Source organism: Lactobacillus corticis, assembly GCF_018327645.1.
Taxonomy (GTDB): domain Bacteria; phylum Bacillota; class Bacilli; order Lactobacillales; family Lactobacillaceae; genus Lactobacillus; species Lactobacillus corticis.
This window is the reverse complement of the sequence record NZ_BMAY01000006.1, coordinates 57,672-114,365: the sequence shown is the minus strand read 5'-3', so window position 1 is coordinate 114,365 and position 56,694 is coordinate 57,672. Positions and strand designations below refer to the sequence as shown.

Sequence of the window (56,694 nt, the reverse complement as noted above, 5' to 3'; positions counted from 1 at the left end):
ATTTTGACCTGGCCAAAAATAAAAAGCACTCGATCGATATTGTCGTTGACCGCTTGGTCATTAAGGATTCGATCAAGTCGCGACTGGCTGATTCCGTGGAGTCGGCCTTGCGATTGTCAGACGGCTACATGAACGTTGACGTAATTGGCGGCGAGATGCTGAACTTTTCTGAATACTATGCATGTCCGCTTTGTGGTTTTACCGTTGGCGAAATGGAACCGCGGCTATTTTCATTCAACGCGCCTTTTGGTGCTTGTCCTGCCTGTGATGGTTTAGGGATGACTCTGGCACCGGATGTCGACCTGATTGTTCCAGACAAAAGTCTGACTTTGGACCAAGGCGCCTTGGCTCCGTGGAAGACTTCCAAATACTACACGCAAATGTTGGAACAAACCGCCCAGGCTTTGGAAATCCCGATGGATGTGCCGTTTGAAAAATTAACCAAAAAACAGCAAAAGACCATCTTATATGGTTCAGACCAGCCAGTGCACTATCATTTAACCGGGGACTTTGGCGTTAATGAAACCGACCAGGCTTATGAAGGCGTAGTTAATAACGTTCAGCGCCGCTATGCCCACCCGATGTCCCAATTTATGCGGGATGTGATGGGCAAGTACATGACTGAATTGCCATGTCAGGTCTGCGGCGGCAAGCGACTGAATGAAAAAGCCCTCGCCGTTAAGGTTAACGGCAAGGATATTGCGGAAGCTTCCGAGCTGCCAATTGAAAAAGCCTTGGCTTTCTTTAGCCAAATTACCTTGTCTGACCACCAAATGATGATTGCCAAGCCGATTTTGAAAGAAGTGCGTGATCGGTTGAACTTCTTAGTCTCGGTGGGACTAGATTATTTGACCTTGTCTCGTTCGGCCAATACCTTGTCTGGCGGGGAAGCTCAAAGAATTCGCTTAGCAACGCAAATCGGTTCCAATTTGTCCGGCGTCATGTACGTTTTGGATGAACCGTCAATTGGCCTCCACCAGCGCGATAACGACCGCCTGATCCAGTCGCTGAAACGGATGCGCGATTTGGGCAATTCCCTGATTGTGGTTGAACACGATGATGAAACCATGCGTCAAGCCGATTATCTGGTTGACATGGGCCCAGGCGCTGGCGTTTATGGCGGCGAAGTGATGGCTAGCGGAACTCCCGAAGAAGTTGAAGCCAACCCCAAATCTTTGACCGGTCAATATTTATCCGGTAAAAAGTTTGTGCCCGTTCCCCTGAAGCGGCGCAAGGGCAATGGCAAGGCGATCAGGCTTAAGGGCGCTAGCGAAAACAATTTGAAGCAAATCGATGTTGCTTTTCCTTTAGGCAAATTTATTGCGGTTACGGGGGTCTCGGGTTCCGGCAAATCTACTTTGGTCAATACGATTTTGAAGCGGGCCTTGGCGCAAAAACTAAACCACAATCCGCAAAAGCCGGGCAAGTACAAGAGCATTACCGGCTGGCAGAATATCAAAAAAATTATCGATATTGATCAAAGCCCAATCGGCCGGACGCCGCGCTCTAACCCGGCAACTTATACGAGTGTGTTTGATGACATTCGAACCTTGTTTGCCCAAACGAATGAAGCCAAAATGCGTGGCTACACTAAGGCCCGTTTTTCCTTCAATGTCAAAGGGGGACGCTGCGAAGCCTGCCACGGAGATGGAATCGTCAAGATCGAGATGAACTTTTTGCCAGATGTTTACGTACCTTGTGAAGTGTGCCATGGTGCGCGTTATAATTCAGAAACGCTGGAGGTAACCTACCGCGGCAAAAATATTTCCCAAGTTTTGGACATGACGATCAACCAGGCCGTTAAGTTCTTTGAAAATATTCCTAAGATTGAACACAAGCTGCAAACGATCGTTGATGTTGGTTTGGGCTATGTCAAGTTAGGGCAAAGCGCCACTACTTTGTCAGGAGGCGAAGCCCAACGGATGAAGCTGGCAGCCGAATTGCATAAGCTTTCCAGCGGCACTAATTTTTATATTCTGGACGAGCCGACTACGGGACTCCATACTGACGATATTAAAAGGCTAATTGAAGTCTTGCAGCGGCTGGTTGATGATGGCAACACCGTCTTAGTCATCGAGCACAATTTAGATGTGATTAAAAATGCTGACTGGCTGATTGATTTAGGTCCAGAAGGCGGCGATGGCGGCGGAACGATTGTGGCTACAGGAACTCCTGAAAAAGTGGCTGAAGTTAAAGAAAGCTATACCGGACAATACTTAAAGCCGGTACTAGAACTCGATACCAAATTAACTCAAGCTTTCGAAGCGGAAAACAGGTAAAATAGGACCTAAGGAGGAAATATTTATGTTTAACGTATACGGATATGAAGAACACCGTGGCTTTAACTGGGGTACCTTTATTTCAGGGGTACTGATGGTCATTGTTGGCTTGCTAGTTTTACGTCACCCGGACAAGAGTCTGCATGCTTTTGTTTTGTTGTTCGGCATCATTTCAATTGGACAAGGGATTGCCTGGATTGCGGCTTTTGTTGGCTTGCATCGGACCTTTGGCCGGGCGTGGACCACGCTAGTCAGCGGCATCATCGATATTTTGGTTGGCGTCATGTTCCTGGCTGATTATGAAGTTGGCGGCATCACTCTCGGCATCCTTTTCTCAGTTTGGTTTTTGATCGATTCAATTACCGGACTAGTCGTATCATGGTCGCTGCGTGGCTTAAGCACGCCGTTTTTCATCTTCGATTTGCTGATGAGTATTTTCGGTCTGATAATTGCCTTTATGCTTTTGCTTCATCCAGTGGTGGCAATTGCCAGTTTAATTTATTTAGTAGCCTTTTGGCTGATTGTGTTTGGCGTCCGGCAGATCATCCTAGCTTGGGCAAGACGATAAAGAATGAAACACCCGGTATGATATAATAATGACCGGAAGGGGAGCTTCAAGATGGCAGATAATAAAAAACAATTACTTATCGTAACCGGAATGAGTGGGGCAGGCAAAACTGTGGCCGCTCATGCTTTGGAGGATATCGGCTTTTTTGTAATTGATAACCTGCCGCCAAAATTGCTGGGAAGTTTTTGGGATTTAATGGTAAATTCTGATGACTTCAGCAAAGTGGCAGTGGTCATTGACTTGCGGGCCAAAGCCTTCTATACTGACTTGCTCGATGAAGTCAATTCTTTAGAGGATAATGCCCAGGTGCAGGCAACCATCTTGTTCTTGGATTGTGATGATGATACCTTGGTGGCTCGCTACAAAGAAAGTCGGCGCTTGCCTCCTTTAGGCCACAACGGGCGCTTGCTCGATGGCATTCAAGAAGAACGGCGGATTGTTTCGCCAATCAAAAACCGCAGCAATTACATCATTGATACGTCTAATTTGACTACCAAGCAGCTGAAGCAGAAGCTGCTCGATGACTTTAGCGAACGTGAACATCAGCCGTTTAGTATTGAAGTCATGTCGTTTGGTTTTAAGTATGGGATGCCAATTGATGCGGACATGGTGATCGACGTCCGCTTTTTGCCGAATCCGTTCTACTTGCCAGAGCTGCGGCCGTTTACGGGCTTAGACAAGCGGGTGTTTGATTACGTCATGGATAAGGACGAAACCAAGCTGTTTTATGACAAGCTGCTCGACTTGCTGCACGTGGCTTTGCCTGGTTATGTGCGGGAAGGCAAGGAAAAACTCACCATTGCCATTGGCTGTACTGGTGGTCAGCACCGGAGCGTGTCAATTGCCCAGCAACTAGCTCGGGATTTGGCAAAGGAATACGACTACCCGGTAGATATTACCCACCGAGAAATCAGTCGCTATATCAAGAAATAGTAAATTGTTTTTGTAAGTAAAGAATAAAAATATATAGAAACAGGTGAAGTTATGCCGTATGGAGAAACGCGAATTGTCAGAGTAATTAAGGCACGTCGTCCACGAGTGGTGGTAATTGGCGGCGGAACTGGCTTACCGGTAATTTTAAACGCCCTCAAGGATCAAAATGCTGAAATTACGGCAATCGTGACCGTTTCTGATGATGGCGGTTCAAGCGGCTCCATCAGAAATTTCATCAATGTCGTGCCCCCTGGCGATATTCGGAATGTTTTGGTTTCATTGAGTGATTTGCCCCAAGAAGAAAAAGATATTTTTCAGTATCGGTTTGATTCAAAAGATTCCTTTTTCTCCGGACATGCGATTGGCAATTTAATCATTGCCGCCCTGAATGAAATGCATGGCAATATCTTTGAGGCCGTGCAGGTTTTGTCCAAGATGATGAAAGTTGACGGACAAGTTTTCCCCGCTTCGAATGAGCCTTTGACGCTGCATGCGGAATTTGCCGATGGTACGGTTGAGCATGGGGAAACCGAAATTACTGGCCTAGATAAACGCATCAAGCGCATTTGGGTGACTGATGCCAATAATCAGGAACCGCGATCGGTCTTGCCGGTCTTGGCCGCAATTATGCAGGCCGATGCGGTCGTGCTCGGACCAGGAAGTTTGTTTACCTCGATTTTGCCTAACCTAATGATTCCTAAACTGGGAGAGGCGGTCCGCGAGACGCCAGCTGAAGTGATTTATATTTGCAACATCATGACTCAGCGCGGCGAGACGGAGCATTTCTCAGATAGTGAGCATGTCGCCGTGATCAACCGTCATTTGGGTGGCAATTATATCAACACCGCTTTGGTCAATGGGGCCAAAATTGATATGTCCAAGTTCCACCCAGAGGACTATGATGAGTACTTGGATCCGGTAACTAATGACTTTGCCGGTTTACAAGCCCAAAATTGCCGCGTGATTACCGATGACTTTATTGACCAACGTTCTGGCTTGGTCTTTCACGATGGCAAAAAAGTAGCAAAAGAAATTATCAATCTGGCATTTGAAGCAATGTCACGCAAAAGGAATGAATAAGACGAATGGCTAGTTATGCTAGTGACGTCAAAAAGGAGCTGACTTCGCTCGAAGTGCATGAAGAACATGCCAAAGCGGAGCTGGCTGCTTTTTTACGTATGAACGGAGTATTGAACCTCCACGATCACCAATTTAGTTTAGATATTACGACCGAAAATCCAGCAATTGCCCGGCGAATTTTTTCCCTAATTAAGCAAGCTTACGGGATTGAGCCGCTATTGATTGTTTCTCGAAAGATGAAACTGAAGAAGAATAATCAATATTTGGTACGTTTGCAGCAGCAAGTCAAGGAAATCATGAAGGACTTGGACATCTGGCAGCCCTTGACCGGGTTCAATACGCGCATCCCCCGCAAAGTCATGAAGTCCGAACAACGAGCCATGTCCTATCTGCGCGGAGCCTTTTTGGCGGGCGGGAGCGTTAATAATCCTGAAACCAGTCGCTATCATTTAGAAATTTATTCAACTTATGAGGACCACAATGAGGACCTGGCCTATTTGATGAATCACTATTTCTATTTGAATGCCAAGACCACCCAAAGACGGCGCGGCTATATTGTTTATTTGAAAGAAGCCGAAAAAATCGGCGACTTCTTGCATGTCGTCGGGGCTTTGAATGCCATGCTGGCCTTTGAAGATTTGCGCATTATGCGCGACATGCGCAATTCGGTCAATCGCTTGGTGAATTGCGATACGGCCAACTTGCGCAAAACCGCTAGTGCAGCTGCCAAGCAGGTTGATGATATTCAGTTAATCGAAACAAACCAAGGTCTAGATTCATTGCCAGAAAAATTGGCAACCTTGGCCCGTTTTCGTTTGCAGCATCCGGAATTGTCGCTCAAGGAAGTTGCCGAGCAGGTCCCTGATGGTCCCATTTCCAAGAGTGGGGTAAACCACCGCTTTAAGAAAATTCGGGAAATTGCCGATACTTATCGATAAAGAAAGCTCCATTATTGGAGCTTTTTTAATTTGCGTCTAAAAAATAGTTGTCAATTGCCAACAATGTGTTAAATTTGACTAGAAAGGTATCAAATTTGACAAAAAAGGTTTAGGCGCTCAATTCTTGGTATGATAATGGAGCAAGCGCCTAAGAGACAATCACAGGGAAAAATTGTATGAATATAGGTGACTGGTATAACGAAATTATTTTGTACGTTCAGCTGGTGATGTCGCCACTGACGGACATTATTATCTTTTTGCGCTTGTTAAAACCCAAAAAGCTGCAGCGGACCGATTATTGCTTTGCCTTCCTGCTCGTGGTGGGGATGGTTTGGGCCATGTACCAAGACTATTCCAATTTATGGAATTTTGTGGCAAATGCCTTGGAATTTATAGGCCTCTATCTGTATTTTGGCGAATACCGCAAGTATCGCCCGCGTTTGCAGACTTTTGGGGCTTTAGCCATGGTCTTCTTGTTCGATCTGGCAATGACGATCATTGGCAATATGGTGTACTTGATGATCAGCCTGGCAGATATCTACCGGATTGAGACTGGCTTTAACTTCTTGATTGAATTATTGGTCATTTTTGCAGTGCCGCAAAGCTTTTACGACAAGCTGCACCGCTTATTGACCGATGAAAATCATTTATTGCTGATTACGATTTTGGCATATATCGATATTTCGGGCGAGTTCGTCATTTACTTTGCTTTTCAAACTCCTAGAATGAATCAAGTCCTGGAGATCTCCTTAGGGCTGTTGATCCTGCAAACTTTATTTGCGCTGATTGGCTATGGGGTAATTATCAGAATCCAGCGGCAAATCAGGCAAGAAAACGAGCAGAAGCAAATGGAGCTTGAACGCGACAATTTGAAAGAGTATTCAGCCTATCTTGAACAAAATGAAGAAGAATTGCGGCGGTTCAAACACGATTACAAGAACATGTTCAACAGCCTGAAAATTAGTGCGCGTCAAGGCGATATGAACAGCGTGATTGATCAACTGGACCGCTATACGCAAACTCAGTTCAATGATAAGGCGCTGAGAAAGTATAAAGGCGTCAACAATGTTCATAATGACTTGCTGAAGAGCTTGTTAATTACGAAACTCTCGGAAATGTATAGTCTGGGTTTGAGTTATTCGTTTGGCTGTCAAAAGGCAATTACCAAACTGCCAGCTGATGTGGATGAAATGGACGTGGTCAGAATTATGGGGATCACTTTTGACAACGCCATTGAAGAATCGCAATTGCTCCTCAAGAACCCTGATTTAGCAGATCAGGCTCGGGTTGATGTCATGCTTTATACCGAAGATGGCGATTTTGAGTTTGAGATTCGCAATCGGGTGCACCAGCAAAATATTCAAGTCAACCGACTTAAGAATGAAGGCTATACTACCAAACAAAACCATGCTGGTTTGGGGTTGAACAACGTGATGCGAATTGCTCGCAAGTATGAACAAAATATGCTGATCGATTATGGCGTTGAGGATGGTTGGTTTACCTTCGATTTAACGATTGTACCAAATGAAGTGGGGGAAGAATAATGGAATATCCAGTTTTTATCTGTGACGACGACGCTTCTCAGGTGGCCCGCGTCAGCCAAATTATTAAATCAGCCGAAGTGATTTTGTCCGACGAAGAAACGGTTAAATTTAACCTGGTGGAACAGGCTGCCTCTTATGCTGAAGCAGCCGCGTTTTTAAAGGCAAATCCGCTAGATGGCGGCATTTATATTTTGGATATTGAATTGGGCAAGAGCGTGTCCAAGGATAATGGTTTTGATTTGGCTGAGCAAATTAAACGGCAAGACGAACGGGCCCAGATAATCTTTTTCACCACGCATGATGATCTGTCAATCATTACTTTTCGCCGGCGCTTGGGACCAATCGACTACATCGTCAAAACAGATGATCTGGACGTGTTAAAAAAGCGCCTCACAAAGACCTTGGAAGTGGCGATCTATCAATTATCCAAGTTCAATGTCATGAAGGAAATGACTTTTTCCTATAAGGTCGGGCGCAACATCCGCAATGTCAACATTGATAATATCTATTATATTAAGACCACCCAAACGCCCCATAAATTGCAGCTGGTGCTCAAGGACGGACAGCGGGAATTCTTTGGTTTTATCAGCAAAATTGCCAAAGAAAATCCGATGTTGGTGAAAATCAGCCAATCGTGTATAATTAACCCCAAGAACTTGGAAAATGTCGATACCAAAAACTATAAAGTTGAATTTGCTAATGGCGATGAGCAATATTACTCGCGGTCGGTAGCTAAGGAAATGAAAGACTTGATCAAGCAGTACAACTTGAAAAATGCTAGCGAAGTCAGCAAGTTCAATGGTTTGTTCAAACATTAGGGGGATTAATGGACAAAAAAGAACAGCGATCATTTCGGGCTAATTATATTTTTATTATTGCGGCAATTTTGTTGCCGATTCTGTTTCGACCAAGCAATGGGATGGAGCTAGCAACGACCATTTTAATTGTGCTGTTTGGGGTGGCTGCTGCTGCTGAATTATTTTATGAGTGGCGGAAACAGAAAAAACATTCTGAAGAAACAAAAAACGACTAAAAAAGACGCCGGTTCACAATGAATCGACGCCTTTTTACGTGTGTAGGTAAATGAGGATAAATAAGAATAGAAAATAGAAGTTAAAGCAAATCGTTTTGGCTTAGCCATTCCTTGACCTGTTGTAGATTGTTGTCTATCTTAAGGCCATTTTTAAAAGTTGCACCTGCTGCTTGGGCGAGGTGTTCAATAACGCCGCTAGAGGCACTCATTGGTGAAGTCGCACTAGTGGTAAAAGGAATGACCGTCTTGCCAGAAAAATCATAATCATCGAATAAGCTATAGATGATCATTGGTGGCTGATTCCACCAAGTAGGGTAACCTACCAAGATCGTATCATATTGTTGAAAATCTTTGATCTTGCTGCCAAGCTCTGGATGAAGCTGCTGGTCTAATTCGCGCTGACCGCGACTTACTAACTGCTTGTAATCAGAGGAATAGGGGGTGACGCCATCGAGGCGCACAAGTTCAGCCTTAGTCAAGCTTTGAAGCAATTCCGCAGCAGCTTTAGTTGTACCTTGACCAGAGAAATAGGCAATTAATATATGATGATTAGTGGACACTGATTGACTTCCTTTCTGTAATTTGACAGCTAACCAGACAATTGGTTACGAGAGATCTTTAAAGCAGATGGGTTAGCCGTCAAGGTTTGGTTTCATCGCATCATTCCCTTCAGGATAATTTACTGACCTAGTCCCCCGGTAATCTTATAAATTGAACCGGTGATGTAAGCAGCATCGTCAGAAGCTAGATAAGAGGCTAGGGCAGCCACTTCACGCGGGTCGCCCATCCGTTTGAGAGGAATAGAGTTAACAATTCCTGCTTCATGGGCTTTGGCTGCTTCTTCATCTAAATCAGTTACATTCCAAATGTTGGTTTTGAAGGCTCCGGGAGCAATCGCATTTACCCGAACACCATCTTTAGCTAAATCCATGGCCCAACCACGGGTAAAGTTTTCAATCGCAGCCTTGGCGCCGCAATAAAGCGAAAGGTTTGGCGCAACATTGGTAGCCCCAGTACTTGAGAGGTTAATGATGGTGCCGCGAGCTTTGATTAACAATGGCAAAGTCTTGACTGTCAAATTAACTACGGCGCGAACGTCCAAGTTAAAGGCTTGGTCATAATTTTCCATAGTGACTTCCTGAATCGGTACTACTGGACACCAACCGGCGTTATTAACCAAAATATCCAAACGACCAAATTTATCCTTGACATAGTCAGCCAAGGCCGCAACATCTTCGTCCTTTGTCATGTCGCCAACTAAGTAGCTGATCTTGTCACTGGTTTTGGCAACTTCCGCCAAAATCTCTTCATGGCGTCCCGTGATTACTACTTCGGCGCCTTCGGCAGCAAATCTTTCCGCCATGGCACGTCCTAGACCACTTCCGCCGCCAGTTACAATTGCCGTTTTTCCACTGAATTTATTTGTTTGAATGCTAGACATAATTTTACTAACTCCATCTAATTTTACTTGCTTATGATTTGACGAGCCCACTTCTCCGTTTGAACTCGTGCTTCATCAACTCGGTTGCCATCGACAATTAAAGGCGAGGTTATTTGGCTGCCAGGAAGATAAGTCCTAATCAGCTGCAAGCTGTCGCCCGCACCATAGCTGCCTTGACTGAGAAAAGGAGCGATCCTTTTACCGTTTAGCTGGTCGCCATAGGCCAAAAGAAAGGCTTTCATTGGCTGACTGAGGGTCATGGCCCAAGTTTGATAGCCCAGAAAAATTTGTTGATATTGTGTAAGATCTGGCAGCTGCATGGCTAATTGGGGCGGTTGATTGTGTTCGCGCTCAAAATTAGCTCGTTTTAAGGTTGCTTGGTAGTCAGCCGGATAGGGTTTAGCCAAAGCAATTTCTAAAATATCGCTATTAGTTGCTGCAGCGATGTAGCTTGCCAGCAATTCAGTCGAACCAGACCTTGACCAGTAGATGACCAGACTCTTGGCATCAGGCGTGATTTTACGGATGGCTGGTCGGTTTAACCGGGTATCCATGCCATCGGATGGCGTCCCGTAACCTTCTCCCCAGGTAAAATTTTTACGTTGCGTTTGGTTAGCGCGAATTTCCCAGCCCGCTATCTGACCTAAAACTGGTCCCAAGCCTTCGTTTGAATGATCGATTCGCATTTATTTGCTCCTTTCCGAGTTGATGCTTTTATTATGCGAGCAAGCTAGACGTTTGTATATTGCTTGTTGATGAAGCTAGTATGCAATAGGTGTATTCTTAAGATAAAAAAACTGGACTGCCTTAGCAGTCCAGTTTTGCGTATCAACTAAAAATTTTCACTGATAAAAAATTACTTTTGCTTGTTTACTAAAATATCGTCGATTAAACCATAATCCTTAGCTTGTTCAGCCGTCATATAGTTGTCACGTTCAGTATCTTTCATCAATTGTTCGATTGGTTGACCAGTTGCTTCATGCAGAATTTCCGTCAACTTTTGTCGGTTGCGTTTGATCTCTTCAGCGGCAATTTCAATTTCAGTTTGCTGACCTTGAGCACCACCAAGAGGTTGGTGAATCAAGACGGTTGAATTTGGCAAAGCAAAACGCTTGCCTTTCGTACCAGCAGCCAGTAAAACTGAAGCCATTGAAGCAGCCATCCCGATGGCAATGGTGGAAACGTCTGACTTAATAAAGTTCATCGTGTCCATAATAGCCAAACCAGAGGTGATCACGCCACCAGGTGAGTTAATGTAGAGTGAAATGTCCTTAGTATTGTCTTGTGCATCCAAGAACAACAATTGCGCAATAACTGAGTTGGCAGTTTGATCATTGATCTCGCCACTCAGCATAATGATACGGTCTTTGAGCAAACGTGAGTAAATGTCGTATGAGCGTTCGCCACGAGAAGTTTGTTCAATAACTGTAGGTACAAGCATATATTTGCCTCCTAGTTTTGTTTAGCACTCTTATTAGTACAGTGCTAATTATCACACCTTACTGGGCAACTGTCAAATATTTGCTTTCTTTTTTTAGTAAAGCGTTATCGTAGATTAATCAGACTGTTAAATGCTGAAATCTGTGGTATAATACGAACGTGTTTTGAATGAATTGGAGGAATAAACGTGAAAAAAAGCAACCTTAAGCTTGGCTTCCTGGCTTTTGCTGCTCTTGCCTTAACTAGTGCGTATGCAGCCAAACCTGTTGAAGCAGCTAAGCAAACCAGCAAGTCTTACAGTATGATGACCAAGGCCCCGGGGACTAAGAGCTATGGAATCTATAAACGGGTTTCTGGCGGCAAGGCTAAGGGCAAGATCACCACTACGAGTGATTTCAAGACTGCTCATATCGAATCAAATCGCAGTATTAAGGCCAAGAAATATACCTATTGGTACATTTATGTGAATGGTCGGGCTGTGGGCTGGGTTAACCAAAACTGGTTCCGGCGCAGCACCATTAAGGCTGCCAAGTCGGTGTCATTAGTAAATAATCCCCACTACAGCTTTAATACGCGGGATGCCATTAGTTATGCGACTAACAGTCAAGGTACGGTAGTCAGCAACTCGAAGGTGCAAGCTTCCGTTTCGTCGATTTCTTCAAAAACGGCAGGCAGTCACCAGGTTACCTTCTCTTATGGCAAGGCTCGGGCAACTACCTATGTAACTGTCAGAAGCGACGCTTGGGAAGGAATTTCTTCAGCTGATTTAACGCCGGTCCACGGCACCAGTGCCTACAAGCCACCGAAGGGACACTATGGGAAGTCGACTAACTATCGTTCTTCGCTGACTAACACGCCTGAAACCCATGGGCATAGCTACTACTCTAATGGAATGACTTTTAATACTCGGTTATACCAACCCGTTCGCCTTAGTTTGCCATCAGATGAAGGCCGCGATATCATCAATAGTGTTGGCCACATCAACGAAGGCATGGCAATTTACAAGAACATGTTCTACACTAGCTTGCTGCGCAAAGACAACGACATGCAAGGGCACGTGGTAGGTTATGATTTAAATAAATTAAAGAGCCGTTACAATACTCAGAAGTTACTGACTATGAGTATGAACAGCTTTAAGTACTACAGTCGCCATATCGTTGTTTCGCCACTGGTTCCAACCGGCCATGGTCAAGCAATGGGGGCAACCAGCAAGTATGTTTACACCTTAGTGAACAACCACAAAAAGCCAAATTGGAATCAATCTGAAGAACTGGTACAGCTAAATAAGAAGGATCTGACGATTAACAAGATTTGGACGATTAAGCTGTGGAACCATTCTGATAGTTATCCAAGATATTTGCATAATGCAGTGATTGTTTCTGATGATACCATGTATGGACTTTTCCATAATGGTAAAAGTCACTATGAATTCTGGGAATTTAAGCGTAGCGGCGACAGCTGGAACGCAACCGAAGTTGGTGCTATGAACGGCAACTTTGTAGCAAATCGTGCGCCAGTTCAAGCCTTTACCTACGATCCGGTGCACCGGAATTTCTATGTCGGCTTTAATGACTACATGATGAAGGTATCGCGTCGTGGTAAGTTCTTAAAGGCTTACGGATCGTTTTATTCAGGCCGGGAAATCGAAGGGGCCGGCGTTGCTAATAATCATTTATACATCAACTTTGCCCAAAGAGCTGAATTGCTAGAAAGCAACGGCCTTAATTAAGCAAGAAAAGAAGCCTAGTTCCAATGGAACTAGGCTTCTTTTTGTGTTGCCAATTTGCGTTGACAATTTGGACATAGACCATACATTTCTACGTGCGAGCGCGAAATCGTATAACCGGTTTGAGAACGGGCCTCATTTTGCATTTGTTGTTTGATTTGCCCGAAGTTAGGATAAAAGACATCGCTAATTGTTCCGCAATTCGTACAAATGATATGAAAGTGAGGTTTCTCAAAATAATCGTAATGCGTTGAATTATCACCATTTTTGATTTCGATGACAACGCCAATCTCTTCTAAGGAGTTCAAAGTATTGTAAATAGTGGCTAATTTCTTTTGGTCATCATTAATCGCCGCATTTAACATTTCTACTGTTGGGTGATCGTGGTGACTCATCAAGTAAGCCAAGATCCGAACTCGTGGTCGTGTTGCTTTTAAGTTGTGGTCATGCAGCACGTCTCTGGCTTTTTTTTCGTAATCCATGTGACTCACCTCAATTTTGGTTCTTTCTCAATTAAAGTTTAGCACACAGATTGTAAATATGGTAAAAACTAGCCTAATTTGCCTTAGCAGCGTCTTCGCGGCGCTTGATGGCTGGCAAAATTAACCCTAAGGCAATCAAGATAATTGGCGTAGCAATATTCAAAATCAAAGTGAAGGTGTCGGTTGAATAGATCCCGAGCAAGCAGCAGGCTAAGGTTACTAAGAAGCACCAAATACCTGCCGTAAAGGCCAAACCTTGGGATTTCGTCATTTCATAACCGGCCTTGAACTTGTCGCGGTGCTTGCGTAAGGCAATATAAGCCGCAAATACCCATAAATACCGCAGCGGCATCGTGGTTGAATTCAGCTTAACCAATTGGGACATAACTTGGGTAGAACCAGGAACGACTGATTGGATCAAGATTAAGCCGCCTGACAAAACTACTACCAGCCAAATACCATTGATGTAGGCACCATGTTTGTTCAGCTTCAACAATTTGCTTGGAATAAATTCCTGTGCTTCTTTTGAGCCCAAAAGCATCCGCAACGGTGCGTCAATCGAGATAACCAAGGTTGAGAATTGGCCAATCACGTTGCACCAAGCATAGATGTACATGAACAAATTGCCCACATGGTAGTATTGACCAAGTTTAGCAAAGGCAATATAGGCCCCGTTAGAAATATAATTATCTAAATCGGCATTGATTACCTTTGGTGAAAACATCATAGCCATGGCAAAGGTTCCCAGAATAGCCGAAACTACCACCATCACTGCCAAGGCAATCATGGAACGAGGGAAGTTTTTGGAAGGATTCTTAACCTTGTTAACGTATGGCGAAATTTTTTCACATCCACCAACGGCAAAAACCAGAATTGATAAACTGGTTAGATATTTGACGTTAAAGGTTGGCAGCAGGTGCTTCCAGTTTAGGTCAATGGTTAAGTAATTAGCATGCGGGTTAATCGCTGGCGCAGCGAACATCATGACAATATACAGGATGCTCATCACGAACATTGAGGTTCCCGCCACTGTTGCTAGACCCTTTAAAACTGTCATTCCGCGGCTGGTAACCCAGCAGAAGAACAGGAAGACCGCTAAGGTTGCCAATTGAACTTGGTAAGTTGGCAATTTGTCATACCAGTTGGTATTGCCCAAAATACCCCAAGCCATGGCCCGCAGACCGCCGGTCCCCTTGCTGGAAATGTACACAATGTGACATGCCCAGTAAGTCCAACCTGCATAGTAAGCCCATTTGTTACCCATGGTTGCATTTACCCAGGAGGAGACCCCACCTTCTGAATCTTTGAAAGCAGCCCCTAATTCACCAACCATCAGGGCGTATGGGACAAAATACAGTGCAAACATCAGAATCCAACTGAAGATGACTTGAGTACCATTAAAGTAAACGTAGCCGTTGACTACGTTACCAAAACCCCAGACGGTCGAAAAGGCCATCAAGGCTAAGGTATACCAAGTCATTTTCTTGGATTCGGACTGATCTTGGATCATAAATTAGTCCTCTCTTATAAATTTACTCTTTATTTATACACAAAACATTTTTATATTGTTGATCCACAACTATCAACCTTTTCATTATACAGGAAAGGTACGGTCTCTGTGTGGATTTATTTGAAAAACAAGTGTTCTTAATAAAAGAACTTGACTGTATTTTGATATTAGCTTAAACAATTCTTACTATTGAAAGGGCAATCAAAGTGTTAAAATTATAAAGACTGTGTAATAATGTAAAATTATGGAAATAAGAGAATGCGGACGGACACAAAAAGCAGCATGAAAACGAAAATTATTTCATTAATTAAAAGCGAAACCTTTCGACAACTAATTATTTATGGGATTATTGGCGTCATCGGCTTATTTGTCGACTTTGGCGTCTATTGGCTAGAAGTTTATCAATTTGGCATCCAAGTTGAGCTTGCTAATTTTATCTCGTCTTCGTGTGGCTTGATCAACAATTTTTTATGGAATAGCTTTCTTAACTTCAAAGTACGCGACCATTTAATCAGACGATTTATTAAGTATTATGTCGTTGGTCAAATTACGACTCTGTTTACAACAGTTTGTCTATATGTATTTGTGACGCTTTTAGGTCAAAATAAAATGGTCGTTAAAATGATTGCGACACTAGTTGCGACCATGCTTCAATTTGGGGTTAATAAGAAATTCACTTTTAACAAAAAATAATTGTGTGTGTATACTTTTTGTGTGTTTGTATTAAGGGGAGAGAAGTGTAAATGAATAAAGAACGTGCAAAACGGCTGTTAATCAAGGTCTGGCCGTTTATTGCCATTTTAGCGGCCATTTACCTGATTATGATGGTACAAAAGCTGAATGGCTATACCGTCATGAGCTCAGATACTTGGTTCCATTACTCGCGCTTTTATGAAGCTAGTGAGCAAATTCGGCATCGAACGTTTAGCTACTTTCAGATGAATTACAGCTTTGACCAAAGCGGAAGAGTTATTAATGCGGTTTACGGTCCGATTTTTTCATATTTAATGGGCTTTATTTTGTTGGTGGTAGGCAGCTGGTATCGTTTTCAGTTGTTCAGCTATGTCCTGATCGGGCTCGTTGCGGGCTGCGGGATGTACGCCTTAAACCGCAAGCTGCGCGTCGGTCAATTGCCGGCAACGATTTTTAGCATTTTCTACCTATATATTGGTCCTTTGCAAAGCTGGTTCGATCATACCAATATGACGGCCTGGGGCGGGGCACTAGCGCCAATTGTGCTCTTAGAAGGCGTAAACATGATTATGGACCATCAAAAACCAGTTCGCTGGGTCCGTTTGGCGGTAGTGATGAGCATTGTTGCGCAAGTTCATTTGCTCAGCACCGTGATTTTAGGCGTAGCCTTGGTGCCATTTGCAATCTTAGGTCTAGTTAAGGCTGAAAACCGTCCTAAAATGCTTTTAGATGGCGTCAAAGCAATTTTGTTAACTTTGGTCCTGTCAGCTAATATTTGGGTTGCTTTGTTAATTCAGATGCATGCCAATCATTTAGTCCCAACTATAACTTTTGACTTGGCTGAAAATGGTTTGTACAAGAGCAGCGTGGGGACCGTAAGGCGAGGCGTTTTGCCGTTAATGAAACTGCTCTTGCTCTTGCTTGCCCTGCAGTGGGTAGTTAGTCTTTTGCAAAGAAAGAACTGGCTGAATAACTTTATTACCGGTTATGGATTTGTGGTTTTGTTTATGTGTACGGCTTACTTCCCATGGGCAAAATTGCAAATGAAGTGGCCGTTTTTAGGCAGCAACTTCCAGTTTCCGTATCGGTTAGCGATAGTTGCTTATCCCTTGCTAATGGCCGGAATGGCCTTATCGGCCCAAAGGCTGGCTGAGCGAAAGGAAACAATTGCCTATCGAGCCTGGATCGGCATGGCGCTTTTCGTCTTGATGGCTAGCTATGGGGCAAACTATGGCAGAATGTTGAGCTATACCAGTCATAACTTCATTGTGGTGGAGTACTACCCAAAGAACAGTAAACATTCTCTGTGGCGCTACAATCTACCAAAGAATTATCGGGGTCAAGGCGTCAAACGGTTTAAGAAGGCTAAGATTCGGGCGCGCGTGGTTGCTAAAGGCTTTTACTCGAAAAATTCCACCCATGTAGAGAGCTTTGAATGGGAAATGCAACAACGCAATTTGCGGTGGAAATTGTTCACGCGCTTGAATAAAAATTATCCTGATTATTTGCCGGACTATTCTTCAGCCGAGTTAAAGCCAAGGGAAGCTCGCAGAATTGTTACCAAAGAGGTTCACCACCGCCGGGTAAAGGGTCATTACCATTACCAACCGCAGCGAGACGGCAGCTTAAAGTTGACTTGGACCAGCAAGCATTCAGGATTAAAGCAATTGCCGCTAATTGTTTATAAAAATTCACAATTAACGGTCAACGGCAAAGTTTTTTCACATAAGAAGAGTAGACTAAGTAAAATCGGCGCTCCGAGCGTAGAAGCAAAACCAGGCAAGAACACGGCGGTTTTGAAATACCGGGTTCCAGCTAGTTTTAAAGTGATGTCGCTAGCAGCAGTAATTGGCTGGCTAGTAGTTGCGATCGGCTTTTGCAAACGAAATTGGCGCCAAGGAATTAATAAGCTAAAGAATTTTATGGGGGCATAGACATGAAAAAATTGTCAATTGTCGTTCCTTGCTACAATGAACAAGCAGCAGTGCCATACTTTTATCCTGCCGTTGAAAAAGTTGTGGCCGAGATGAAAGACTTAGCAATTGAATATTGGTTTGTCAATGATGGCTCAAGTGATCAAACGCTTGTGGAATTGCGCAAACTGCATGACCAGGATCCAGAACGGGTACATTATGTTTCTTTTTCACGAAATTTTGGCAAAGAAGCAGCTTTATATGCAGGCTTGCAAGCAGCCACGGGAGACTATGTGGTGGTCATGGATGCTGATCTGCAAGATCCGCCAGAATTTTTGCCGAAAATGTATGCCTTGCTGCAAACCGGTGAATGGGATGCAATTGGCACAAGACGGACGGATCGTAAGGGTGAAGCCAAGTTTAAGTCTTTCCTGAGCGACATGTTTTATAAATTTATCAATAAGATCTCCAAGACGGAAATTGTTCCAGGAGCACGTGATTTTCGAATGATGACGCGGCAGATGGTTGATGCGGTTTTGTCGTTAAAAGAATATAGCCGCTTCTCCAAGGGAATTTTTAGTTGGGTAGGCTTCCGCACCAAGTATCTGGGTTACCACAATGTTGAACGGGTAGCCGGGGAGACGCACTGGTCAACTTGGAAGCTGTTTAAGTATGCCTTTGATGGCATTAGCGACTTTTCCCAAGCTCCGCTGGATTTGACGGTTTGGCTGGGGGGCCTTAGTTTCTTAGGCGCCTTGATCGGCTTAATCTATGTCTTTATCCGACATCTGGTTCATCCCGAATTGGCGATTGTCGGTTGGTCATCTTTGGTCTGCATCATTTTGCTGATCGGTGGTTTGCAGCTCTTATGTTTGGGCTTGATCGGTCGCTATATTGGCAAGATCTTTACCCAGGTAAAGGAACGACCAATCTATATTATTCAAGAGAAAAAGTAGTTCTATCAAACACGCTAGCTAAGCTAGGGTGTTTTTCTTTTCACAAAAAGTTCTAAATCTTTTTACAAAAACGCATTACTTGAACTCCTGTTCCCTTGCTAACCTATTTACTAGGAATTTGGGGAAAGAGGAGGCCGCATGCAAATCAAAACTAGGATCGATAAAATTGGACTAACAATGCTTCCGTGGCTGGCGATGGTCTTTAGCATTTATCTGCTGGCTGCGGTCCAAAATTGGAACGGCTACACGATTATTGATCAGGATACGTATTTTCATTATTCGCGCTTCTATGATGCCGCAATGCAAATTAAACACGGCACTTATAATCTATTTCAAACAAATTATGCTTTTAATCATAGCGGACGCGTAACCAGTGCCGTGTACGGACCGCTCTTTACCTACCTGATGGGCGGAATTTTACTGGTTTTGGGAACCTGGTATCGGTTCCAGATATTTACTTATTATGCCCTTGGTCTGCTTGCGGGGACGGGAATGTATTTTTTGCTGCGCAAATTGCGCATAAATCGGGTTTTCAGCACATTTTTTGCGATCTTTTACCTCAATATCGGTCCCATCCAAAGCTGGTTTGACCATACTAATATGACCGCTTGGGGCGGGGCAATTGCACCGTTTGTCTTGCTTGAAGGCATCAATATGCTGCAAGACCGCGACCGCCCGGTCCGCTGGGTCCGCTTAATGTTTTGGATGAGCGTGATGGCGCAGATCCATGTTTTGAGCGTGCTGATTCTGGCTTTAGCACTGGTACCGTTTGTCGTGATTGGCTTTGCGCGTGCCCAGTCAAAGCGGGGCATGATTATAAGCCTGCTGTTAGCAGTTTTAGCGACAACTTTGCTAAGCGCCAACGTTTGGGGAAGTTTGTGTCTGCTTTATTTAAACAATCACTTGGTTCCTACCACGCAATACCTTTTAAGCAGCAAAACCTTTGAACTGAGCACCATTGGGACGATTAGGCGCAGAGTGCTCCCAGTCATGCGCTATTTGTTTTTGCTCATGCTGCTGCGGCTAATTTTCAATCTGCGCTTTAAAGCTCGCTGGCTGACGAATTTCTTGACCATTTATGCTCTGGGGATGCTGTTCTGCGTGAGCAGCAAGTTCCCTTGGGATTATTTGCAGGCAAAACTGCCAATCATCGGAAGTTATTTTCAATTTCCATATCGTTTGCTGATCGTGGGCTACCCATTAATGCTGGCAAGCTTGGCATTAACTTTGACCGAATTAGCAAAGCGACCAGAAAAACTGGCTTTTGGCACCTGGGCGGCATTCTTGATCCTGCTCTTGGGCGTTAATGTGGCCAGCAATTATAGTCGCTTGGTTTTGCACACCAGTTCGCAATATGAAAAAGTCAAAAATTCCAGCAAGTACTATCAAAAAACGGCAACTAGGGGGAATTACTATCTCAAGGCGAAAAATCCGGCAAAGCTGATGGCTAGCATGCGAACTAAAGGTCAATTGGGTGAAATGTTTAAAGAAATCAGCAAAATTAATCCGGATTACATGCCAAACTATCGGACAACCTTAACAAGCACGCAGGCAGTTAGCGTTTACGCTCAAGAAATAATCAAACCGGCAACGAGCGGCAAGTTCCACTATCAAGTTTTGGCAAATGGTGCCTTAAAAGTCGTTTGGACTGGCAAGAAAGCTGCTAAGGTTGCCGTCCCGGTAGTCTGCTACCAGCAGTCAAAGGTAACCGTCAATGGTCAGGTTGTTTCGCCAAAATTAAGCAGTTTGGGAGTACCGCAAGTCCAGCAGAAAGTCGGCAAGAACTATTTGATTTTGCAATTTATCGTGCCTAAATGGTACCTGGCTTTATTAATTAGCAGCCTCTTAGGTTGGTTAGGTTTAGGAGCAGGGTGCTTGGTCAAGAGCAAAAAACACCTAACTAAGCTTTTCCAACACGTTTTGCAGTAAAAGAAAAACCACAGACCTACAGTCTGTGGTTTATTTATGGGTCCCCTGGGAGTCGAACCCAGATTTCAAGAACCGGAATCTTACGTGCGATCCATTACACTAAGGACCCAAGCACATCTAACAGTATATCCAAAAATTGTCACAAATGCAAAGATAATTTACTGAAAAAAATAACTTGCTGAATTGGGGCAATTTTACTTGTATTTGGAATTTTCAATTGTTATACTACAAGTGTCGAATGGGAAACGGAGGATTCAAAAAATAAACAAATCCTGGTTTCTCTTATATTTTTAGCCATACTGGGACACTAACCGTCACGGCGGTGGACAAAAAATGTCCCACAGAACAAGGAGGACTTATGGAGTCGGAAATTTCTCTGCTCGAAGCCCTCGTACCAGATGCCTTAAAAATTCTTCGACAACGCTATCTCGTGCTTGAGCAAATATCCTTGCAAGCTCCAGTAGGACGCAGGACGGTTGCACAAAAGCTAGGCGTGTCAGAACGAAAGATTAGAACTGAAACTGAGTATTTAACCAGTTTAGGGCTGATTGAGACGAAAAATACTGGCATGGTCTTGAGCGAGAAGGGCGAAAAGGTTTTACAAGACGCCGGACCAATTATTGATCGTTTGTTCAATGCGGATGAAAACGAGGTCCGACTGGCTAGAAGACTGGGAATCGAACGAACCATTATTATTCCTGGCGATTGTGATCTGCAGGATCGGGTTTACGAGCAAATGGGCGAACAGCTCAGTTCCGCTTTGGACTTGCTTTTGCCCCTAGGACACACTATTATAACGGTGTTGGGTGGTGAAGCGATTGCCAAGGGAGGTCGGTATTTATCTCCTAAGCTAGCCAACAATCGTCGCTTGGAGTTTATTCCAGGACGAGGAGCCTTGGGTGAGAACGTCATGACGCAGTCTAATACGATTGTGCAAGAGATGGCGGCTCGCACTCATGGTACCTATAAAACCTTGTATTTACCTGAGCAAGTTTCGACTTCGGCTTATCGATCATTAATTAGAGAGCCGTCGATTTCAGACTTGTTGCAGGATATTTCACGAAGCGATGCCGTAATTCATGGAATTGGCTTAGCCCAAGAAATGGCACGGCGACGAGGCTATGACTCAATCAAGCTTTCAGAGCTGCGTGAAAAACATGCTGTCACCGAATGTTTCGGGTGTTTCTTCGATGACAAAGGCAAGATTGTCGACCGCATCACCCAGGTTGGATTGCAGTTTGAGAATCTACATAAAATACCCCACATATTTGCCTTTGCTGGCGGGCGGCGCAAAGCTGCTTCCATCATGGCATATATGCCTAATGCGCCTCGGCAAACCTGGTTAATTACTGACGAGGGCGCCTCAAAAGCGATTTTAAAGGAGAGTTAAAATTTCTCTTTTAAAATAAATTGTTGTTTATAGTTCTTAAGGAGGACTTTAGGATATGACAGTTAAAATTGGTATTAACGGTTTCGGCCGTATTGGTCGTTTAGCTTTCCGTCGTATTATGGACTTGGGCGAAAAGTCATCAGACATCGAAGTTGTTGCTATTAACGACTTGACTACTCCATCACTTTTGGCTCACTTGTTGAAGTACGACTCAACTCACGGCACTTTCAACCACGAAGTTTCAGCAACTGAAGACTCAATCGTAGTTGACGGCAAGAAATACCGTGTATACGCTGAACCACAAGCTCAAAACATTCCTTGGGTTAAGAACGACGGCGTTGACTTTGTTCTTGAATGTACTGGTTTCTACACTTCAAAGGCTAAGTCACAAGCTCACCTTGACGCCGGCGCTAAGCGTGTATTGATCTCAGCACCTGCAGGTAACGACTTGAAGACTATCGTTTACTCAGTAAACGAAAACACTTTGACTGCAGACGACAAGATCGTTTCAGCTGGTTCATGTACTACTAACTCACTTGCTCCAATGGCTAACGCATTGAACAAGGAATTCGGTATCCAAGTTGGTACTATGACTACTATCCACGCATTCACTTCAACTCAAATGATCTTGGATGGTCCAGTTCGTGGTGGTAACGTTCGTGCTGCACGTACTGCTTCAGCAAACATTATCCCTCACTCAACTGGTGCTGCTAAGGCTATCGGCCTTGTTATCCCAGAATTGAACGGTAAGTTGAACGGTCACGCACAACGTGTTCCAGTTGTAGACGGCTCAGTAACTGAATTAGTATCAATCCTTGACAAGAAGGTAACTGCTGACGAAGTCAACGAAGCTATGAAGAAGTACGAAAGCGACTCATTTGCATACAACGCAGACGAAATCGTTTCAAGCGACGTTCTTGGTATGACTGCTGGTTCAATCTTTGACCCAACTCAAACCATGGTAACTACTGCTGGCGACAAGCAACTTGTTAAGACTGTTGCTTGGTACGACAACGAATACAGCTTCACTTGCCAAATGGTTCGTACTTTGTTGAAGTTTGCTACTCTTTAATTTTAAGTTTTAAATTTAAGATTGATAGACTAGTAACGAAGAGGGCGAAGGGAAGATCTTCCCTTCGCCTTTTTTCGATGAATAGTTATATTCGGAGGAATCTCAATGGCTAAAATAATTATTTCTGATGTAGATGTCAAAGATAAGAAAGTTTTAGTTCGTGTTGACTTCAACGTTCCAATTAAGAACGGTGTCATCGGCGACGACAACAGAATTGTGGCTGCTTTGCCAACTATTCAATACATCCTGGACAACGGCGGTAAGGCTATCTTGCTTAGCCACTTAGGCCGGGTTAAGAGTGACGATGACAAGAAGGAATTGTCATTAAAGCCAGTTGCTGAACGCTTAAGCGAATTGTTGAAGAAGCCGGTAACTTTCGTACCTTCAAACGAAGGCAAAGAAGTTGAAGATGCTGTAAACGCAATGAAGGATGGCGACGTAGTTGTTCTTGAAAACACTCGTTTCCAAGACATCGACAACGACTTCGGCAAGCGTGAATCAAAGAACGATCCTAAGTTAGGCGAATACTGGGCATCATTAGGTGACGTTTTCGTTAACGACGCCTTTGGTACTGCTCACAGAAGCCACGCTTCAAACGTTGGTATTGCTACTGCTATGAAGGCAGCCGGCAAGCCTGCAGCTGCTGGTTTCTTGATGGAAAAGGAAATCAAGTTCTTAGGTAACGCTGTTGCTAACCCAGTTCACCCATTCGTAACTATCTTAGGTGGGGCTAAGGTTTCAGACAAGATTGGCGTTATCACCAACTTAATTCCTAAGTCAGACCACATCTTAATCGGTGGTGGGATGGCTTACACCTTCTTAGCTGCTCAAGGCCACAAGATTGGTAAGTCATTATTCGAAGCTGACAAGGTTGAACTTGCTAAGAAGCTGCTTGCTGAAGCTGGCGACAAGATCGTTTTGCCAGTAGACAACGTTGCTGCTACTGAATTCTCAAACGACGCTAGCCACGAAGTTGTTGGTGACGACATTCCTGACAACGAAATGGGCTTGGACATTGGTCCTAAGACGGTTGAAAAGTTCAGAGACATCTTGAAGGACGCTAAGACTGTTGTTTGGAACGGTCCTATGGGCGCATTCGAAATGTCAAACTTTGCTGAAGGTACGCTTGAAGTTGGTCGTGCTTTAGCAGACTTAACTGATGCTACTACGATCATCGGTGGTGGTGACTCAACTGCTGCTGCTAAGCAATTAGGTATCGCACCTAAGATTACCCACATCTCAACTGGTGGTGGTGCTTCACTTAACTACCTTGAAGGTAAGGAATTACCTGGTATTGCATGTATCTCAGACAAGTAAGAAAGGATTAGTATTTTAATGCGTACTCCAATTATTGCTGGTAACTGGAAGCTGCACATGAACCCTGAACAAACGGTTGAATTTGTTAAGGCTGTTAGTGCAAAGTTGCCTGAATCAAGTAAAGTTGAATCATTAATTTGTGCTCCTGCAGTTGACCTTGACGCTTTGCGTAAGGCTGCTGAAGGTACTAACTTGCATGTTGGTGCTGAAAATGCCTACTTTGAAGAAGAAGGTGCCTTCACTGGTGAAACTTCTCCAAAGGTTTTGAAGGAAATGGGCATTCAATACTGCATCATCGGCCACAGTGAACGTCGTGGCTACTTCCACGAAACTGACGAAGACATCAACAAGAAGGCTAAGGCCTTGTTTGCTAATGGTGTAACGCCAATCATCTGCTGCGGTGAATCACTTGAAACCCGTGAAGCTAACAAGCAAGAAGAATGGGTTGTTAGCCAAATTAAGGCAGCTTTAAAGGACTTGTCAGCTGAACAAGTTTCATCATTGGTTATTGCTTACGAACCAATCTGGGCTATCGGTACTGGCAAGACTGCTTCAAGCGACCAAGCTGAAGAAATGTGCAAGACTATCCGTGAAACTGTTAAGGACTTGTACAACGAAGAAACTGCTGAAAACGTTCGTATTCAATACGGTGGTTCAGTAAAGCCTGCTAACGTTAAGGAATTAATGGCTAAGCCAAACATCGACGGTGGCTTAGTTGGTGGGGCTTCATTAGACCCAGAATCATACTTAGCTTTGGTAAACTACCAAGACTAATTTTGCTGGATAATAAAAAGGCGTGCTTGTGAACTGAGCACGTCTTTTTACTTTGGCCAGGATTTTTGCAAAGCTTGCAGCAGGTTCTTGAGCTTGCTGCGATTGCTGATTAAGTAACTAGCGTAAATTGGCATATGGGCCCGCTCATCAGAAATCGGAACCCGTACCCGATTATCATCAGCTTGATGGTCTGGGCCAGATAAATTAGTAGTGAAATATGGAAAACTCGAATACTCGCTGATTTCGCGCAAATTCGTCATTTGATTTTGGTAAAGAAATTTAGCTTCCGGGATTTCTTCCTCTTGGATATCGCGCCAATGACCAATATCGCTTAAAACTAAGAAACTGAGGTCATGCAAATCCTTGAAAGAGACGATTGACTTACTTGCTAGGTCCATAAATTGATCTAAGTTGACGTAAAGATCTTCAACGCCCAAAAATAAACTCTCAATTTCGTTTGTTTGCAGTTCCTCATCACTAAAGACGATCGTCTTGGCATGACTTAATAGTGAGGGCACAACCGCTTTTTTGTCTAACAGATTTTTTTCAATTTGAACGGTTTCAGGCAGATCTAGGCGTTGACTATAAAGCAAGGGTCCAGGGACGGTTGAGGCCAAAGAAATTTTTTGCTTGCTTTGATCGTAGTTATGAACGGCAGTTTCAAATTCAGTTAAGGCTGCCAGGGTTTTCTTTGCAGTTTTCACCGTGTACTGACCAGTATCTGTCAGGTTGATCTTATTGGGTTGGCGATCAAACAGCTTAACATTTAATTCGCTTTCCAGTTTTTGCATCCCTCTGGTTAAACTAGGCTGGGTAATATTGAGCTTTTCAGCTGCTTTAGCTAGAGTACCAGTTTCAGCGAAGGTTACTAATTCAGTCAATAAATAAGGATCAATCATTTTTGTCCTCCTATCCAGCATTCCATAAATGTATACTAGCATGAAAGTCTAGTATTTTTCAAATTTGACTAAAAGGGCTAAAATTGCTTCAAGAATAAGGAACAAGAAAAGATAGTAAAAAGTAAAGGAGCTCTTATGTCTGTACCAGTTAGAAAACTAAATAATGGCGTAGAAATGCCTACTTTTGGTTTTGGCGTTTTCCAAGTGCCAGATTATCAAGAAGCAAAGAAAGCAGTTGCCGAAGCCTTAAGCGTTGGTTATCGCTTAATCGATACCGCAGCCGCCTACAATAATGAAGATGCCGTCGGCGCAGCCATTAAGGAAAGCCAGGTTAAGCGGGACGACGTGTTTGTGACTTCCAAATTATGGGTGTCAGATTTTACTTATGAACGGGCTAAGGCTGGAATTGATGCTAGTTTGGAAAAATTAGGCACTGACTATATTGACTTGTACTTGCTGCACCAGCCTTACGGTGATTACTTTGGCGCTTACCGGGCACTTGCAGAAGCGCAAAAAGCCGGCAAGATTCGCGCAATTGGGATTTCCAACTTTTCAAACGACCAAGTGCAAAATCTCTTGTTGTCAGCTGCCGTTAAGCCAGCACTTAACCAAATTGAAATCAATCCTTGGTTCCAACAAACCAGCAGCGTAGACTTTTTACAAAAGAACGAGATTGTCCCAGAGGCTTGGGCACCATTTGCCGAAGGCAAGCATGATATCTTCAAGGACGAGACGATTGCGCAAATTGGTGCCAAGTACGGCAAGACCAATGGTCAAGTTATCTTGCGCTGGCTGCTGCAACGCGGCATTGTGGTAATTCCTAAATCCGTTCACAAGTCACGGATGGAGGAGAACATTGATGTCTTTGACTTTGAGTTAAGCGCTGATGATATGGCAGCAATGGCTAAATTAGATAAGCAAGAAAGTCAATTTTTCAGTCATACTGATCCCGTCGCAATTGAACAAATTTTTGGCCCAAGTTTGAAGCAGGTTCAAAAAGCTGAAAAAGCAAAATTAAATGGCTAATTGCCACTAGCAGTACCGATGTGTTAAAGCATCGGTATTTTTGTTACACTAGACATAGGAGGTATTCAAATGATACGACAAGCAGAAAAGCAAGATTTTCCTTTTGTTTTTCCAATTTTGGAGCAAATTTTTGACGAAATGGATATGGCAAGCATTAAGAAATTGCCACAAAGCCAATTTTATGATTTGATGCGCCAAGGTTTTATCAGTGAGCGCTACCGTTATAGTTATCGTCGTACTTGGGTTGAGGTCAGCGACGAGGGCGAAATTCGCGGTATGTTGACCATGTACCCATATGAAGATCAGGTTGCGATCGATGAAGCGCTAAAAACGCGGTACGCTAAGGTAGGCTTGCCCTTTGAAACCGTAATTTTTGATGACCAGGAAGCTTGGCCGGATGAATGGTATCTGGACTCCTTAGCTGTGCATCCCGATCATTGGGGGCAGCATGTTGCCAGTCGCTTAATGGATTTTGGCGAAAAAATGGCCAAAGAAAAAGGCTACCAGAAGGTTAGCCTTAATGTTGACCTGGAAAATCCGCGTGCCATTAGATTATATGAACATAAGGGTTACCAAACCGAAAAACAGATGACGATTGGCGACCGAACTTATAACCATATGGTTTTGCAGCTTTAATTTAAATTAGTCGAAATATTTTGGCCTAAGGGCGGAAAAGTTGGCAGCTTCAAAGGCGTGACATGCCACTGCGTTAGCAGGATGGTGGTTAACAAAATAAATGGCACATCTTCCGGCTTGCTGATTTCACAACATAAAGTGACGCCACTAGACCTAACTTCGGTATTGACACTTGCAACCGTCTTATAACCGAGACGGAATTTGTAAGTGCCTTTTTTGATGCTGCCAGTTACCAGATATTTTAGCCCGCTGATATAAAAGACATTAGCTGCCGGGCTGTTCATCTTGTGGACTTTAACCAAGGAATGGCGCACCACGTCAATCGTAAAGGAGGCAATAATGCCAACGCCATCACGAAATAAACGACCAATCTCTTGGTTATTAAAATCATACAGGTAAAGCGTATGGTTAGGATTTTCCAAATTGCCGCGAATAATGAAACAGATGTGACCAGTTTCATCGGCAACGGGAATCTGACCATAATTTTTTTCCTGACTTAGAGTCAAAAAGTATTGCATGATAGTTACCCTCTTGCATTTTGGGCAATAAATTGTTCAAGTATCCAGCCGACACCGTTATGATTGTTGTCTTTGGTTTCAATATCTGCCAGATCCTTGATGAGTGGAACGGCATTTCCCATGGCCACCCCCGTGCCCGCCATGCGGATCATGCTCTCGTCATTTAGATTGTCGCCAATTGCCGCAACTTCTTCCGGCCGATAGCCGCGTTTTTGGGCATAATCCATTAAAGCCGTGCCTTTTTGGGCTTCTTTGGCATTAATTTCCAAATTTGACGCAGAACTAGAAGAAGCGACTAGCCCGAGCTCCTTAATGAGGGGCAAAATATCGCTAAAAGCTTCATGACCACGCGAATCGAAGGCAATAATCTTCATTACTTCAATGCCTGGCCGGGCTAACAAGTCGTCAAATGACGCGACTTGTTCCATGTCTAGGATTGATTTTGAACCAGCTGATACCGCCACGGCAGTCCGGAAGTCCATCCCGGGATTAAGGTCAACCATCAGGTGGGCGATATTGGTAATCCGGGCATTTAAATCTTCGCTATAGACCTGGTCGGCGGTAATTACTTCAAAATAAAACTGGTGCTCGTGGAGGATCGTAACTAATTTTTTCGCACTGGCCAGCGCAATTGGATGCTTGACCACCAGGTCACCTTGCTGGTTAAAAACTAGGGCGCCATTCAAATTGATAAAACCGGTCGTCAGCCGCGCATCCCGTAAGACTACTTTCGATTCTTTGGGTGCTCGCCCGGTGGCGATCAAGAATTCAATCCCGCTTTCTTGGGCATGTCGAATAATTGCTCGATTGGTTTCACTAATTTGCATGTTGCTGTCAAACAAGGTGCCATCTAAATCGCAGGCCACTAGTCTAATCATGATATCCACTCCCTATATGTACTAGAATAATGATAACATAAAGAGAGCAGAATAGGAGGTTGTAAATGAAAGCGCTAATAGGCAATGACTGGGACCAAGTACTGGAGCCATATTTTGATAGTGATGAATATCACAAATTGCATGAATTTTTAAAACATGAATATGCGACTAAAAAAATCTTTCCTGACATGTATCATATTTTTACGGCTTTTAAATTGACTAGTTTCCAAGATACTAAGGTCGTAATTCTGGGACAAGATCCTTATCATAATCCAGGCCAGGCCAATGGCATGAGTTTTTCGGTGGAGCCAGGAATTAAGTTACCTCCTTCACTTGTAAATATTTACAAAGAACTATATGATGATGTTGGTGCCCAACCAGTGAATCATGGCTATCTAAAGAAATGGGCCGACCAGGGTGTCTTGCTCTTGAACGCGGTTTTGACCGTTCCCTATGGTCAAGCTAACGGCCATCAGGGCAAGGGCTGGGAATTGGTGACTGATGGCGCGATCAAAGCTTTAAGCAAGCGTGGACGCTGCGTGTTTATCTTGTGGGGGCGGTTTGCGCAAAATAAATTGCCCCTGATTGATGAAGAGCATAATACGGTGATTAAGTCAGCACACCCCAGTCCCTTTTCGGCAAATCGCGGTTTCTTTGGCTCACGGCCATTTTCTCGCTGCAATCAGGCACTTGCTGAATATGGCGAAAGTCCGATTGATTGGCAATTACCCGCAGAGGTTTAGAGGTTTTTGGGTATTGCCAAATAGGTTGACTGCGGCATTTTAGAAAAAGGTAGGATATATCGATGACAGTTTTTTCATTGTTGACAGACATGGTCAAAAAGGCTCCTGAGAAGCAACGGATAGTTTTTCCCGAAGGGGATGACCAACGGATTTTAACAGCTGCGACCAAATTAGCTGCTGATGGTCTGCTTAAACCAATTGTTTTAGGCAAGAAGAGCGAAGTAGCCAAGCTGGCAGCTGACGCAGGGCTTGACCTTACCGGTGTGGAAATTTTTGATCCGGCAGAATATGCCAACTACGAGCAAATGTATGAGGTCTACCGGGCTTCTAGCAAAAAGGCCGTAAGTTTAGACGAAATTAAGCAAAATTGTGCCCAGGGGAATTATTTTGCTACTTTATTAGTTAAGATGGGCGAAGCGGACGGCATGGTTTCTGGTGCCAACCACACCACGGCCAATACCGTTTTGCCAGCTTTAAAGTTGATTCACGCTAAACCTGGCATGCATCGGGTCTCAGGGTCATTTGTGATGGAAAAGGGCGCAGAAAAGTATATTTTTGCTGATTGTGCCATTAACATCGACCCAGATGCCCAAATTTTGAGCGAAGTTGCTTACCAATCAGCCCTTACCGCCAAAATGGTGGGGATTGATCCTAAGGTGGCCTTTTTGAGTTTTTCAACTAAAGGTTCAGCTAAAGGCGAAATGGTTGATAAAGTGGTTGAAGCTTGCAAATTGTTCCAAGCAGCTCATCCCGACATCCCCGCTGATGGGGAATTGCAGTTTGATGCGGCCTTTGTCCCAAGCGTGGGCGAAAAGAAGGCTCCAGGTTCTAAGGTGGCAGGACATGCAAACGTCTTTGTCTTCCCTGAATTGCAATCAGGCAATATTGGCTATAAACTAGTTCAGCGGCTAGGCGGTTTCACCGCAGTTGGCCCAATTTTGCAAGGATTGGCTGCTCCGGTTAATGACCTCTCACGCGGAGCCAGCAGCCAAGATGTTTATGATATGGCAGTCTTAACCGCTGCCCAAGCAGTAATGGATAAGGATTAATCATGAAATTAGCAATCAACTCGGCTCAAGCGATGCAGCAGCTAGGTGCGGCTTTGGCTGAAACTGCCCAAGGTCACGATGTGCTTTTGCTCAAAGGTGACCTGGGGGCGGGAAAAACGACCATGACCCAAGGTTTAGGCCGGCAATTGGGCATCCGGCGACCGATTAAGAGTCCAACGTTTACTTTGGTGCGCGAATATCGCGAAGGTCGCCTGCCGCTCTTCCATATGGATTTTTATCGCTTGGAATCAGCTGATTTGGCATCGATTGATTTGAATGAGTATTTAAATGAAGCAGGAATTGTGGTCATTGAATGGCCCGACAAAATTGCCGAATTCTTGCCCCGTGAATATTTAGGCTTAACCTTGACCCGAGTTGATGACAGTTGGGAATCAACCAAACGGGTGGTTGAGTTTGAACCGCACGGCGAACGGGCTGAGGCCTGGGCTGAAGCGGTTAAAGCACAGTTAAAAGCATAAGAAAAACGAAATTCCTTTGGGAATTTCGTTTTTTGTTTTTAGTATTGATAAACAAATTGTTTCAAGGCATCCTCGCCCCATTTTTCCGCCTGTTTAAGCAAAATGCCAGCACAAGCTTCACTATCTGACAGGGCATTATGGTGATGCCACAAATCTACCGCCAAATCTGCCGAGACGGTATCGAGTTTATGATTGGGCAAATCGGGCTGCAAATTGCGGCTGGTGGTTAAGGAGTCGATTACCAAATAGTGCGGTGCGGTAATATTGTAGCGGGCCAGCGATTCTTGCAAAACATTGGTATCAAAGCGGGCATTGTGGGCTGCTACCAGCATTCCAGGGCGAAAAAGACCACTGATTTTAGGCCACACTTCGGCCATAGTTGGGGCATCGGCCACATCTTCAGCAGTAATTTGGTGGACTTTTATATTGTTGCTGTCAAATGGCATTTGGGGGTTAATCACCGTGTAGAAGCGATCAACAATTTTATTTTCTCGCACCATCACGATCGCTAGAGAACAAGCACTTTCAGGATAACGATTGGCAGTTTCAAAATCCATGGCAATAAAATTCATAAAATTTGACTCCTTTGTTTAAAAATCAGTATAACACATGATGTATGGCGTGCGCTTATGCGGTAAAATAGGTAGGACTGATTAAAGGGAGGCATTTTTTTGAAGTTAATGGATTTAAAAGCATCTGGATACGATATTCGAACCGGGATGCCACTGAGTGAAGTGACCTTTACCAAGACCGGCGGTCCAGCAGAATATACGGCTTTCCCACGCTCAATTGCCGAGGTCAAGCAACTGCTGGAAGCTGCCAATGCTGACGGCCTTCCGCTAACGGTGATCGGCAATGCGTCAAATTTGATAATCAAAGATGGCGGTATTGCTGGTTTAGTCATGATTTTGACCAATTTAAACGAAATAAAGCTTTCCGGGAATACGGTAATTGCGCAAGCTGGTGCCAAAATTGTCGATGCGGCCTTTTATGGCGCCGAACATGGCTTATCTGGCTTGGAATTTGCCGCCGGCATCCCCGGTTCAGTTGGCGGTGGCGTTTTTATGAACGCTGGCGCTTATGGCGGCGAAGTGAAGGACTGCTTGGCAAGTGCGACGGTTTTAACTAGAAAGGGCGAGGTTAAGACTTATAGCAACCAGGAAATGCAGTTCGCCTATCGCCATTCTTATGTCCAAGAGAGTGGCGACATTGTTTTGTCGGCGACCTTTGAACTGAAACCGGGAGATAAATTAGCAATTTTGGATCAAATGCACTATTTAAATGCCTTGCGCCAATATAAACAGCCACTTGAATATCCATCATGCGGCTCAGTTTTCAAGCGGCCGACTGGCCACTATGTTGGACCAATGATTATCAAAGCTGGTTTGCAAGGCAAGCAAATAGGCGGAGCACAAGATTCAACCAAACACGCCGGCTTCATCGTCAACAAGGGTGGGGCAACGGCAACGGACTATTTGAATTTAATCCACCTGATTCAAAAGACGATTAAAGAAAAATATGATATCGATCTAAAAACCGAAGTCCGAATCATCGGAAAAGACCAATAAATTTCATAAAGTTGCAGGCCCAGACAGCTTGCGGCTTTTTTATTAAGGAGCAAGAAAAAGTGGAAATTATCAAGCTGCAAAATATTACCAAGCGCTATGATGATGGCTTTGTAGCGTTAAATGACATCAACTTGACAATTGAATCCGGCAAGTTTTATTCCTTGCTTGGTCCATCAGGCAGCGGCAAAACTACAATTTTGCGCATCATTGCTGGTTTTACCCAAGCCAGCAGCGGCCGCATTTATTTTAAAGGCAAGGACATGACCGAAGTGGACGCGGCCAAGCGCCCGATCAATACGGTTTTTCAAAATTATGCCTTATTTCCCCATTTGAATGTGTTTGAAAATGTGGCTTTTGGTTTAAAAATTAAGAAAAAGCCGGCCAAAGAAATTGCCCCAGCCGTAAATGAAGCCTTGCACTTGGTGCGCCTGGATGGTTACGCCCAACGGGAAATTGCTGAATTATCAGGTGGCCAGCAGCAGCGGGTAGCCATTGCCCGGGCAATTGTCAATCAACCGGAAGTTTTGTTGCTGGATGAATCCTTGTCAGCTTTAGATAAGCGCTTGCGCAAAGAAATGCAATTTGAATTGCGGGCTATTCAGAAAAAGTTAGGAATTACTTTTATTTTTGTCACTCACGATCAAGAAGAAGCCTTATCCATGTCAGATGAGATTTTTGTCCTAAATGATGGCGAAATCCAGCAAAACGGCAGTCCGGTAGATATTTATGATGAACCAGTCAATGATTTTGTTGCGCGCTTTATTGGCGATTCCAATATTTTGCCGGGCCGGATGATTCGCGACTTTGAAGTGGAATTTGCCAATCGCCATTTTAAATGTGCCGATGCGGGGATGCGTCCAAACGAAAAAGTGGAAGTGGTAATTCGGCCAGAAGACTTGGATGTCGTTGCGCCCGATCAAGGCAAGCTAGTGGTCCGCGCGCAAACCCAGCTCTTTTTAGGCGACCACTTTGAAATCAAAGCGATTGATTCCGATGAACATGAGTGGCTAGTGCATTCCACCAATAGCGTGCACTTAAACCAACCGTTAGGGCTGTTTTTCGACCCTGAAGATATCCATGTTATGCGGCTAAATGAAAGTCAGGAAGAATTTGATGCCCGCTTAGAACAATACGAGGACGATGATGATGAAAAACAATAAGCGCGTATTTTTTCTAGTGCCATACTTGCTCTGGATTGTCTTGTTTGTCATCTTGCCCTTGCTGCTGATTGGCTGGTATTCAATTACTGATACCAATGGCCACTTTACCTTGGAGAATTACCAACGCTTTTTTGGCAGCGGGACTTTTCTAAGAATGAGCTTAAATAGTCTGTGGTATGCCTTTTTGATTACTTTATTTACGCTGGTAATTTCCTATCCCGCCGCCTATCTTTTGACCAAAATGAAGCATCAGCAGTTTTGGCTTTTGCTGATCATCTTGCCCACATGGATTAATTTGCTCTTGAAGGCCTATGCTTTCATTGGGATTTTAGGGACTCACGGCATGGTTAACCAGTTCTTGCAGCTGTTTGGCCTTGGGCCGGTCAATATGCTGTTTACCAATTTTGCCTTTATTTTGGTAGCCGTGTATATTGAAATTCCCTTTATGATTTTGCCAATTTATAACGCCATTGCTGATATTAATCCGGCTGTAATTCAAGCCAGCGAAGACCTCGGGGCCAGCAAATGGCAGACATTCCGTTATGTGTTGTGGCCCTTGTCTTGGCCAGGAGTTGAAAGTGGCATCCAGGCAATCTTTATCCCCAGTCTGTCCTTGTTTATGTTAACGCGTCTGATTGGCGGCAATCGCGTCATCACTTTGGGGACTGCCATTGAAGAGTACTTTATGACCACGATGAATTGGAATATGGGGGCCACGATCGGGGTAATTTTAATTGTCATGATGATTGTGGTCATGCTGATCACCGGCCAGCGGAAAAAAGGGAGGACCAGAAAATGAAGCAGCGTCATTTAGGGGCTAGACTGTATTTAATTGTGTTGTTGCTAGTCTTATATTTGCCGATTTTTTATTTGATCTATTTTTCGTTCAGCAGCGGGCAAAACATGAATCATTTTCAGCATTTTACCTGGGAGCACTATCAGACTTTGTTCAATGATTCGCGTTTATTGGCAATTATGCTGCAAACTTTGCTGCTGGCCCTGTTAAGTGGGTTAATTGCAACCACTGTTGGTACATTTGGGGCAATTGCCATTGAAGCAGCGAGGTCTAAACGGGAAAAAAGCAGCTTGCTAGCTTTAAACAATGTCTTGATGGTGTCGCCAGATGTCATTATTGGGGCTAGTTTCTTGATATTTTTTACGGCCTTAGGGTTAAGTTTAAACTTTGGCTCAGTCCTGCTTAGCCATGTGGCGTTTTCGATTCCAATCGTGGTCTTAATGGTCTTGCCCCGGATAAAAGAAATGGACGCCACTTTGATTGATGCGGCTAAAGATTTAGGGGCGAGCAGCTACCAAGTCTTTAGTCAGGTGCTGATTCCCGCCATCATGCCCGGGATTTTGGCCGGCTTTTTTATGGCCTTAACCTATTCCTTGGATGACTTTGCAGTTACTTTTTTCGTAACCGGGAATGGTTTTACCACCTTGTCGGTCGAAATCTATTCGCGGGCCCGGCAGGGGATCGACTTGGAGGTTAATGCCCTCAGTGCCATCATTTTCTTGGTGGTGTTAATTGGGGTCTTAATCTATTACTTCTTGTCGGTTAGAAGCAGCCGCACCAAGCATAATCGCAGAATTGGGGTGAAGCTATGAAAAAACTGCTGTGGGGCATAAGTGCTATTTTGTTAGTCTGCTTGGGCTTGTGGGGACTATCAAACAAATTGCTGCAGTCAAGTGCAGCTAGCGGAAATCATAAATTGATTATTTACAACTGGGGCGATTATATTGATCCAGATTTAATCAGCAAATTTGAAAAGCAAACCGGCTACCGGGTTACTTATCAGACTTTTGATTCAAATGAAGCCATGTATACCAAAATTAAGCAAGGCGGCACAGCTTATGATTTGGCGGTTCCGAGTGAATATATGGTCACCAAGCTGCGAAAAGCTGGTTTATTGGAAAAGCTTGATCTGAGTAAAATCCCCAATCGCAAATACCTGGGCAAAAACTTTATTCATCAGTCTTTTGACCCCCAGAATGAATATTCCTTGCCATACTTTTGGGGGACTTTGGGCATTATCTACAATGATAAATTCGTCAAAGCCGGGTCAATTACTAGTTGGAACGATTTGTGGAATAAAAAATATCGGCACAACATCCTGTTAGTAGATTCGGCTCGTGACATTATGGGCCTGTCTTTAGCTTCTTTGGGTTATTCGATGAATACCACGAATACGATTGAGCTCCACTTGGCCAAAACCAAATTAGATAATTTGGGCAGCAACGTCAAAGCAATCATTGCTGATGAACTGAAGATGTACATGATTCAAAATGAAGCGGCAATTGGGGTCACTTGGTCAGGTGAAGCTAGCGAGATGCTAGCAGCTAATAAGCATCTGCATTATGTCGTACCTAAGCCTTACTCAAATTTGTGGTTTGATAATTTTGTCGTCCCTAAGACTGCCAAGAACCCTCAAGCTGCGTATGCTTTCATTAACTTTATGCTGGATCCTAAAAATGCGGCCCAAAACGCTGAATATGTCGGTTATGCGACGCCGGTTGAAGCGGCTTTGAAATATTTGCCTAAGTCGGTGCGGGATGATAAGCAATTTTATCCGGACCGAAAATTGGTAAAGCGCTTAGAAGTGTTTAAAGATTTAAGCAAAAGCAAAGTTCAAGAATATAATGACCTATTTCTGGAATTCAAAATGTATGTACACTAGGAAATTGGTATAATGTTTCCTAGGGAGGGACGCGATGAATTTTAACATTGAAAATATTTTTACCTGGGCCAATTTCAGCATTTTGCTGGATGTTTTGATAATTTGGTACTTGGTATATCGCTTAATTTTATTAATTAAGGGTACTAAGGCTGTTCAATTGGCAAAAGGGATTGTCTTTATTTTTGCGGCCCGTATTTTGGCTAGCCTGCTTTCGCTTAATGCGGTCGGATATCTGGTCGACCAACTGGTTTCATGGTCAGTTATTGCCTGCATTGTGATTTTTCAGCCTGAAATCAGACGCGGCTTGGAACGCTTAGGTCGCCTGCCATGGTTCAATGGTAAGGAAGAGTCGGCTAGAGATGAGCAATTACGTTTTATCAAAGAAATTGATAAGGCAGTGCAATATATGTCTAAACGGCGGATCGGGGCCTTAATTACGATTCAACAAGACACCGGGCTGGATGAATATGTTGAAACCGGGATTAAACTTGATGCCGAAGTTACGGGCGATTTGCTGATCAACATTTTCATCCCCAACACGCCGCTGCATGACGGTGCGGTTATTATTTCCGGCGGCCGAGTTGCGGTTGCTGCCGCTTATTTGCCGCTCTCAGACAACAATATGATTCCTAAACGTCTAGGCACCAGGCACCGCGCCGCAGTAGGGATTTCAGAAGTAACGGATGCGATCACGGTGGTTGTTTCTGAAGAAACCGGGGGCGTGACGATTACCAGAAACGGTAATTTTATGGTTGACATGACGCGAGATGAGTATCTGAAGTACCTGACGCAAGAATTGGTGCCTAAAGATGAACCCAAAGTGGCTTGGTATCACCGTTTGTTGGGCAAATTTTGGAAATGGGGTGCTGATAAGTGAAAAAGTTTTGGCAGAGCAATACCATGCTAAAGCTGGTGTCTTTGGTGATTGCAATTTTGCTGGTGATTTATATTGACACCACCCAGACAGGCTTTGTAACCCAAGGCGAAAGCAATAAAACCAAACAAACAGCCACAGAAACCCAAACTATGAAAACCAACTTGCAGGTTTCGGTTGATACGGATAAATATTATGTCACTGGTTACCCGGAAAAAATCAAATTAACGATTGAAGGTTCCAGCAGTTTGGTAACTTCAACCGTTAATACGCAGGCGTTTAGAGCTTATATTGATTTGACCAAGCTAGGGGTGGGCAAACATAAAGTTCGTGTCCAAGTAACTGGCTTGTCCAAGCAATTGTCCTACTATGTCAAACCGCAAACAGTGACAGTTAATATTCAGCGGCGAAAATCAAGAACGCTGCCAGTCCAAATAGAGTATAATAAAAATAATGTGGCCAGCGGATACGACCAGGAAACAGCCACTGTAAGCCCGTCAACCGTTGAGGTATCAGGGCCTAAGAGCGAAGTTAACCGGGTCAGCCAGATTGTGGCAAAATTAAATGTCCCTAATGGTTTGAACCGGACTTATTCGCGGACTGTGATTTTGGTGGCCGAGGATAAGAACGGGCAGCAGCTTAATGTCAATATTTCGCCGTCAACGGCGCAAGTGAAATTGCCCCTTAGCGTCAGCAAGAAGACGGTGAAGCTTAAGCTGAATCCGCGTAACGAGAAGAGCAATAAAGTCTATTCACTGACTGCAAAACAAACCAAGGTAACGGTTTATGGCAAAAAATCAGTAATTTCCAAACTCAAACAGTTGACCGTTAATGTTGACCTGGCTCATATTAATGCTTCAACGACGCAGAGTTTTCCAATTACTTTGCCGTCTGGAGTCGCACGGACTGATCCAGCCAATGTGAATATTCAGATTAAGGTTAAAGATTCATCTGCTACAAAAAATAGCGATTAAGTCTAAGACTAAACTTTAGAGAGGTTTTTATATGTTGAAATATTTTGGTACCGATGGCGTACGTGGTGTTGCTAATTCTGGTTTAACACCTGAAATGGCTTTTAAACTTGGCCGCGATGGTGGTTATATCTTAACTAAGAACAAGCAAGATGATAAGCAGGCAAAGGTTCTGGTTAGCCGCGACACGCGTATTTCCGGCCAAATGCTGGAATCTGCTTTGATTTCTGGCTTATTGTCAGTTGGGATTGAAGTGCTTGAGTGTGGCGTAATTACCACTCCGGGCCTATCATACCTGGTTAGAGCACAAGGTGCCGATGCCGGAGTCCAAATCTCGGCTTCCCACAACCCGGTTGAAGATAACGGGATTAAGTTCTTTGGTAGCGATGGCTTGAAGCTGTCAGATGCCCTGGAAGAAGAAATTGAACAATTGATCGATGCTCCGCAAGACAATCTGCCTCGTCCTTCGGCTGAAGGGTTAGGAACAATTACCGATTTCCATGAAGGTGCCAGCAAGTACTTGCAGTTCTTGGAAAACACGGTTCCAGTTGAACTGGACGGCATTAAAGTGGTAATTGATGGTGCCAACGGTGCAGCAAGTGCCTTGATTTCTCGCTTGTTTGCTGACTGCGGAGTTGACTTTACCACCATTGCCACTCATCCGAATGGCTTAAACATTAACGACCATTGCGGAGCTACGCATACGGAACGCTTGCAAGCAGAAGTTGTCAAGCAAGGTGCCGATTTAGGTTTAGCCTTTGATGGCGACGCCGACCGGTGCATTGCGGTTGATGAAAATGGTCATGAAGTTGATGGTGACCACATCATGTACGTAATCGGCAGCTACTTGCAAGACCATGGTCGTTTGAAGAAAGATACGATTGTTACCACGGTGATGTCTAACCTGGGCTTTACCAAGGCCTTGGAACGTCGGGGAATCAAGAATATTCGGACCCAAGTTGGTGACCGTTACGTTTCAGAAGAAATGCGGGCCAATGGCTATGTTTTAGGCGGCGAACAATCAGGTCACGTCATTATTGCTGATTACCACAACACTGGTGACGGGATGTTGACTGGTTTGCATTTGATGCTGGTGATGAAGAAGACCGGCAAGAAGTTGACTGAATTATTAGCTGATTTTAAAGAATACCCACAATGTTTAGTTAACGTACCAGTTAAGGACAAGCAAAGCTGGAAGGAACATCAACCAATTTTAGACGCCATTAAGGCCGTTGAAGCTGACATGGGCGATGAAGGACGCGTTTTGGTTCGTCCATCTGGTACCCAAGCGCTTTTGCGCGTAATGGCTGAAGGTCCAACCCAAGAACAAACTGATGCCTGGGTTGATCAAATTGTCCAAGTCGTTAAGACTGAAATGGGCGCATAATCATACCAAAAACGGACTGCTTGAGCAGCCCGTTTTTTATTGACTGCAGCTATTGGTCTACACCTATACCAAAAACTGGTAAAAAGGGTTGACCAATTTTTAATAAAAGGCTATGATTGCACTTGTAACAATAAATATAACGCTAGTACAAGTAAGCACATTGTACTAGACCAAAAGGAGCAAAAGCTATGTGTGGAATTGTTGGTATTGTCGGAAAACCGGCTAGAGAAATTATTTTAAGCGGCCTTAAGAATTTGGAATACCGTGGCTACGATTCAGCTGGTATTTACTTAAACGACCTAGCTGGTCATGAATACTTGACCAAGGCAGTTGGCCGAATTGCTAACCTTGAAGAAAAATTGACTCCAGACGAACAAGGGCTGGTTGGAATTGGTCACACTCGTTGGGCTACTCACGGCAAGCCAACAGTTGACAATGCTCACCCACAATTTGACGAAACCAATCGTTTCTACTTGGTTCACAACGGCGTGATTGAAAACTACCGGGAATTAAAGGACAAGTACTTAGCTGGCGTTAAGTTCAAGTCAGATACTGATACTGAAGTAATTGTTCAATTGATCTCCAAAGTGGCCCGTGACGAAAAGCTCGACGCATTTACCGCCTTTAAGAAAGTTTTGAAAGAAGTTCGCGGCTCATATGCTTTCTTGTTAATTGACAATACTGAACCTGACCACATCTTTATTGCCAAGAATAAATCGCCAATGATGCTTGGTTTAGGCGATGGGTTCAATATCATCGCTTCAGATGCTTTGTCAGTCTTAGACCAAACCAAGAAATTCGTTGATTTGCAAGATGGGGATGTGGCTGACGTTACCAAAGACAGCTACAAGATCGAAACCATTGACGGTGAAGCAGTAGAACGGACGCCACATGTTTTGGATATTGACCCTAACGCTGCTTCCAAGGGTACCTATGAATTTTACATGCTCAAGGAAATTGATGAACAACCTGGCGTGATGCGGAAGTTGTCCCAAGACTACTTGGATGTTAATGGCGAACCAGTCTTAGACCAAAAGATTGTGGACGCTGTCAGTGAAGCTGACCGGCTGTACATTTATGCTGCAGGGACTTCATATAATGCTGGTTTAGTCGGAAAAGAATTCTTTGAAAAGTTAACGGGCATTCCAACCGAAGTTGGTTTAGCTTCTGAAGTTGGTTATCACTTCCCAATGCTTTCCAAGAAGCCATTCTTCATCTTTTTGACTCAATCAGGGGAAACTGCTGATTCACGGGTAGTTTTGAAAGAAGCTAACAAGCGCGGCATTCCATCCTTGACCTTAACCAATGTGCAAGGATCAACTTTATCACGGGAAGCTGATTACACGATTTTGCTGGAAGCTGGTCCTGAAATCGCCGTTGCTTCAACCAAGGCCTACACCGCCCAATTGGCAGTGCAAGTTATTTTAGCTAAGGCTGTTGGTGAAAAGCTAGGCGTTAAAGCTGCTAAAGACTTCCCACTGAAAAAGCAATTAGCCTTGGCTGCTGAAGGAATGCAACAGATTGTCGACGGCAAGGCTAAATTTGATGAATTAGCAAGCGACTATCTGATCAAGTCGCGCAACGCCTTCTACATTGGTCGGGGAATCGATTATGCCGTTTCACTTGAAGGTGCTTTGAAGTTAAAGGAAGTTTCATACATTCAAACTGAAGGCTTCGCTGCAGCCGAATTGAAGCATGGAACCATTTCTTTGATCGAAAAAGGCACGCCAGTAATTGCCCTAATTAATGATCCGGTAACGGCTGAATTAACTCGTGGCAATATTCGTGAAGTTGAATCACGGGGAGCCCATGTAATTTCAATTGTCAGCCATGACTTGGCTCAAGCTGGCGATACGGTCGTTTTGCCGAAGATTGATTACTTGATGAGTGCCTTCTTAACGGTAGTACCAGCACAACTCTTGGCTTACTTTGCTTCTAAGAACAAGGGCTTGGATGTCGATAAGCCTCGTAACTTGGCTAAGAGTGTAACCGTCGAATAAATAGCTTTTATTGAGAAAAGAGATTAAAGTCGCGAGGAGTCGCGACTTTTTTGTATAATAGAGAATAGTGATTAAAAGGAAGGTGAAAACATGGCAATAAAAATGTTGGCTTTAGACCTAGATGGCACCTTGTTAACCAGTCAGCGGGTAATTGACCCGGAAACGGCTAAATACTTGGCCCAAGTTGCCAAAACGGGCGTAAAAGTCGTGTTAACTTCTGGTCGGCCTTTAAGTGGCGTAATGCCTTTTGAAGAAGAGCTTGGCCTTTCTGGTCGCGGCAATTATGCCATAGTGTTTAATGGGGCCGTTATTCAGGCGCTTGACGGACACGAGATGATGAGTCAGAATCTGGATTACCATGATTTTCAAGCGATGAAACGGGTAGCTCGATTGGCTGACGTTAATACGACTTTTGAAACTACCCATGGTTTTTACACTTATGATCGCCACTTGGGGGTCCAACAAATGTTGGATGCCGTTTTTACGCGCAACACGCTTGACGTACTTGAAAAAGAAGCTTTCCCCCAGGACTTTACCTTTAACAAGGCTGGTTTTACCTGTCAGCGCGAGAGCGATGAAATTGAGAAAATGTGGCAGGCCCTGCCGGAGTGGGTCTTTGATCGCTACAATGTGGTTAGGTCGTATCATCACGTCATTGAAATCGGCCCGCAAGGAACCAGTAAGGGTCTGGCAGTTAGCATCTTAGCTGCCAATCTTGGCTTGAGCGAAAATGAAGTTGCGGTCTTTGGCGACCAGGGCAACGATCTGTCCATGTTTGAAAATCCTAACTTTTATAAGGTAGCGATGGGGAATGCCATCGAGGCCATTAAGGCCCAAGCCGATTATGTTACCACTGATCATGACGATCATGGAGTTTTAAAAGCTGTTAAAAAATTGGTTGAATGATGAAGATAAAATTGATTGCGACCGATTTAGATGGAACGCTGCTGCAATCAGACCATCAAATTGGTAAAAAGACGCGCCAAACATTAATGAAATTAGCTCAAAAGGGCGTTAAAATTGTGCCTGCCTCTGGCCGGCCCTTGACCGGGGTCTTGCCGTATACTGAAAAATTAGGACTGGCAGGGAAGCAAAATTATGCCGTCTTGTTCAATGGAGCCGTCGTGCAGAACTTGGCTGGGAAGAGTTTGATTCGCCATCAGCTAACTTTCTCCGATGCCGAGGGGATGTTAAAGCTGCAAAAAAAGGCCCCCAGCAATTTACATTTCATGCGGGAAGACCGTTTTTACACCTTAGATCACGAATTGTCGATCCAGATGGGAAAAACCGTTTTTCTCAATCGAATGAAGATCAAAATTATGGATCAGTTGCCAACTGATTTTTCTTATCTCAAAGCCGAATTTACTGGTGAAGGTCCTGAGATGGATCGACTGGGAAAAGAATTTCCAGCATGGCTTTATGAGAAATATAATGTTGCGCGGACTGATCCCATGATCTGGGAGATTAATGAACGGCGGGCGTCAAAAGGCATGGCGGTACATGAACTGGCGCAGCTGTTAGGGATTAGCGACCAAGAAGTCGTTGTCTTTGGCGACCAGGGCAATGATTTATCCATGTTTGAAAATCCTAATTTTTATAAGGTGGCAATGGGTAATGCCATTGATGAACTAAAGGAAAAGGCCAATTTTGTAACTCGCAATAATGATGACGAAGGTATTAGTTATGCGTTAGAAAGGCTCGTGACAGAAGATGGAAATGAGTAAGACGGCCGCTGCTGATCAGAGTAAAGCAGTTACGGCTGAATCCATTACCGAGGCTGAATGGGAAGTAATGCGGATTGTCTGGACCCTGGGTCAAACGAATGCCGGCAAGATTATCGAACAGCTGCAAATTAAGCATCACTGGTCGGAATCCACGATCAAGACCTTGATGCGCCGTTTGGTCAATAAGGGAATGCTGGCCACGCAAAGAGACGGTCACCGCTTTTTATACAGTGCAACTTGCAGTCAAGCCCAAACCATGCTGCAGGTAACCGATTCGCTCTTTAATCGCATGTGTGACATGCATAAAGGGGGACTTTTGATTGACCTAATCAAAACGACGCCGCTGGCCAAAAAAGACATCCTTGCCTTGATCGACGAATTGGAAAAGCGCGTCGAGACAGCTCCTGCTTCTGTTCCTTGCGATTGCCTAGCTGATGGAAAGAAGGACCAATGTTGATCAGAAAAGAAGTTAGCATTGCCGGTTTTGCCTTTTTCGGCGGCTGTGCGCGTTTTCTGTTAACGGCTGCTTGGTCAGCAGCGGGAACCTTAATTAGCAATCTATTAGGCTGTTTTTTGCTGGCAGCGTTAACTTACTATGGCGTCAACACCATCAAAGGGATGCCAGACTGGCTGGCTGCTGGTTTAGGAACGGGCTTTGTTGGTGCTTTTACCACCTTTTCTAGTTTTAATTTAGACTTTTTAAAATTGCAGCAAGCCAATTCACCTTATGCCATGGCTTATTTGCTGGGATCAATCTTCCTCGGATTAGCGTGCGCTTATTTTGGTGCTTTTTGTGGCGAAAGGACAGCTAGATGGTTTGGTTAGCAGGAATTGGTGCCGCAATTGGCGCCGTATTAAGGTATGAAGTGACGTCGGTCGGCAAGAAGCTAGGTTGGGAATTTTGGATTACCGGTTTGATAAATTTATCTGGCGCCTTTTTGTTGGGCTTGTTATTTGGTCTGGGCAGCAGCAAGGGGATTTATGCATTTTTAGGAACCGGCATTCTTGGTGGCTACACTACTTTTTCGACAATGAATACAGAGCTGATCAGCTTGTTAAAGGGGCATGATTATCGCAATCTGCTTTATTACCTGCTCGTAACTTACTTAGGTGGGCTCTTGTTCGTATATGGTGGCTGGTATTTAGGAAGACTTTTATGAGAAAAACTTTGAAATGGATTCTGCGGTTATTTGCAGTATTAATTACCGTCGGGGTTATGTACACCATGACAAATGGACAAATTTCAGTCCACGTTGATAATACGCAAAAACTGGCAAAAAATGTTATTAAACATATTAAGAAAACCACGGATAGCAGTGAAGTCAAATTGACCTTGCAGTTCATTGAAGAAACTGGGCTAGAAGAAACCTATTTGAAAAAGCTGCCTGCTAAACTGGCAATGAATTATTCATATATCGATATTTATCGCGCCACCCAAAATTTTCAAAAACATGGCAAATTAACTGAAAAGGATTTGGGGCTAACTGGTTCGACCAGCCTGGAAAAAATTCTGAATCAGATGATTGTGCTTGAAGTCAATAAACGGGTTAAACGCAGCGATCCCAATGTTTATCATGCAATTACGGCTTACCAATATGCCATTTATTTGGTTTTAGGGCTGTACTTGTTAACAGCGGTCTTAATGTTGTTTGGGCGCAAGTGGGCTTCTTTGCCTCTGGTCTTGAGTACTGGCGGTCTTTTTGCCTGCTTGTATGAATTAAGTCAAAAGACCAATGAATGGCTAAGCGGAACTTATTTAGCACCAATCAAAGTTTCGCTGTCACCCCAATTATATTTTGGCTTGATTGTGGGCCTAGTTTTAGCCGTTGTTTGGCCAATCGGGGTTGAATTAGTGCACAGAAGAGAACGTCAACAAACCACCCAAGCCGAACAAAAGTAAAAAATTAGCCAAAGCAGCCGTTGGGCTGTTTTTTTGTAAACAAAATTTTTGACTAGCCAGACGATAACGTGTTAATTTGTAATTCGCTAATATTTTAAACTGATAAAAAAGGTGATTAGATGGAATTGCGTTTAGTAAAGCCAAATGAGTTGGACCAGGCAATGGCAATCATTAACGATGCCAAACAACATTTAGCCGATCAAGGCGTTGATCAATGGCAAACCGGTTATCCAGATGAAGGTCATATCAAGGCCGATATCGACAAAAAAGCAGCTTATTTTGTAACTGATGGGATAGACTTGTTGGGTTATGTTTGTGCCGATTTTTCCGGCGAACCAGCATATGAAAAGCTTCAAGGAACCTGGCAAACGAGCGACCAGTACGTAGTAATCCATCGCTTGGCCTTTTCCGAAAAGGCTCGGGGGCGTGGCTTGAGCAGCACGGTTTTCCAATTAGTCGAAAAATTGGCCCTAGCCAGCGGCGTGACCGCTTTACGAGTTGATACCGATCCTGAAAATTACAAGATGCAGCATATCATTGAGAAAAACGGTTTTAGCTATCGGGGTCGCATTTGGTTTGATGGCGGCGAAAAAGTCGCCTATGACAAGGTGTTGACCGCTTAGGAAAAACAAGTGGTATAATTACCTACTGTTACGTTATTCCGAATAAAAAGGGTGTGAACAATGAAAAAAATTGTTTTCGTATGTCACGGCAATATTTGTCGCTCGCCAATGGCTGAGTTTGTCCTGAAACAACTGGCAGCTCAGCGCGGGGTTAGCGATCAGTTATTGATTGAATCACGGGCAACGACCAGTGATGAGATTGGGGCTGGCGGCTTAGGTCATCCCATGGATGTGCGCGCCGAGCGGCAGCTAACCAAGGAACATGTTCCTTATACCAAGCATCAGGCACAGCTTTTAGTCCAGTCTGATTATCAAAAATATGATCTTTTGATTTGCATGGATGAGGAAAACTTCCTTGATATGAATCGCATAACGGCTGGAGATCCTGAGCGCAAAGAACACAAGCTCTTGGAATATGCCGGCAAGTATCGTGATATTGATGACCCTTGGTATACGAATGACTTCCAGACTGCTTTTGATGATATCAAGAGCGGGTGCGAAGGTTTGATGCGGGAACTTTTTGACAATGCGGAGTAAAGAGATGGAGATTTGGTTATTTCTAGGATTAATCCTCCTGGTGGCATATTTTGGACATAATCAGTCCTTGTTGATTGCCACGGGGGTGGTAATGGTGTTAAAACTCATTCCGTTTACGGCAAAATGGCTGCCCACCATTGAAGCCAAGGGGATTAATTGGGGCGTAACCATTATTTCGATTGCGATTTTAGTGCCGATTGCAACTGGTAAAATTGGCTTTAGCGATCTGCTTAACGCTTTTAAAACGCCAGCAGGCTGGATTGCCGTTTTGATGGGAATTGCGGTGGCTATTTTATCAAAATATGGGGTTAACCAATTGGCTAATGTTCCGCAAGTCACGGTAGCCCTGGTTTTGGGAACAATTATCGGCGTGGTTGCTTTTAAAGGGGTGGCAGCTGGACCGGTGATAGCCAGTGGCATGACTTATGTGATAATTACTTTATTAAATTTGCATTTTTAAATAGCAAAAACGACCAGAAATTAATCTGGCCGTTTTTTATGTTTTGCCAAACGCCTTGCGCCGGTCTTATTGCAAATTCTTGATATGCTTTTTGATAAGCAGCGAAACCACCAACGAAATTAAGTCAATGATCATAAATACGATCAAAGTTACGTTGTAGCTTCCAAGTACTTGGTGGGTATATGAAAGGAGAACAGGACCGACGATCCCAGCTGCTGCCCAGGCAGTTAAAATATAGCCATGCAAGGCTCCTAGTTCAAGCGTCCCAAAGACGTCCCCCAGGTAAGCTGGAATGACGGAAAAACCAGCCCCGTAACAAGATAACAAGATACAGATGGCAATGCTGAAAATCAATTGTTGGTGGAGTAGCAAAATTAAAGCTAGACAAATGATATCAACAATAAAAATTAGGCTGTAGGTTTGCGGCCGTCCAAGAAAGTCAGACATGGTTGCCCAAACCAAACGACCAAAACCATTAAACAAGCCAATGATCCCAACCAAAATAGCAGCAATCCCAGCAGACATGCCAGTCATTTCTTGCCCCATTGGCGAAGCAGCGGAAACTAAACCAATTCCGGTGGTAATGTTGATGAAGAACATGAACCAAAGACCCCAAAAAACTGGCGTTTTGACCGCATCATTAGCTCGCATTTGCAAGCCGGTCGCTTCTTTGGGTTGGATGTGCTGCAAGTTTTCAGGCAATTCATTTGGACGGGGCCGTTTAATAAATTGCGCGGCCACGATCATCACAATGAAATAACAAGCGCCCAAGATAAAGAAGGTTTTTTCTAAGCCGACACTTGCCATTAATTTTTGGGCAATGGGACTGGTTACTAGGGCAGCAAAACCAAAGCCCATAATTGCCAACCCCGTAGCTAGGCCCCGTTTGTCAGGGAACCACTTGATGATGGTTGAAACGGGGGTGACGTAGCCAGAACCTAAACCTAGCCCTCCGATTACGCCATAGGTCAAATAGAGCAGCCATAATTGATTTGAATGGATAGCTAAGCCAGTACCCGCGATCCCGATTCCGAACAAAATCGCTGAGTTGGTGCCGGTAGTTGTGGGACCATATTTTTCAACGATTCGACCCATAAAGGCAGCGGACATGCCTAGGCAGAAAATAGCTAGTGAGAATGCAAAAGAGATTTGTGACTCGCTCCAACTGGTAGCGGCCATAATGGGTTTGCTAAAGACGCTCCAAGCATAAACTGAGCCGATCATCAAGTGGAACAAGACCCCACAAAGGGCGACTAGGTAACGGTTGTGTTTTTGCATTTTTACCTCCAGAATAGAACAAAAACTTCAAAGACCTCCTGTAACGTACGTTGCTTCTTGATATTATCAAGTAATAAAAGCTGGGCCAATGCACTTTTACTTGCGAAACACGAACTATAAGCTTTAACCGCTAGAGAGCCAAGGCATCAAAAAATTACAAAAATCATACAAGATGTTGTGCATGATTATGAATCGGCGCCATATTTTGATGTGACCTAATTATTTTTTTATTCTTAAGCTGAGTTTTTATCTGAACTATCTTCAAGGTTTTTGGTAGAATTGATAACTAAATGGGTAAATCCGTAATTTATGAAGAAGGACGAACATGAATAACTTTCACTTTTCAAAACACGAAAAAATTGCACTGGCTTTAGCTGCACTGGTGTTAATTGGCTTATTTATTTCAAGCTCCATGACCTATAATGAGCAAAAATTGCAGCCGAGCTTCACTAACCACTATCTAAAATGGTTAGAAAACATTGTCGGTAACTGGAATATCTATTATGCCGGTAAGTGGCATAATAGTCTAAATGACGGCGGAGTAGCTGCGATGGCTGAATTTGTCCTGCGGAAAGCCGCCCACTTTGGCTCATATTTGCTCTTGGGACTTTTTTCCTATATCGGTTTCCGGCGCTTGAGCCGCATTAAGTGGATCGGCGTTTTTAGCACCTGGTTTTTCTGCGTTGCGATGGCAGCCTTTGATGAATACCACCAATACTTAACCGGCGACCGGACGCCTAGCGTGCATGATGTCATGCTGGATAGTTTGGGGAGTTTAACCGGAATAATTATCATGCTGATTGTGTATTATTTCATAGCGGAAAAACGGAAACAAAGCAAGTAATACCGCTATTATCTTGAATTTTTGATAACAGTGAGTTAAACTAATTGTCGTTGATTAAATCTATAGAAGAGAAAGAAGGATTCTTATATGTCAGGACATTCAAAATGGCACAATATCCAAGGCCGCAAGAATGCACAAGACGCTAAGAGAGGTAAAATTTTCCAAAAGTTATCTCGTGAAATTTACATGGCTGCAAAGAGTGGTGGTCCTGACCCTTCAGGGAATCCGGCTTTGCGGTTAGTTATGGATAAAGCCCGGGCTGCCAACATGCCTAAGGACAACATCCAACGTGCCATCAAAAAGGCTGAGGGTAACTCAGAAGAACACTACGATGAAATTACCTACGAAGGTTACGCACCAGGTGGCGTGGCAGTTTTAGTTGAAGCTTTAACTGACAACAAGAACCGGACTGCTTCAGCTGTGCGGGTAGCCTTTACTCGTAACGGCGGTTCATTAGGGGCAACGGGTTCAGTTGCATACATGTTTGACCGGAAGGGTTACATTGTAATTGACCGTTCAACGACTGATGCTGACGAAGACCAAATGTTATTGGACGTTATGGATGCCGGTGCTGATGACTTGCAAACCAGTGACGACGCCTACGAAATTTACACTGATCCAAAGCAATTTGCGCAAGTTCGGGATGCTTTGGAAAAGGCTGGCTACAAGTTGGCTGATGCTGAATTAACTATGATTCCGCAAAACACGACGCCAGTTCCAGCTGATAAGAAGGAACAATACGAACATTTAATCGACCAGTTGGAAGATGATGACGACGTTTCTAACGTTTACTCAGCTGCCGCTGACGATGATGATGAATAAATCTTAATTTTTTAAGTGTCTGGGAAAAATTTTCCAGACGCTTTTTCTTTTGCAGGAAAGCAGCTACAAATATCGTCATGCTAAGCATTATTAGTGCATAGTATGGCGATATTTTTTTCTTTATGCCATCAGGCCAACTGATCAAGAAAGGGGTAAAAAATTATGCAAAAACTTGTGAAGAAATCCATTTTTTTGCGTATTAGATATATAGAGGGATAAATCATCAAAGGAGGGATGCTTATGACTGCAGCCAAGCGAGCTGCTAAATTACTGGAAGGAGCAATTGCGAAAAATGCTAGTGATGTTTTTATCTTGCCAACAGTCGCTGGGTTCGTTTTGTATTTCCGAACCAAAAATGGGTTAAGCAACCAACAAAAACTCACCTATAGCGAAGGACGGGAATTAATCAATTATTTCAAGTACAGCGCCGAAATGGACTTGGCAGAACACCGCAGGCCACAAGTAGGGGCCTATCAAGTTGTTTTAAATGACCAGTCCTATGCTGTTCGTTTGTCCAGCATTGGTGATTTTCATGATCGGGAATCGCTGGTTTTGCGCATTATCTATGATCTGGCTACCAGTAGGTATTTTTACCCGGAACAGTTTGAAGAATTGGCCAAGCTAGTGGGACGGCGGGGTTTGATCTTGACCAGCGGTCCAACCGGATCAGGCAAGACGACAACGATGTATAGCTTGGCCCAAGAATTAGCTAGGCAGGGGCAATTAGTCTTAACCATCGAAGATCCGGTTGAAGTTGCTCATCAGGACTTTTTGCAGACCCAAATCAATGATGAAGCAGGGATTAGCTATCAAGCCTTGTTAAAGGCAGCCTTGCGCCATCGGCCCGATGTGTTGATCATCGGAGAAATTCGTGATCAAGTGACGGCCAGACTAGCAGTTGATGCGGCTCTTTCGGGACATTTAGTTTTAGCTACTGTCCATGCCAAGAGCACCTACCAGACCATAAGTCGCTTGGAGAGCTTAGGAATTGGCCGCACGGATTTATGCAACTGTTTAACCGCAGTTTCATATCAGCGTCTTTTGCCGACCAATTCGGGACAAGCCTGTTTATTAGATCTTGCAGCTGGACGGCAGTTGACCAAACTGATTAATACCGATCAAAGAGCCGACTTCGTCGCCTGGCGGCAAAATTTGGCGGCTTTGGTCAAGGAAGGGAGGCTTGATTTAGATGCTTATGAGCTCTTCCAACAAGGATAAACTATCAGCCAAGCAACAATTAGCTATGCTGGAATTTTTGGCCCATAGCCTCAAAAATGGTTTTTCCTTGGCTGCCAGCATTGATATGTTGCCAGTGTTATGGCCACAAGAACGCGACTTGATGCTCCGGCTAGCAAAAAATCTTAGACAGGGACATGAGTTAAGCGAAGAATTGCGCCAGTTAGGTTTTTCCAAAACAGTCGTTACCCAAATTATGCTGGCATTTCATCAAGGCAACTTGGTTGAATGTCTCCAGCAGCTTGCCACACTCACCCGTTTAAAACAGCAGCAACTGAAGAAAATTGCCGGTCAACTTTCTTATCCCTTGGTTATTGCCGGTATGATGGTCTGTTTGCTGCTGGTGATGCAGGAATTATTAGCAAATAATTTTGCTGGTCAGCAGAATCATCTTGGCGACTGGCTCTTTGCTGGTCTTGGTTTATTAATTGTGGCAGGCGTTGCGGCCTTTTTATGGATGCTGCGACTGGTGCAGAAGTTAGACTATCAGTCATTACAGAAACTGGTGCGTTTGCCCATTTTAGGAAAAGTAATCAAGCTCTATATTAGCTACTTGCTGGTGTATGATATTGGTTTATTTTTAACTAGCGGCTTTAGTCTGCAGCAAATGTGTGATTATGCGATTAGACAGGAAGCGGGAAGCTTGCAGCAGATAATTGCTTCTGAGGTAAGGGCGGACCTGTTGCAGGGGGCAGATTTAAAAGAGTTGATTCGTAAAAATCCTTTTTTGCCAAATAGTTTGCTGCTGATATTAGAAACTGGTTCAACGCGGGCCGATTTGGGTGAACGCTGCCTGTTGTTAGGTAGGAGCTTATTTTTAGAGTTAACCGAAAAAATTGAAAAATTAGTGGTTAATATTCAACCTGTCTGCTTTGTACTATTGGGGGTCAGCATTTTAGGGATGTACTTAAAACTCTTGCTGCCAATGTACACCATGATTCAGGGATTTTAATTAACGGGATAGGAGAAAATAGATGAAAACACGTGTGAGAAATTTTGTAGTTAAAATATTGCGAAAACAGCGCAAGCAAGAGGCTTTTACTTTAATTGAAATGGTTGTGGTAATGGCAATCATCGTGATGCTGGTCATGCTGATTGTGCCGAATATTATTGGAACTAAAGACAGCGCCCAAAAGAAGGCAGACCAAGCATTCAAGACCACTTTACAAACCCAGGTAGAACTGTATCGCGAAGACACAAATAAGCTGCCATCGGGCTTTGCCGGAATGGATAAATATTTGTCCGAGGATCAAATTGAACGCGCAAATAAAGGATTCCGAATTAATGCTGATGGTACCGTTGTTGAGAATGATAGCAAGACTAGCGGGAATGAAAAATAAATCATTGCCGGGATTTACCTTGCTGGAAAGTGTTTTGGTATTGGCTATTGCTGTAATGGTCGTTAGTCTGGGAGTAACGACTTTAGGTTCCTATCGCCAAGAGCTGGAATTTAATAATACTTGCAAGCGCGTGGCAACGGCAGTGGATCAAGCAGTTATCTATGCGGCGTTAAAGCATAAACCAGTAGAATTGCAGCCATTGAATAATTCCTTACGAATTCGGCGGGGACCAAAGAAAGAATTTATTAACTTTAATTCTGATACCAAGGTTTATGTCAGCGACAGCATTAAACTTATCGGCATCTCCACCATTTCACCCGGTACTTTTGTTATTTATGATAATCACAACCACCGACGCACTTACACTGTACAAATGAACTGGGGAAGGGTGGTGGCTAAGGATGAAGATTAGGGCTTTTCTTTTACTGGAAAGCTTAATGGCCTTAATGTTGGCACTGTTAGCCGCAACGTCTTTAATGTTGATCGTGGGCGAAGGCCAAAAAGTAGAACGACAAGCAGAATTAGCAGCGGATCGGGCTTTTGCCTGGCATGTGCTGCGGGAGACCGGTGCTAGTGACTTTATGGTGCATGATCATAAATATCGGCTTCAAGGAGAAAAGGGAGTATTTGATGAAACAAGTCAGCAAGCTTATCAAGTTAAAGACTAATGCTTTTACCCTCTTAGAAGCGGTAATATCTTTGATGATTACCGCCCTAGTGGTGAATTTGCTCGCTTTGATCCTCCAAACCGTCCAAAAAGCCGATCGCTTAGATCATCGGCGCAATGAGGTAGCTTTTGCAGGACAGCAATTTGAGCGTTTTCTCAAAAAACAGAGTGATTATACTTATACGCTGCCGCGATTTTCAACTAAGAGCCAAGCCAAATTTTGGCGCCACTATGTCGACTATCGTGGGGTAAAGATGAAACAAATTTTTACGTTGAAATGGAAAAATCGCAGCATAGTGGTCTCCCCGGGATATATGCCGCTAGTTACTAAAGTGAAAAAGGCTCGGTTTCAAACTGACGACCGCTTTATTAGGATCAATTTGGAGGAAACAAACGGTCGCCAGTCGCAATTGATATTTAAATTAGATCAAGCACCCAAGGAAGAGAAAGAACATGATAAAAAGGCTTCAACGGAAAAAGTTCAAGGCTAGTGCCTTGTTTGCCAGTGTTTTGGTTTTGCTAGCTACTTTATTGTTTGTTAGTTACTATCAATCGATGTTTAGGGATTCTATTGCCAATAATCATCTTCTGGAACAGTACTTCACTTGCACCAACTAAGCAATTTCTTATAAAATAGCAAGGTACCAGAGAAGGATGATAGTATGAACAATATTGAAAAGAACTTTAATCAGTTTTTGCAGTGCGTGAATTATTTGCAAGAAGCACTAAATGTGAGTTTTGCTGAAGCACTGACGGAAACGTTTGACAATCTAGAAAATAATACCATTAAGGTTGAACTAGGTGCTCCAGACCAAGAGCAGGTACAGGAACTAAGTAAGCTTTACCAAGGACTTAATTATGATGAACTATCTGATGACTTGAAAGCTGAAATTTTTACCCTGTTAAGCGTTAAGGCCATCAATGATGATGAACGCGATGCTAACCAAATGCCTACTCCACCTAATGTGGCAACGGTAATCGCAATGCTGATGGAAAAGCTGCTGCCGCAAAAGGCAGAATTATCCTTGATGGACCCATGTATCGGCACCGGGAATATGTTTTTGTCAGTAGTTAGACAGCTGGTAAAAGCAAATCATTCAAAGAACAACTTTAAACTCAGCGGTATTGATAATGATGAGGATATGTTAAGCTTGGCCGATGTAGCTGCCCATTTGATGCACCTGCCAATTGACTTGTATCGCCAGGACGCCCTAGAACCTTGGATGGTAGGTAAACAAGCAGCCATCGTTAGTGATTTGCCCGTTGGTTATTATCCAATTGACGAAATTGCTGAAAAGTACGCAACGCGGGCAGAAAAGGGTCATTCCTTTGCTCACTATCTGTTGACTGAACAAATAATAAATAATCTTGAACCAGGCGGCTTAGCCTTTTTGGTAGTTCCTAAGTCGATGATTGAAGGGGCGCAGGCCCAAGACTTTATGACTTGGCTGACTAAAAAGGTCTACCTGCGAGCAGTGGTTGGTCTGCCTAGTGATATGTTTCAAAATAAATTTAACCAAAAAGAAATTTTGGTCTTTCAGAATCATGGCGCTAGCAGCAGTCGTCAACCGGTTTTGGCTGCTAAGCTGGACTCATTTAGAAGCAAAGAATCGCTACTTAAGTTTAATGTGAAATTGAACGAGTGGTATACTGAAATTAATCATTAGTTTGCAAGCCAACACGAAAAGGTTGGAGGATTTTATATATGGGAAAAGTTTTAGCTATTAATTCAGGCAGTTCATCATTTAAGTACAAGGTTTTTGATCTGCCAAATGAAGACGTATTGGCCAGCGGAATGGCTGACCGGATCGGGATTGACGGCTCTAGTTTCGAAATGAAATTGGCTAATGGAGAAGATCATGTACAAGAAGTTGCCATTCCTGATCAAGAAACGGCAGTTTCCTTGTTGCTAAAGGCCTTGAAACAAAATGGCGTGGTAAAAGATTACGACGAAATTGTTGGGGTAGGTCACCGGGTTGTTGCTGGTGGCGAAAACTTCAAAGACTCAAGTATCATTGACGAAAACAATTTACACGAAGTCTACGACTTAGCAGAATATGCACCTTTGCATAACCCCGCTGAAGCTGCCGGCATTGAAGCCTTCATGAAGTTGCTCCCTGGCGTTCCGGAAGTTGCCGTTTTCGACACGTCATTCCACACTACGCTTGATCCGGTACAATACATGTATTCAATTCCACATGAATACTATGATAAATACCGGGTACGTAAGTATGGGGCACACGGTACTTCAGTACGTTATGTGGCAAATCGGACTGCCAAACTTTTAGGTAAAGATGTCAAGGATCTGAAAATTATTGTTTGCCACCTGGGATCAGGGGCTTCAGTTACTGCTGTCAAGGATGGCAAATCCTTTGATACTTCAATGGGCTTCAGTCCTTTAGCTGGTATCACGATGGGAACCAGATCAGGTGACGTTGACCCTTCAGCCTTACAATTCATTATGAATAAAGAAAATCTTTCAATGGATGAAATGATTGATATTTTGAATCATAAGTCAGGGCTGCTAGGTTTATCAGGAATTTCACCTGACATGCGTGACTTGAAACACAACAAGGATAAATATGCGCAATTGGCGCGGAAGATCTTCATTAACCGGATCGTGCGCTATGTTGGTGCTTATATTACCGAAATGGCCGGTGTTGATGCAATTGCCTTTACTGCCGGCATCGGTGAACATGATAAGCGGGTTCGCAAGGGCGTGATGGAAGCCTTAGAATTCTTAGGTTTGGATCCAGACTTTGATGCTAACGAAACTAATGGCGAAAAACTTATTTCCAAGCCAGATTCTAAGATCAAAGCATTAATTGTTCCAACAGACGAAGAATTGATGATTTGTCGCGACGTTGTTCGTTTGGCTAAGCTTGATTAGTTTTAGTTCAAAAAGCCTGTCAGATCTGTTATAATATCTACTGTTCTATCGAATGGGGATGTTTTGGGATTCGACAGGCGTAGATCCGCATTGACTGCGGTCCGTAGGTCACGTCTACGTAAAAACGTCACAGTTTTATAACTGCAAACAAAGAAAATTCTTACGCAGTAGCTGCTTAGTCAGCCTGTGTTGCCTTTAACCGGATTACTTGCGTTTGGTTACTGGTATCAACTTCAGCAAGTTACGTTTAACTACCTCACCTGAATAGTTGAAAAGAGTTCTTCCAGGTTAGCTTAACCAGTTTAGCCCTGTTATATGGCGTTTGGGTTAAGTGAACTGAAAGTAATATAACTATGATCGTAGAGGTCAGTGACGGGATGCGTTTGGACAGGGGTTCAATTCCCCTCATCTCCACAAATTGGACCATGGAAGTCATTCATTGGCTGCCATGGTCTTTTTTTATATCTTTTTTGCAAGCAAACCAAAATC

At 43.8% G+C, this 56,694-nt stretch carries 61 protein-coding genes, 1 tRNA gene and 1 other RNA gene (1 of these 63 cut by a window edge); 51 read left to right on the top strand and 12 right to left on the bottom strand.

Going from position 1 to position 56,694, the window contains the following annotated elements:
* The 8 genes from uvrA to KI210_RS05365 form a co-directional block, all read left to right on the top strand.
* Positions 1-2,279: the 3' portion of an excinuclease ABC subunit UvrA gene (gene uvrA, locus KI210_RS05400; protein WP_212780871.1), read on the top strand. 571 nt of this gene lie to the left of the window's left edge; only the last 2,279 of its 2,850 coding nucleotides appear in the window; its start codon lies off the left edge, out of view; the stop codon is at positions 2,277-2,279.
* A 25-nt stretch (positions 2,280-2,304) separates the two neighbouring features.
* Positions 2,305-2,847 (top strand): HdeD family acid-resistance protein, encoded by a 543-nt coding sequence (locus tag KI210_RS05395; protein ID WP_212780870.1) that lies wholly within the window; start codon positions 2,305-2,307, stop codon positions 2,845-2,847.
* A gap of 51 nt (positions 2,848-2,898) precedes the next feature.
* The gene (gene rapZ, locus KI210_RS05390) at positions 2,899-3,780 is read left to right on the top strand and encodes an RNase adapter RapZ (RefSeq protein ID WP_212780869.1); all 882 of its coding nucleotides are present in this window, start codon (positions 2,899-2,901) and stop codon (positions 3,778-3,780) included.
* Positions 3,781-3,831: 51 nt separating this feature from the next.
* Positions 3,832-4,860 carry a gluconeogenesis factor YvcK family protein gene (locus tag KI210_RS05385; protein WP_212780868.1) on the top strand — a complete coding sequence of 343 codons (1,029 nt, stop codon included), beginning with the start codon at positions 3,832-3,834 and terminating at the stop codon, positions 4,858-4,860.
* A 5-nt stretch (positions 4,861-4,865) separates the two neighbouring features.
* On the top strand, positions 4,866-5,798 hold the full coding sequence (gene whiA, locus KI210_RS05380; protein WP_212780867.1) for a DNA-binding protein WhiA: 933 nt from the start codon (positions 4,866-4,868) through the stop codon (positions 5,796-5,798).
* A gap of 176 nt (positions 5,799-5,974) precedes the next feature.
* Positions 5,975-7,342, top strand: a complete 1,368-nt coding sequence (locus KI210_RS09080; RefSeq protein ID WP_246487325.1) for a GHKL domain-containing protein — start codon at positions 5,975-5,977, stop codon at positions 7,340-7,342.
* Positions 7,342-8,160 (top strand): LytR/AlgR family response regulator transcription factor, encoded by an 819-nt coding sequence (locus tag KI210_RS05370; RefSeq protein ID WP_212780866.1) that lies wholly within the window; start codon positions 7,342-7,344, stop codon positions 8,158-8,160. Before KI210_RS09080 ends, KI210_RS05370 begins: the two co-directional genes overlap by 1 nt.
* An 8-nt stretch (positions 8,161-8,168) precedes the next feature.
* The gene (locus KI210_RS05365) at positions 8,169-8,375 is read left to right on the top strand and encodes a hypothetical protein (protein ID WP_212780865.1); all 207 of its coding nucleotides are present in this window, start codon (positions 8,169-8,171) and stop codon (positions 8,373-8,375) included.
* An 80-nt stretch (positions 8,376-8,455) separates the two neighbouring features.
* Here the strand turns inward: KI210_RS05365 and KI210_RS05360 are convergent, their stop codons facing one another.
* From KI210_RS05360 to clpP, 4 genes are all read right to left on the bottom strand, one after another.
* A complete protein-coding gene (locus KI210_RS05360; RefSeq protein ID WP_246487324.1) occupies positions 8,456-8,935 on the bottom strand; it encodes a flavodoxin in 480 nt (159 codons plus the stop codon).
* Between the two features lie 119 nt (positions 8,936-9,054).
* Positions 9,055-9,816, bottom strand: a complete 762-nt coding sequence (locus KI210_RS05355; RefSeq protein ID WP_246487323.1) for an SDR family NAD(P)-dependent oxidoreductase — start codon at positions 9,814-9,816, stop codon at positions 9,055-9,057.
* Between the two features lie 23 nt (positions 9,817-9,839).
* Positions 9,840-10,502: a flavodoxin family protein gene (locus tag KI210_RS05350; protein WP_212780864.1), complete on the bottom strand. Its 663-nt coding sequence runs from the start codon at positions 10,500-10,502 to the stop codon at positions 9,840-9,842.
* 170 nt (positions 10,503-10,672) lie between these two features.
* Positions 10,673-11,257 (bottom strand): ATP-dependent Clp endopeptidase proteolytic subunit ClpP, encoded by a 585-nt coding sequence (gene clpP, locus KI210_RS05345; protein ID WP_212780863.1) that lies wholly within the window; start codon positions 11,255-11,257, stop codon positions 10,673-10,675.
* 186 nt (positions 11,258-11,443) lie between these two features.
* On the opposite strand from clpP, the gene KI210_RS05340 reads away from it, so the two are divergent.
* A complete protein-coding gene (locus KI210_RS05340) occupies positions 11,444-12,985 on the top strand; it encodes a GW dipeptide domain-containing protein (protein WP_212780862.1) in 1,542 nt (513 codons plus the stop codon).
* A 29-nt stretch (positions 12,986-13,014) separates the two neighbouring features.
* Here the strand turns inward: KI210_RS05340 and KI210_RS05335 are convergent, their stop codons facing one another.
* Both KI210_RS05335 and KI210_RS05330 read right to left on the bottom strand, forming a co-directional pair.
* Positions 13,015-13,464 carry a Fur family transcriptional regulator gene (locus KI210_RS05335; RefSeq protein ID WP_212780861.1) on the bottom strand — a complete coding sequence of 150 codons (450 nt, stop codon included), beginning with the start codon at positions 13,462-13,464 and terminating at the stop codon, positions 13,015-13,017.
* Between the two features lie 73 nt (positions 13,465-13,537).
* Complete coding sequence (locus KI210_RS05330) at positions 13,538-14,974, bottom strand: APC family permease (RefSeq protein WP_212780860.1); 1,437 nt, start codon at positions 14,972-14,974, stop codon at positions 13,538-13,540.
* A 282-nt stretch (positions 14,975-15,256) separates the two neighbouring features.
* On the opposite strand from KI210_RS05330, the gene KI210_RS05325 reads away from it, so the two are divergent.
* The 4 genes from KI210_RS05325 (at position 15,257) to KI210_RS05310 (ending at position 20,465) form a co-directional block, all read left to right on the top strand.
* Positions 15,257-15,667, top strand: a complete 411-nt coding sequence (locus KI210_RS05325) for a GtrA family protein (RefSeq protein WP_212780859.1) — start codon at positions 15,257-15,259, stop codon at positions 15,665-15,667.
* Positions 15,668-15,717: 50 nt separating this feature from the next.
* Entirely contained in the window at positions 15,718-17,601 is a 1,884-nt protein-coding gene (locus KI210_RS05320) for a putative glycosyltransferase family protein (RefSeq protein WP_212780858.1), read from the top strand.
* A gap of 2 nt (positions 17,602-17,603) precedes the next feature.
* A complete protein-coding gene (locus KI210_RS05315; protein ID WP_212780857.1) occupies positions 17,604-18,536 on the top strand; it encodes a glycosyltransferase family 2 protein in 933 nt (310 codons plus the stop codon).
* 138 nt (positions 18,537-18,674) lie between these two features.
* On the top strand, positions 18,675-20,465 hold the full coding sequence (locus tag KI210_RS05310) for a putative glycosyltransferase family protein (protein ID WP_212780856.1): 1,791 nt from the start codon (positions 18,675-18,677) through the stop codon (positions 20,463-20,465).
* Positions 20,466-20,502: 37 nt separating this feature from the next.
* On the opposite strand, the gene KI210_RS05305 is transcribed toward KI210_RS05310, so the two are convergent.
* A tRNA-Arg gene (locus KI210_RS05305) sits at positions 20,503-20,574 on the bottom strand.
* Between the two features lie 249 nt (positions 20,575-20,823).
* Between KI210_RS05305 and KI210_RS05300 the strand changes: the two genes are divergently transcribed.
* The 4 genes from KI210_RS05300 to tpiA all read left to right on the top strand — a co-directional run bounded on the left by KI210_RS05300 (position 20,824) and on the right by tpiA (position 25,018).
* On the top strand, positions 20,824-21,855 hold the full coding sequence (locus KI210_RS05300; protein ID WP_212780855.1) for a sugar-binding transcriptional regulator: 1,032 nt from the start codon (positions 20,824-20,826) through the stop codon (positions 21,853-21,855).
* Positions 21,856-21,910: 55 nt separating this feature from the next.
* A complete protein-coding gene (gene gap / locus KI210_RS05295; RefSeq protein WP_212780854.1) occupies positions 21,911-22,927 on the top strand; it encodes a type I glyceraldehyde-3-phosphate dehydrogenase in 1,017 nt (338 codons plus the stop codon).
* Positions 22,928-23,032: 105 nt separating this feature from the next.
* Positions 23,033-24,244 (top strand): phosphoglycerate kinase, encoded by a 1,212-nt coding sequence (locus KI210_RS05290; RefSeq protein WP_212780853.1) that lies wholly within the window; start codon positions 23,033-23,035, stop codon positions 24,242-24,244.
* An 18-nt stretch (positions 24,245-24,262) separates the two neighbouring features.
* Entirely contained in the window at positions 24,263-25,018 is a 756-nt protein-coding gene (tpiA, locus tag KI210_RS05285) for a triose-phosphate isomerase (RefSeq protein WP_212780852.1), read from the top strand.
* A 47-nt stretch (positions 25,019-25,065) separates the two neighbouring features.
* Here tpiA and KI210_RS05280 read toward each other — a convergent pair whose 3' ends face one another.
* A complete protein-coding gene (locus KI210_RS05280) occupies positions 25,066-25,917 on the bottom strand; it encodes a LysR family transcriptional regulator (protein WP_212780851.1) in 852 nt (283 codons plus the stop codon).
* Between the two features lie 135 nt (positions 25,918-26,052).
* Between KI210_RS05280 and KI210_RS05275 the strand changes: the two genes are divergently transcribed.
* Both KI210_RS05275 and KI210_RS05270 read left to right on the top strand, forming a co-directional pair.
* Positions 26,053-26,943 carry an aldo/keto reductase gene (locus KI210_RS05275; RefSeq protein WP_212780850.1) on the top strand — a complete coding sequence of 297 codons (891 nt, stop codon included), beginning with the start codon at positions 26,053-26,055 and terminating at the stop codon, positions 26,941-26,943.
* A 69-nt stretch (positions 26,944-27,012) separates the two neighbouring features.
* The gene (locus KI210_RS05270) at positions 27,013-27,579 is read left to right on the top strand and encodes a GNAT family N-acetyltransferase (RefSeq protein ID WP_212780849.1); all 567 of its coding nucleotides are present in this window, start codon (positions 27,013-27,015) and stop codon (positions 27,577-27,579) included.
* Here KI210_RS05270 and KI210_RS05265 read toward each other — a convergent pair.
* Positions 27,576-28,097: an LURP-one-related/scramblase family protein gene (locus KI210_RS05265; protein WP_212780848.1), complete on the bottom strand. Its 522-nt coding sequence runs from the start codon at positions 28,095-28,097 to the stop codon at positions 27,576-27,578. The genes KI210_RS05270 and KI210_RS05265 overlap by 4 nt on opposite strands.
* Positions 28,098-28,102: 5 nt before the next feature.
* Complete coding sequence (locus KI210_RS05260) at positions 28,103-28,975, bottom strand: Cof-type HAD-IIB family hydrolase (protein WP_212780847.1); 873 nt, start codon at positions 28,973-28,975, stop codon at positions 28,103-28,105.
* A 65-nt stretch (positions 28,976-29,040) separates the two neighbouring features.
* Here KI210_RS05260 and KI210_RS05255 point away from each other — a divergent pair, with 65 nt between their 5' ends.
* The 3 genes from KI210_RS05255 to tsaE all read left to right on the top strand — a co-directional run bounded on the left by KI210_RS05255 (position 29,041) and on the right by tsaE (position 31,246).
* The gene (locus KI210_RS05255) at positions 29,041-29,718 is read left to right on the top strand and encodes a uracil-DNA glycosylase (RefSeq protein WP_212780846.1); all 678 of its coding nucleotides are present in this window, start codon (positions 29,041-29,043) and stop codon (positions 29,716-29,718) included.
* A 62-nt stretch (positions 29,719-29,780) separates the two neighbouring features.
* Entirely contained in the window at positions 29,781-30,767 is a 987-nt protein-coding gene (gene pta / locus KI210_RS05250) for a phosphate acetyltransferase (RefSeq protein WP_212780845.1), read from the top strand.
* Positions 30,767-31,246: a tRNA (adenosine(37)-N6)-threonylcarbamoyltransferase complex ATPase subunit type 1 TsaE gene (gene tsaE / locus KI210_RS05245; protein ID WP_212780880.1), complete on the top strand. Its 480-nt coding sequence runs from the start codon at positions 30,767-30,769 to the stop codon at positions 31,244-31,246. The genes pta and tsaE overlap by 1 nt, the downstream gene beginning before the upstream one ends.
* Before the next feature lie 38 nt (positions 31,247-31,284).
* Here tsaE and KI210_RS05240 read toward each other — a convergent pair whose 3' ends face one another.
* Positions 31,285-31,818: a 3'-5' exonuclease gene (locus KI210_RS05240; protein WP_212780844.1), complete on the bottom strand. Its 534-nt coding sequence runs from the start codon at positions 31,816-31,818 to the stop codon at positions 31,285-31,287.
* A 99-nt stretch (positions 31,819-31,917) separates the two neighbouring features.
* Between KI210_RS05240 and murB the strand changes: the two genes are divergently transcribed.
* From murB to KI210_RS05150, 18 genes are all read left to right on the top strand, one after another.
* Entirely contained in the window at positions 31,918-32,814 is an 897-nt protein-coding gene (gene murB, locus KI210_RS05235; protein ID WP_212780843.1) for a UDP-N-acetylmuramate dehydrogenase, read from the top strand.
* Positions 32,815-32,873: 59 nt separating this feature from the next.
* A complete protein-coding gene (locus KI210_RS05230; protein ID WP_212780842.1) occupies positions 32,874-33,974 on the top strand; it encodes an ABC transporter ATP-binding protein in 1,101 nt (366 codons plus the stop codon).
* On the top strand, positions 33,961-34,773 hold the full coding sequence (locus tag KI210_RS05225; RefSeq protein WP_212780879.1) for an ABC transporter permease: 813 nt from the start codon (positions 33,961-33,963) through the stop codon (positions 34,771-34,773). The genes KI210_RS05230 and KI210_RS05225 overlap by 14 nt, the downstream gene beginning before the upstream one ends.
* Entirely contained in the window at positions 34,770-35,582 is an 813-nt protein-coding gene (locus KI210_RS05220; protein WP_212780841.1) for an ABC transporter permease, read from the top strand. The genes KI210_RS05225 and KI210_RS05220 overlap by 4 nt, the downstream gene beginning before the upstream one ends.
* Positions 35,579-36,652 carry an ABC transporter substrate-binding protein gene (locus tag KI210_RS05215; protein WP_212780840.1) on the top strand — a complete coding sequence of 358 codons (1,074 nt, stop codon included), beginning with the start codon at positions 35,579-35,581 and terminating at the stop codon, positions 36,650-36,652. The genes KI210_RS05220 and KI210_RS05215 overlap by 4 nt, the downstream gene beginning before the upstream one ends.
* Before the next feature lie 34 nt (positions 36,653-36,686).
* Positions 36,687-37,529 carry a diadenylate cyclase CdaA gene (gene cdaA / locus KI210_RS05210; protein WP_212780839.1) on the top strand — a complete coding sequence of 281 codons (843 nt, stop codon included), beginning with the start codon at positions 36,687-36,689 and terminating at the stop codon, positions 37,527-37,529.
* A complete protein-coding gene (locus KI210_RS05205; protein WP_371870187.1) occupies positions 37,526-38,500 on the top strand; it encodes a CdaR family protein in 975 nt (324 codons plus the stop codon). Before cdaA ends, KI210_RS05205 begins: the two co-directional genes overlap by 4 nt.
* Before the next feature lie 31 nt (positions 38,501-38,531).
* A complete protein-coding gene (gene glmM, locus KI210_RS05200; protein ID WP_212780838.1) occupies positions 38,532-39,884 on the top strand; it encodes a phosphoglucosamine mutase in 1,353 nt (450 codons plus the stop codon).
* A gap of 188 nt (positions 39,885-40,072) precedes the next feature.
* The gene (gene glmS, locus KI210_RS05195; RefSeq protein ID WP_212780837.1) at positions 40,073-41,884 is read left to right on the top strand and encodes a glutamine--fructose-6-phosphate transaminase (isomerizing); all 1,812 of its coding nucleotides are present in this window, start codon (positions 40,073-40,075) and stop codon (positions 41,882-41,884) included.
* A 90-nt stretch (positions 41,885-41,974) separates the two neighbouring features.
* Complete coding sequence (locus KI210_RS05190; protein ID WP_212780836.1) at positions 41,975-42,790, top strand: Cof-type HAD-IIB family hydrolase; 816 nt, start codon at positions 41,975-41,977, stop codon at positions 42,788-42,790.
* Complete coding sequence (locus KI210_RS05185; protein ID WP_212780877.1) at positions 42,790-43,608, top strand: Cof-type HAD-IIB family hydrolase; 819 nt, start codon at positions 42,790-42,792, stop codon at positions 43,606-43,608. Before KI210_RS05190 ends, KI210_RS05185 begins: the two co-directional genes overlap by 1 nt.
* On the top strand, positions 43,601-44,065 hold the full coding sequence (locus KI210_RS05180) for a CopY/TcrY family copper transport repressor (protein WP_212780835.1): 465 nt from the start codon (positions 43,601-43,603) through the stop codon (positions 44,063-44,065). Before KI210_RS05185 ends, KI210_RS05180 begins: the two co-directional genes overlap by 8 nt.
* On the top strand, positions 44,059-44,433 hold the full coding sequence (locus tag KI210_RS05175; protein WP_212780834.1) for a fluoride efflux transporter FluC: 375 nt from the start codon (positions 44,059-44,061) through the stop codon (positions 44,431-44,433). Before KI210_RS05180 ends, KI210_RS05175 begins: the two co-directional genes overlap by 7 nt.
* A complete protein-coding gene (gene crcB, locus KI210_RS05170; protein ID WP_212780833.1) occupies positions 44,421-44,768 on the top strand; it encodes a fluoride efflux transporter CrcB in 348 nt (115 codons plus the stop codon). Before KI210_RS05175 ends, crcB begins: the two co-directional genes overlap by 13 nt.
* On the top strand, positions 44,765-45,508 hold the full coding sequence (locus tag KI210_RS05165; protein ID WP_212780832.1) for a hypothetical protein: 744 nt from the start codon (positions 44,765-44,767) through the stop codon (positions 45,506-45,508). Before crcB ends, KI210_RS05165 begins: the two co-directional genes overlap by 4 nt.
* A gap of 119 nt (positions 45,509-45,627) precedes the next feature.
* Entirely contained in the window at positions 45,628-46,131 is a 504-nt protein-coding gene (locus KI210_RS05160) for a GNAT family N-acetyltransferase (protein ID WP_212780831.1), read from the top strand.
* 60 nt (positions 46,132-46,191) lie between these two features.
* Positions 46,192-46,668 (top strand): low molecular weight protein-tyrosine-phosphatase, encoded by a 477-nt coding sequence (locus tag KI210_RS05155; protein WP_212780830.1) that lies wholly within the window; start codon positions 46,192-46,194, stop codon positions 46,666-46,668.
* Positions 46,669-46,672: 4 nt separating this feature from the next.
* Complete coding sequence (locus KI210_RS05150) at positions 46,673-47,128, top strand: DUF441 domain-containing protein (RefSeq protein ID WP_212780829.1); 456 nt, start codon at positions 46,673-46,675, stop codon at positions 47,126-47,128.
* Positions 47,129-47,194: 66 nt separating this feature from the next.
* Here KI210_RS05150 and KI210_RS05145 read toward each other — a convergent pair whose 3' ends face one another.
* Positions 47,195-48,406 carry an L-lactate MFS transporter gene (locus KI210_RS05145; protein WP_246487322.1) on the bottom strand — a complete coding sequence of 404 codons (1,212 nt, stop codon included), beginning with the start codon at positions 48,404-48,406 and terminating at the stop codon, positions 47,195-47,197.
* A gap of 325 nt (positions 48,407-48,731) precedes the next feature.
* Between KI210_RS05145 and KI210_RS05140 the strand changes: the two genes are divergently transcribed.
* The 11 genes from KI210_RS05140 (at position 48,732) to ssrA (ending at position 56,622) form a co-directional block, all read left to right on the top strand.
* Positions 48,732-49,250, top strand: a complete 519-nt coding sequence (locus tag KI210_RS05140) for a VanZ family protein (protein WP_212780828.1) — start codon at positions 48,732-48,734, stop codon at positions 49,248-49,250.
* 87 nt (positions 49,251-49,337) lie between these two features.
* Complete coding sequence (locus KI210_RS05135) at positions 49,338-50,072, top strand: YebC/PmpR family DNA-binding transcriptional regulator (protein ID WP_212780827.1); 735 nt, start codon at positions 49,338-49,340, stop codon at positions 50,070-50,072.
* Positions 50,073-50,312: 240 nt separating this feature from the next.
* Positions 50,313-51,290, top strand: coding sequence for a competence type IV pilus ATPase ComGA (gene comGA / locus KI210_RS05130; RefSeq protein ID WP_212780826.1), 978 nt, complete (start codon positions 50,313-50,315; stop codon positions 51,288-51,290).
* Entirely contained in the window at positions 51,262-52,260 is a 999-nt protein-coding gene (locus KI210_RS05125) for a type II secretion system F family protein (RefSeq protein WP_212780825.1), read from the top strand. Before comGA ends, KI210_RS05125 begins: the two co-directional genes overlap by 29 nt.
* A 22-nt stretch (positions 52,261-52,282) precedes the next feature.
* A complete protein-coding gene (locus KI210_RS05120) occupies positions 52,283-52,648 on the top strand; it encodes a competence type IV pilus major pilin ComGC (RefSeq protein ID WP_212780824.1) in 366 nt (121 codons plus the stop codon).
* Entirely contained in the window at positions 52,638-53,060 is a 423-nt protein-coding gene (locus tag KI210_RS05115) for a pilus assembly FimT family protein (protein WP_212780823.1), read from the top strand. Before KI210_RS05120 ends, KI210_RS05115 begins: the two co-directional genes overlap by 11 nt.
* Positions 53,050-53,316, top strand: a complete 267-nt coding sequence (locus KI210_RS05110; protein WP_212780822.1) for a hypothetical protein — start codon at positions 53,050-53,052, stop codon at positions 53,314-53,316. Before KI210_RS05115 ends, KI210_RS05110 begins: the two co-directional genes overlap by 11 nt.
* On the top strand, positions 53,279-53,806 hold the full coding sequence (locus tag KI210_RS05105) for a competence type IV pilus minor pilin ComGF (RefSeq protein WP_212780821.1): 528 nt from the start codon (positions 53,279-53,281) through the stop codon (positions 53,804-53,806). Before KI210_RS05110 ends, KI210_RS05105 begins: the two co-directional genes overlap by 38 nt.
* A gap of 171 nt (positions 53,807-53,977) precedes the next feature.
* Positions 53,978-54,982 (top strand): class I SAM-dependent methyltransferase, encoded by a 1,005-nt coding sequence (locus KI210_RS05100; RefSeq protein WP_212780820.1) that lies wholly within the window; start codon positions 53,978-53,980, stop codon positions 54,980-54,982.
* A 38-nt stretch (positions 54,983-55,020) separates the two neighbouring features.
* Positions 55,021-56,205: an acetate/propionate family kinase gene (locus tag KI210_RS05095; RefSeq protein ID WP_212780819.1), complete on the top strand. Its 1,185-nt coding sequence runs from the start codon at positions 55,021-55,023 to the stop codon at positions 56,203-56,205.
* 54 nt (positions 56,206-56,259) lie between these two features.
* Positions 56,260-56,622: a transfer-messenger RNA gene (gene ssrA / locus KI210_RS05090) on the top strand.
* Positions 56,623-56,694 lie beyond the last annotated feature (72 nt).

Bases quoted from the DNA above. Each gene is read 5' to 3' on its own strand.
- KI210_RS05255 (WP_212780846.1), top strand. From the start codon at position 29,041: ATGAAAGCGCTAATAGGCAATGACTGGGACCAAGTACTGGAGCCATAT.
- glmS (WP_212780837.1), top strand. From the start codon at position 40,073: ATGTGTGGAATTGTTGGTATTGTCGGAAAACCGGCTAGAGAAATTATT.
- cdaA (WP_212780839.1), top strand. From the start codon at position 36,687: ATGAATTTTAACATTGAAAATATTTTTACCTGGGCCAATTTCAGCATT.
- KI210_RS05320 (WP_212780858.1), top strand. From the start codon at position 15,718: ATGAATAAAGAACGTGCAAAACGGCTGTTAATCAAGGTCTGGCCGTTT.
- crcB (WP_212780833.1), top strand. From the start codon at position 44,421: ATGGTTTGGTTAGCAGGAATTGGTGCCGCAATTGGCGCCGTATTAAGG.
- comGA (WP_212780826.1), top strand. From the start codon at position 50,313: ATGACTGCAGCCAAGCGAGCTGCTAAATTACTGGAAGGAGCAATTGCG.
- KI210_RS05315 (WP_212780857.1), top strand. From the start codon at position 17,604: ATGAAAAAATTGTCAATTGTCGTTCCTTGCTACAATGAACAAGCAGCA.
- KI210_RS05110 (WP_212780822.1), top strand. From the start codon at position 53,050: ATGAAGATTAGGGCTTTTCTTTTACTGGAAAGCTTAATGGCCTTAATG.
- KI210_RS05335 (WP_212780861.1), bottom strand. From the start codon at position 13,464: ATGGATTACGAAAAAAAAGCCAGAGACGTGCTGCATGACCACAACTTA.
- KI210_RS05115 (WP_212780823.1), top strand. From the start codon at position 52,638: ATGAAAAATAAATCATTGCCGGGATTTACCTTGCTGGAAAGTGTTTTG.
- clpP (WP_212780863.1), bottom strand. From the start codon at position 11,257: ATGCTTGTACCTACAGTTATTGAACAAACTTCTCGTGGCGAACGCTCA.
- KI210_RS05160 (WP_212780831.1), top strand. From the start codon at position 45,628: ATGGAATTGCGTTTAGTAAAGCCAAATGAGTTGGACCAGGCAATGGCA.
- KI210_RS05325 (WP_212780859.1), top strand. From the start codon at position 15,257: ATGAAAACGAAAATTATTTCATTAATTAAAAGCGAAACCTTTCGACAA.
- KI210_RS05300 (WP_212780855.1), top strand. From the start codon at position 20,824: ATGGAGTCGGAAATTTCTCTGCTCGAAGCCCTCGTACCAGATGCCTTA.
- KI210_RS05215 (WP_212780840.1), top strand. From the start codon at position 35,579: ATGAAAAAACTGCTGTGGGGCATAAGTGCTATTTTGTTAGTCTGCTTG.
- KI210_RS05260 (WP_212780847.1), bottom strand. From the start codon at position 28,975: ATGATTAGACTAGTGGCCTGCGATTTAGATGGCACCTTGTTTGACAGC.
- KI210_RS05310 (WP_212780856.1), top strand. From the start codon at position 18,675: ATGCAAATCAAAACTAGGATCGATAAAATTGGACTAACAATGCTTCCG.
- KI210_RS05290 (WP_212780853.1), top strand. From the start codon at position 23,033: ATGGCTAAAATAATTATTTCTGATGTAGATGTCAAAGATAAGAAAGTT.
- KI210_RS05165 (WP_212780832.1), top strand. From the start codon at position 44,765: ATGAGAAAAACTTTGAAATGGATTCTGCGGTTATTTGCAGTATTAATT.
- KI210_RS05155 (WP_212780830.1), top strand. From the start codon at position 46,192: ATGAAAAAAATTGTTTTCGTATGTCACGGCAATATTTGTCGCTCGCCA.
- KI210_RS05100 (WP_212780820.1), top strand. From the start codon at position 53,978: ATGAACAATATTGAAAAGAACTTTAATCAGTTTTTGCAGTGCGTGAAT.
- KI210_RS05350 (WP_212780864.1), bottom strand. From the start codon at position 10,502: ATGCGAATCGATCATTCAAACGAAGGCTTGGGACCAGTTTTAGGTCAG.
- KI210_RS05330 (WP_212780860.1), bottom strand. From the start codon at position 14,974: ATGATCCAAGATCAGTCCGAATCCAAGAAAATGACTTGGTATACCTTA.
- glmM (WP_212780838.1), top strand. From the start codon at position 38,532: ATGTTGAAATATTTTGGTACCGATGGCGTACGTGGTGTTGCTAATTCT.
- KI210_RS05385 (WP_212780868.1), top strand. From the start codon at position 3,832: ATGCCGTATGGAGAAACGCGAATTGTCAGAGTAATTAAGGCACGTCGT.
- KI210_RS05275 (WP_212780850.1), top strand. From the start codon at position 26,053: ATGTCTGTACCAGTTAGAAAACTAAATAATGGCGTAGAAATGCCTACT.
- KI210_RS05190 (WP_212780836.1), top strand. From the start codon at position 41,975: ATGGCAATAAAAATGTTGGCTTTAGACCTAGATGGCACCTTGTTAACC.
- KI210_RS05225 (WP_212780879.1), top strand. From the start codon at position 33,961: ATGAAAAACAATAAGCGCGTATTTTTTCTAGTGCCATACTTGCTCTGG.
- KI210_RS05265 (WP_212780848.1), bottom strand. From the start codon at position 28,097: ATGCAATACTTTTTGACTCTAAGTCAGGAAAAAAATTATGGTCAGATT.
- KI210_RS05125 (WP_212780825.1), top strand. From the start codon at position 51,262: ATGCTTATGAGCTCTTCCAACAAGGATAAACTATCAGCCAAGCAACAA.
- gap (WP_212780854.1), top strand. From the start codon at position 21,911: ATGACAGTTAAAATTGGTATTAACGGTTTCGGCCGTATTGGTCGTTTA.
- KI210_RS05270 (WP_212780849.1), top strand. From the start codon at position 27,013: ATGATACGACAAGCAGAAAAGCAAGATTTTCCTTTTGTTTTTCCAATT.
- KI210_RS05355 (WP_246487323.1), bottom strand. From the start codon at position 9,816: ATGTCTAGCATTCAAACAAATAAATTCAGTGGAAAAACGGCAATTGTA.
- KI210_RS05105 (WP_212780821.1), top strand. From the start codon at position 53,279: ATGAAACAAGTCAGCAAGCTTATCAAGTTAAAGACTAATGCTTTTACC.
- KI210_RS05145 (WP_246487322.1), bottom strand. From the start codon at position 48,406: ATGCAAAAACACAACCGTTACCTAGTCGCCCTTTGTGGGGTCTTGTTC.
- tpiA (WP_212780852.1), top strand. From the start codon at position 24,263: ATGCGTACTCCAATTATTGCTGGTAACTGGAAGCTGCACATGAACCCT.
- KI210_RS05220 (WP_212780841.1), top strand. From the start codon at position 34,770: ATGAAGCAGCGTCATTTAGGGGCTAGACTGTATTTAATTGTGTTGTTG.
- KI210_RS05150 (WP_212780829.1), top strand. From the start codon at position 46,673: ATGGAGATTTGGTTATTTCTAGGATTAATCCTCCTGGTGGCATATTTT.
- whiA (WP_212780867.1), top strand. From the start codon at position 4,866: ATGGCTAGTTATGCTAGTGACGTCAAAAAGGAGCTGACTTCGCTCGAA.
- KI210_RS05365 (WP_212780865.1), top strand. From the start codon at position 8,169: ATGGACAAAAAAGAACAGCGATCATTTCGGGCTAATTATATTTTTATT.
- KI210_RS05120 (WP_212780824.1), top strand. From the start codon at position 52,283: ATGAAAACACGTGTGAGAAATTTTGTAGTTAAAATATTGCGAAAACAG.
- KI210_RS05180 (WP_212780835.1), top strand. From the start codon at position 43,601: ATGAGTAAGACGGCCGCTGCTGATCAGAGTAAAGCAGTTACGGCTGAA.
- KI210_RS05135 (WP_212780827.1), top strand. From the start codon at position 49,338: ATGTCAGGACATTCAAAATGGCACAATATCCAAGGCCGCAAGAATGCA.
- KI210_RS05095 (WP_212780819.1), top strand. From the start codon at position 55,021: ATGGGAAAAGTTTTAGCTATTAATTCAGGCAGTTCATCATTTAAGTAC.
- KI210_RS05185 (WP_212780877.1), top strand. From the start codon at position 42,790: ATGAAGATAAAATTGATTGCGACCGATTTAGATGGAACGCTGCTGCAA.
- KI210_RS05280 (WP_212780851.1), bottom strand. From the start codon at position 25,917: ATGATTGATCCTTATTTATTGACTGAATTAGTAACCTTCGCTGAAACT.
- KI210_RS05370 (WP_212780866.1), top strand. From the start codon at position 7,342: ATGGAATATCCAGTTTTTATCTGTGACGACGACGCTTCTCAGGTGGCC.
- KI210_RS05175 (WP_212780834.1), top strand. From the start codon at position 44,059: ATGTTGATCAGAAAAGAAGTTAGCATTGCCGGTTTTGCCTTTTTCGGC.
- rapZ (WP_212780869.1), top strand. From the start codon at position 2,899: ATGGCAGATAATAAAAAACAATTACTTATCGTAACCGGAATGAGTGGG.
- KI210_RS05240 (WP_212780844.1), bottom strand. From the start codon at position 31,818: ATGAATTTTATTGCCATGGATTTTGAAACTGCCAATCGTTATCCTGAA.
- KI210_RS05395 (WP_212780870.1), top strand. From the start codon at position 2,305: ATGTTTAACGTATACGGATATGAAGAACACCGTGGCTTTAACTGGGGT.
- KI210_RS09080 (WP_246487325.1), top strand. From the start codon at position 5,975: ATGAATATAGGTGACTGGTATAACGAAATTATTTTGTACGTTCAGCTG.
- KI210_RS05140 (WP_212780828.1), top strand. From the start codon at position 48,732: ATGAATAACTTTCACTTTTCAAAACACGAAAAAATTGCACTGGCTTTA.
- pta (WP_212780845.1), top strand. From the start codon at position 29,781: ATGACAGTTTTTTCATTGTTGACAGACATGGTCAAAAAGGCTCCTGAG.